Source organism: Bordetella genomosp. 1, from assembly GCF_002261335.1.
Lineage (GTDB): Bacteria > Pseudomonadota > Gammaproteobacteria > Burkholderiales > Burkholderiaceae_B > Bordetella.
Map to the genome: position 1 here is coordinate 1,801,773 of NZ_NEVL01000003.1, position 56,613 is coordinate 1,858,385.

General features: G+C 69.7%; 50 protein-coding genes (2 of these 50 running past the window's edge). 20 read left to right on the forward strand and 30 right to left on the reverse strand.

Going from position 1 to position 56,613, the window contains the following annotated elements:
- From uvrC to CEG14_RS16630, 9 genes are all read right to left on the reverse strand, one after another.
- Positions 1–198 carry the start of an excinuclease ABC subunit UvrC gene (gene uvrC, locus CEG14_RS16590; protein ID WP_094827397.1) on the reverse strand. Its footprint begins 1,626 nt before the window's first position, so only the first 198 of its 1,824 coding nucleotides appear in the window; it begins with the start codon at positions 196–198; the stop codon falls past the left edge of the window.
- Complete coding sequence (nagZ, locus tag CEG14_RS16595) at positions 161–1,246, reverse strand: beta-N-acetylhexosaminidase (RefSeq protein WP_094827398.1); 1,086 nt, start codon at positions 1,244–1,246, stop codon at positions 161–163. Before nagZ ends, uvrC begins: the two co-directional genes overlap by 38 nt.
- Positions 1,247–1,293: 47 nt before the next feature.
- Positions 1,294–1,743, reverse strand: a complete 450-nt coding sequence (acpS, locus tag CEG14_RS16600; protein ID WP_094827399.1) for a holo-ACP synthase — start codon at positions 1,741–1,743, stop codon at positions 1,294–1,296.
- Between the two features lie 235 nt (positions 1,744–1,978).
- Positions 1,979–2,707, reverse strand: a complete 729-nt coding sequence (gene pdxJ, locus CEG14_RS16605; RefSeq protein WP_094827400.1) for a pyridoxine 5'-phosphate synthase — start codon at positions 2,705–2,707, stop codon at positions 1,979–1,981.
- 18 nt (positions 2,708–2,725) lie between these two features.
- Positions 2,726–4,258, reverse strand: a complete 1,533-nt coding sequence (locus CEG14_RS16610; RefSeq protein WP_094827401.1) for an efflux transporter outer membrane subunit — start codon at positions 4,256–4,258, stop codon at positions 2,726–2,728.
- Positions 4,255–7,509, reverse strand: coding sequence for an efflux RND transporter permease subunit (locus tag CEG14_RS16615; protein WP_094827402.1), 3,255 nt, complete (start codon positions 7,507–7,509; stop codon positions 4,255–4,257). The genes CEG14_RS16610 and CEG14_RS16615 overlap by 4 nt, the downstream gene beginning before the upstream one ends.
- Positions 7,510–7,575: 66 nt before the next feature.
- Positions 7,576–8,832, reverse strand: coding sequence for an efflux RND transporter periplasmic adaptor subunit (locus CEG14_RS16620; protein ID WP_094827403.1), 1,257 nt, complete (start codon positions 8,830–8,832; stop codon positions 7,576–7,578).
- Between the two features lie 332 nt (positions 8,833–9,164).
- The gene (locus tag CEG14_RS16625) at positions 9,165–10,367 is read right to left on the reverse strand and encodes a DUF3734 domain-containing protein (protein ID WP_094827404.1); all 1,203 of its coding nucleotides are present in this window, start codon (positions 10,365–10,367) and stop codon (positions 9,165–9,167) included.
- On the reverse strand, positions 10,364–10,930 hold the full coding sequence (locus CEG14_RS16630; RefSeq protein ID WP_094827595.1) for a DUF4136 domain-containing protein: 567 nt from the start codon (positions 10,928–10,930) through the stop codon (positions 10,364–10,366). The genes CEG14_RS16625 and CEG14_RS16630 overlap by 4 nt, the downstream gene beginning before the upstream one ends.
- A 178-nt stretch (positions 10,931–11,108) precedes the next feature.
- On the opposite strand from CEG14_RS16630, the gene CEG14_RS16635 reads away from it, so the two are divergent.
- Complete coding sequence (locus CEG14_RS16635; protein WP_094827405.1) at positions 11,109–11,939, forward strand: TOBE domain-containing protein; 831 nt, start codon at positions 11,109–11,111, stop codon at positions 11,937–11,939.
- A gap of 23 nt (positions 11,940–11,962) precedes the next feature.
- Here the strand turns inward: CEG14_RS16635 and CEG14_RS16640 are convergent, their stop codons facing one another.
- From CEG14_RS16640 to CEG14_RS16665, 6 genes are all read right to left on the reverse strand, one after another.
- Complete coding sequence (locus CEG14_RS16640; protein ID WP_094827406.1) at positions 11,963–12,649, reverse strand: ATP-binding cassette domain-containing protein; 687 nt, start codon at positions 12,647–12,649, stop codon at positions 11,963–11,965.
- Positions 12,646–13,332, reverse strand: coding sequence for a molybdate ABC transporter permease subunit (gene modB / locus CEG14_RS16645; RefSeq protein ID WP_094827407.1), 687 nt, complete (start codon positions 13,330–13,332; stop codon positions 12,646–12,648). Before modB ends, CEG14_RS16640 begins: the two co-directional genes overlap by 4 nt.
- Positions 13,333–13,363: 31 nt before the next feature.
- Positions 13,364–14,119 carry a molybdate ABC transporter substrate-binding protein gene (modA, locus tag CEG14_RS16650; RefSeq protein ID WP_094827408.1) on the reverse strand — a complete coding sequence of 252 codons (756 nt, stop codon included), beginning with the start codon at positions 14,117–14,119 and terminating at the stop codon, positions 13,364–13,366.
- A 156-nt stretch (positions 14,120–14,275) separates the two neighbouring features.
- The gene (locus CEG14_RS16655) at positions 14,276–15,070 is read right to left on the reverse strand and encodes an ABC transporter ATP-binding protein (RefSeq protein ID WP_094827409.1); all 795 of its coding nucleotides are present in this window, start codon (positions 15,068–15,070) and stop codon (positions 14,276–14,278) included.
- 1 nt (position 15,071) lies between these two features.
- Positions 15,072–15,962: an ABC transporter permease gene (locus tag CEG14_RS16660; protein WP_094827410.1), complete on the reverse strand. Its 891-nt coding sequence runs from the start codon at positions 15,960–15,962 to the stop codon at positions 15,072–15,074.
- Positions 15,963–16,194: 232 nt separating this feature from the next.
- Entirely contained in the window at positions 16,195–17,169 is a 975-nt protein-coding gene (locus tag CEG14_RS16665; RefSeq protein ID WP_094827411.1) for an ABC transporter substrate-binding protein, read from the reverse strand.
- 255 nt (positions 17,170–17,424) lie between these two features.
- Between CEG14_RS16665 and CEG14_RS16670 the strand changes: the two genes are divergently transcribed.
- A complete protein-coding gene (locus CEG14_RS16670; protein WP_094827412.1) occupies positions 17,425–18,381 on the forward strand; it encodes an aldo/keto reductase in 957 nt (318 codons plus the stop codon).
- Between the two features lie 252 nt (positions 18,382–18,633).
- On the forward strand, positions 18,634–19,863 hold the full coding sequence (zigA, locus tag CEG14_RS16675; protein ID WP_094827413.1) for a zinc metallochaperone GTPase ZigA: 1,230 nt from the start codon (positions 18,634–18,636) through the stop codon (positions 19,861–19,863).
- 57 nt (positions 19,864–19,920) lie between these two features.
- Here zigA and sodC read toward each other — a convergent pair whose 3' ends face one another.
- From sodC to CEG14_RS16710, 7 genes are all read right to left on the reverse strand, one after another.
- A complete protein-coding gene (sodC, locus tag CEG14_RS16680; protein ID WP_094827414.1) occupies positions 19,921–20,439 on the reverse strand; it encodes a superoxide dismutase family protein in 519 nt (172 codons plus the stop codon).
- A 155-nt stretch (positions 20,440–20,594) separates the two neighbouring features.
- Positions 20,595–21,560, reverse strand: coding sequence for a Bug family tripartite tricarboxylate transporter substrate binding protein (locus CEG14_RS16685; RefSeq protein WP_094827415.1), 966 nt, complete (start codon positions 21,558–21,560; stop codon positions 20,595–20,597).
- 243 nt (positions 21,561–21,803) lie between these two features.
- Complete coding sequence (locus CEG14_RS16690; protein WP_094827416.1) at positions 21,804–23,345, reverse strand: malonate--CoA ligase; 1,542 nt, start codon at positions 23,343–23,345, stop codon at positions 21,804–21,806.
- Positions 23,346–23,349: 4 nt separating this feature from the next.
- The gene (locus CEG14_RS16695; protein WP_094827417.1) at positions 23,350–24,144 is read right to left on the reverse strand and encodes an enoyl-CoA hydratase/isomerase family protein; all 795 of its coding nucleotides are present in this window, start codon (positions 24,142–24,144) and stop codon (positions 23,350–23,352) included.
- Between the two features lie 40 nt (positions 24,145–24,184).
- The gene (locus CEG14_RS16700) at positions 24,185–25,483 is read right to left on the reverse strand and encodes a malonyl-CoA decarboxylase domain-containing protein (protein WP_094827418.1); all 1,299 of its coding nucleotides are present in this window, start codon (positions 25,481–25,483) and stop codon (positions 24,185–24,187) included.
- Positions 25,434–26,261 (reverse strand): GntR family transcriptional regulator, encoded by an 828-nt coding sequence (locus CEG14_RS16705; protein ID WP_094827419.1) that lies wholly within the window; start codon positions 26,259–26,261, stop codon positions 25,434–25,436. Before CEG14_RS16705 ends, CEG14_RS16700 begins: the two co-directional genes overlap by 50 nt.
- A 143-nt stretch (positions 26,262–26,404) precedes the next feature.
- Positions 26,405–27,175: a spermidine synthase gene (locus CEG14_RS16710; RefSeq protein ID WP_094827420.1), complete on the reverse strand. Its 771-nt coding sequence runs from the start codon at positions 27,173–27,175 to the stop codon at positions 26,405–26,407.
- Positions 27,176–27,276: 101 nt separating this feature from the next.
- Here CEG14_RS16710 and CEG14_RS16715 point away from each other — a divergent pair, with 101 nt between their 5' ends.
- The gene (locus CEG14_RS16715; protein WP_094827421.1) at positions 27,277–28,866 is read left to right on the forward strand and encodes a gamma-glutamyltransferase; all 1,590 of its coding nucleotides are present in this window, start codon (positions 27,277–27,279) and stop codon (positions 28,864–28,866) included.
- Positions 28,867–28,890: 24 nt separating this feature from the next.
- Positions 28,891–30,429, forward strand: coding sequence for a winged helix-turn-helix domain-containing protein (locus tag CEG14_RS16720; RefSeq protein WP_094827422.1), 1,539 nt, complete (start codon positions 28,891–28,893; stop codon positions 30,427–30,429).
- 18 nt (positions 30,430–30,447) lie between these two features.
- On the opposite strand, the gene bktB is transcribed toward CEG14_RS16720, so the two are convergent.
- Positions 30,448–31,629: a beta-ketothiolase BktB gene (gene bktB / locus CEG14_RS16725; protein ID WP_094827596.1), complete on the reverse strand. Its 1,182-nt coding sequence runs from the start codon at positions 31,627–31,629 to the stop codon at positions 30,448–30,450.
- 172 nt (positions 31,630–31,801) lie between these two features.
- Between bktB and CEG14_RS16730 the strand changes: the two genes are divergently transcribed.
- A complete protein-coding gene (locus CEG14_RS16730) occupies positions 31,802–32,947 on the forward strand; it encodes an acyl-CoA dehydrogenase family protein (protein ID WP_094827423.1) in 1,146 nt (381 codons plus the stop codon).
- A 14-nt stretch (positions 32,948–32,961) separates the two neighbouring features.
- Complete coding sequence (locus CEG14_RS16735) at positions 32,962–33,996, forward strand: acyl-CoA dehydrogenase family protein (RefSeq protein WP_094827424.1); 1,035 nt, start codon at positions 32,962–32,964, stop codon at positions 33,994–33,996.
- Positions 33,997–34,018: 22 nt separating this feature from the next.
- Here the strand turns inward: CEG14_RS16735 and CEG14_RS16740 are convergent, their stop codons facing one another.
- On the reverse strand, positions 34,019–34,915 hold the full coding sequence (locus CEG14_RS16740; protein ID WP_255032408.1) for a LysR family transcriptional regulator: 897 nt from the start codon (positions 34,913–34,915) through the stop codon (positions 34,019–34,021).
- 233 nt (positions 34,916–35,148) lie between these two features.
- Here CEG14_RS16740 and CEG14_RS16745 point away from each other — a divergent pair, with 233 nt between their 5' ends.
- The 9 genes from CEG14_RS16745 to CEG14_RS16785 all read left to right on the forward strand — a co-directional run bounded on the left by CEG14_RS16745 (position 35,149) and on the right by CEG14_RS16785 (position 45,310).
- Positions 35,149–36,408: an ABC transporter substrate-binding protein gene (locus tag CEG14_RS16745; protein ID WP_094827426.1), complete on the forward strand. Its 1,260-nt coding sequence runs from the start codon at positions 35,149–35,151 to the stop codon at positions 36,406–36,408.
- A 29-nt stretch (positions 36,409–36,437) separates the two neighbouring features.
- Positions 36,438–37,496: an alcohol dehydrogenase gene (locus CEG14_RS16750; protein ID WP_094827427.1), complete on the forward strand. Its 1,059-nt coding sequence runs from the start codon at positions 36,438–36,440 to the stop codon at positions 37,494–37,496.
- A 208-nt stretch (positions 37,497–37,704) separates the two neighbouring features.
- On the forward strand, positions 37,705–38,721 hold the full coding sequence (gene xylF / locus CEG14_RS16755; protein ID WP_094827428.1) for a D-xylose ABC transporter substrate-binding protein: 1,017 nt from the start codon (positions 37,705–37,707) through the stop codon (positions 38,719–38,721).
- A 14-nt stretch (positions 38,722–38,735) separates the two neighbouring features.
- Positions 38,736–40,274: a xylose ABC transporter ATP-binding protein gene (locus tag CEG14_RS16760; RefSeq protein WP_094827597.1), complete on the forward strand. Its 1,539-nt coding sequence runs from the start codon at positions 38,736–38,738 to the stop codon at positions 40,272–40,274.
- A 14-nt stretch (positions 40,275–40,288) separates the two neighbouring features.
- Positions 40,289–41,473 carry a sugar ABC transporter permease gene (locus CEG14_RS16765; RefSeq protein ID WP_094827429.1) on the forward strand — a complete coding sequence of 395 codons (1,185 nt, stop codon included), beginning with the start codon at positions 40,289–40,291 and terminating at the stop codon, positions 41,471–41,473.
- A 99-nt stretch (positions 41,474–41,572) separates the two neighbouring features.
- Positions 41,573–42,484 (forward strand): NAD-dependent epimerase/dehydratase family protein, encoded by a 912-nt coding sequence (locus tag CEG14_RS16770; protein WP_094827430.1) that lies wholly within the window; start codon positions 41,573–41,575, stop codon positions 42,482–42,484.
- Positions 42,485–42,609: 125 nt separating this feature from the next.
- Positions 42,610–43,827, forward strand: coding sequence for a CaiB/BaiF CoA transferase family protein (locus CEG14_RS16775; protein WP_094827598.1), 1,218 nt, complete (start codon positions 42,610–42,612; stop codon positions 43,825–43,827).
- Positions 43,828–43,837: 10 nt separating this feature from the next.
- Positions 43,838–44,302 carry a MaoC family dehydratase gene (locus CEG14_RS16780; RefSeq protein ID WP_094827431.1) on the forward strand — a complete coding sequence of 155 codons (465 nt, stop codon included), beginning with the start codon at positions 43,838–43,840 and terminating at the stop codon, positions 44,300–44,302.
- Positions 44,303–44,341: 39 nt separating this feature from the next.
- Positions 44,342–45,310, forward strand: coding sequence for a Bug family tripartite tricarboxylate transporter substrate binding protein (locus CEG14_RS16785; protein WP_094827432.1), 969 nt, complete (start codon positions 44,342–44,344; stop codon positions 45,308–45,310).
- A 33-nt stretch (positions 45,311–45,343) separates the two neighbouring features.
- On the opposite strand, the gene CEG14_RS16790 is transcribed toward CEG14_RS16785, so the two are convergent.
- The 5 genes from CEG14_RS16790 to CEG14_RS16810 form a co-directional block, all read right to left on the reverse strand.
- Positions 45,344–45,718 (reverse strand): tautomerase family protein, encoded by a 375-nt coding sequence (locus CEG14_RS16790; RefSeq protein WP_094827599.1) that lies wholly within the window; start codon positions 45,716–45,718, stop codon positions 45,344–45,346.
- 188 nt (positions 45,719–45,906) lie between these two features.
- On the reverse strand, positions 45,907–47,241 hold the full coding sequence (locus tag CEG14_RS16795) for a quaternary amine ABC transporter ATP-binding protein (RefSeq protein WP_256985761.1): 1,335 nt from the start codon (positions 47,239–47,241) through the stop codon (positions 45,907–45,909).
- Complete coding sequence (locus CEG14_RS16800; RefSeq protein WP_094827433.1) at positions 47,238–48,095, reverse strand: ABC transporter permease; 858 nt, start codon at positions 48,093–48,095, stop codon at positions 47,238–47,240. Before CEG14_RS16800 ends, CEG14_RS16795 begins: the two co-directional genes overlap by 4 nt.
- A gap of 264 nt (positions 48,096–48,359) precedes the next feature.
- Positions 48,360–49,358 (reverse strand): ABC transporter substrate-binding protein, encoded by a 999-nt coding sequence (locus CEG14_RS16805; RefSeq protein ID WP_094827434.1) that lies wholly within the window; start codon positions 49,356–49,358, stop codon positions 48,360–48,362.
- 445 nt (positions 49,359–49,803) lie between these two features.
- The gene (locus tag CEG14_RS16810; protein WP_094827435.1) at positions 49,804–51,057 is read right to left on the reverse strand and encodes a class I SAM-dependent methyltransferase; all 1,254 of its coding nucleotides are present in this window, start codon (positions 51,055–51,057) and stop codon (positions 49,804–49,806) included.
- A gap of 208 nt (positions 51,058–51,265) precedes the next feature.
- On the opposite strand from CEG14_RS16810, the gene CEG14_RS16815 reads away from it, so the two are divergent.
- The 4 genes from CEG14_RS16815 to CEG14_RS16830 all read left to right on the forward strand — a co-directional run bounded on the left by CEG14_RS16815 (position 51,266) and on the right by CEG14_RS16830 (position 55,003).
- Positions 51,266–52,456, forward strand: a complete 1,191-nt coding sequence (locus tag CEG14_RS16815; RefSeq protein WP_373454198.1) for a Bcr/CflA family multidrug efflux MFS transporter — start codon at positions 51,266–51,268, stop codon at positions 52,454–52,456.
- Between the two features lie 477 nt (positions 52,457–52,933).
- Positions 52,934–53,170: a 50S ribosomal protein L28 gene (rpmB, locus tag CEG14_RS16820; RefSeq protein WP_094827437.1), complete on the forward strand. Its 237-nt coding sequence runs from the start codon at positions 52,934–52,936 to the stop codon at positions 53,168–53,170.
- Positions 53,171–53,213: 43 nt separating this feature from the next.
- On the forward strand, positions 53,214–53,381 hold the full coding sequence (gene rpmG, locus CEG14_RS16825) for a 50S ribosomal protein L33 (protein WP_094827438.1): 168 nt from the start codon (positions 53,214–53,216) through the stop codon (positions 53,379–53,381).
- A 122-nt stretch (positions 53,382–53,503) separates the two neighbouring features.
- Positions 53,504–55,003 (forward strand): ABC transporter substrate-binding protein, encoded by a 1,500-nt coding sequence (locus CEG14_RS16830; RefSeq protein WP_094827439.1) that lies wholly within the window; start codon positions 53,504–53,506, stop codon positions 55,001–55,003.
- Here CEG14_RS16830 and CEG14_RS16835 read toward each other — a convergent pair.
- Positions 54,970–56,613 carry the 3' portion of a SulP family inorganic anion transporter gene (locus CEG14_RS16835; protein WP_256985763.1) on the reverse strand. The gene runs 144 nt beyond the window's last position, so 1,644 of the gene's 1,788 nt are visible here — the last part of the coding sequence; its start codon lies off the right edge, out of view; its stop codon occupies positions 54,970–54,972. The two genes, CEG14_RS16830 and CEG14_RS16835, sit on opposite strands and share 34 nt — an antisense overlap.

The following is a 56,613-nucleotide window of genomic DNA, read 5'->3' on the forward strand; positions in this document are numbered from 1 at the left end:
GACGCTCGCCACCTTGGCCACCATCTGCGCGATGCGCGGGCTGGCGAGGTTTTTCTGGAAGTAGGAGGAGACGCGCTTCTTCAGGTCGCGCGCCTTCCCCACGTACATCACGTGGCCGTCCGCATCCAGGTGCCGGTATACGCCCGGCAGATGCGGCAGGTCAGCGAGAAACGATTTCAGATTGAATGCTTCGGGCATGCTGGTAACGGGTCTGGGCCTGCAACGCGTCCCAGGAGGGCGCGGCGAACGCGGGCATCAGGCGGCGGATGCGCTCGACCGAGGCGGGCTCGTGCACCACCTTCAGGCGGGCCAGCAGCTCGTCGGCCAGGTCGGGCCGGTTGCACACCAGCACCATGTCGCAGCCGGCATCGAGCGCGGCCTCGGCACGCGCCAGGATGTCGCCGGCCACCGACGCGCCTTCCATGGTCAGGTCATCGGAGAACACCACGCCATCGTAGCGCAGGCGGGTACGCAGGATATCCTGCACCCAGCGGCGCGAGAAGCCGGCCGGGTGTTTGTCGACCTTGGGATAGATCACGTGCGCCGGCATCACCGACGGAATCACGCCATCGCCCAGCCATTCGTAGGGCGCGGCGTCTTCCTTGAGGATGCGCTCGAGCGAGCGCGGGTCGACCGGAATCTCGTGGTGCGAATCCGCGCCGACGAAGCCATGGCCCGGGAAGTGCTTGCCGCAGGCCGTCATGCCGGCCTGGGCCAGGCCCTGCGCCAGCGCGCGCGCCAGCATCGCCACCACGCGCGGATCGCGGTGGAAGGCACGATCGCCGATCACCTTGCTGACGCCGTAATCGAGGTCGAGCACCGGCGTGAAGCTCATGTCCACGCCGCAGGCGCGCAACTCGGCGGCCAGCACGTAGCCGACCTCGGTGGCGGCGCGCATGCCGGCCAGCGGATCGCGATCCCAGACCCGGCCCAGCGCGGCCATCGGCGGCAGCGGCGTGAAGCCGTCTTCGCGGAAACGCTGCACGCGGCCACCCTCGTGGTCGACCGCGATCAGCAGCGGCTCGCCCCGCGCATCGTGGATGCGCTGGGTGAGCTCGGTGAGCTGTGCGCGGCTCTCGAAATTGCGCGCGAACAGGATCACGCCGCCCACCAGCGGATTGCGCAGGCGGGTTTTTTCTTCGCCGGTGAGACGGGTGCCGGCCACGTCGACCATCACCGGGCCCGGCGGCAGATGCTTGTGGGCCTTGCGCGCTTTCGCGTCTTTCCTGGATTTCTTGCCAGCCATGCGGCGAGTCCTTTGAGGGAGTTTTTTCGATACGGGGCCGCGCGCGCTCAGCGCGGGCGGCTTTCGACGATGACGTAGGCGGCCGCCATGTCGATCTCGTCGGTGAGCGAGACGTGGGCGGCGCCGAAGCGCGCGTCGTACCAGTCTTGCAGCTCGGGGCCGATCACGAGCACGGGGCGTCCGCCGGGCGCATTCAGGGTCTGCACGCGCGTCCAGGTCATGGGCATGCGCATGCCCAAGCCGACCGCCTTGGAGAAGGCCTCCTTGACCGCGAATCGCGTGGCCAGGAAGCGCACGCCGCGCATCGGATCGCGGGCGCGGCGCGCGTGGAACTTCTGCAGCTCCTGCTCGCCCAGGATCTTCTCGGCGAAGCGGTCGCCGTGGCGCGCCAGGGCGCGCTCGATGCGGTCGATGCGGATCAGGTCCATGCCGATGCCGGCGATGGCGCCGACGGGCAAGGGGGCGGAAACGGGCGAGACGGAAACGGAGTCGGACATGGCGGCAGACGGGCGGCGGCCGGACGGTGCGCGGCCGCGAGACGGATGATGTCCATCATACGCGAGCCGGCAGGCCACGGTGGTGACCACCGACTACGTGCGTAACGGGGCGGGAGACGCGGCGCGCGCCGCGCGGACACCGGGATACGGAACCGCGGGAAACGCGCGCCAGCATGCGCATGCTTGCAGAAACGCCGGCAAGCGCGCGCTGGCGCAAGCGCCGTCAGACGCGGGCTCAGCGGCCGCGGGCCGCCTCGATCATCAGCGCCTTCATGTCGCGGATGGCCTTTTCCCAGCCGTCGAACACGGCCTGGGCCACGATGGCATGGCCGATGTTGAGCTCGGACAGGCCGGGCAAGGCCGCCACCGGCTTCACGTTGCCGTAATGCAGGCCGTGGCCGGCGTTCACCCGCAGGCCCAGGCCCACGCCCACGGCGATGGCGGCGCGGATGCGTTCGAGCTCGGCCTGGGCGGCGGCGCCCTCGGCCTCGGCGTAGGCGCCGGTGTGCAGCTCGATCACGGGCGCGCCGGCACGGGCCGCGGCCTCGATCTGGCGCGCATCGGGATCGATGAAGAGCGAGACGCGGATGCCGGCCTCGGCCAGCTGGGTCACCGCGTCGGTCACGGCCGCCTCGGCGCCGAGCACGTCGAGCCCGCCCTCGGTGGTGAGCTCGGTGCGCTTCTCGGGCACCAGGCACACGTCGCTGGGCTTGACGCCGCAGGCGATGCCGAGCATCTCGGCGGTGATCGCGCACTCCAGGTTCATGCGCGTGCGCAGCAGCGGCCGGATGGCGTGCACGTCGGCGTCCTGGATGTGGCGGCGGTCTTCGCGCAGGTGCAGCGTGATGAGATCGGCGCCGGCCTCCTCCGCACGCACGGCGGCGGCGACCGGATCGGGGTACTGGGTGTGGCGCTGCTGGCGCAGGGTGGCCACGTGATCGATGTTGACGCCGAGTTCTATCATGGTGATGCGATGACGGCCTTACTGCCGCGAGACGGATTGGGGTTGCACGGGTTGCTGCCCGGGTTCGACCGTGTTTTCCTGCCAGCCGCCGCCCAGTGCCTTGTAGAGCTCGACACGATTGATGAGCGCGGCCAGACCGGTCTGCACCAATGCGATCTGCGCATTGAAGTAATCGACCTGGGCGGTCTGGACCTGGAGGAAGCTGTCGACCCCGCCGGAATAGCGCAGGTTCGAGAGTTCGAGCGTGCGCGCCGACGAGACCTGCAGGCTGCGCTGGGCATCGAGCTGGGCGCCGTAGGTCGCTTCGCCCGCCAGCGCGTCGGAAACTTCCCGGAACGCCTGCTGGATGGTCTGCTCGTATTGCGCCACGCTGATGTTCTGGCGCGCTTTCGCCAGGTTCAGACCCTCGATGATACTGCCGCCCGAGAACAGCGGCATGGTCAGCTGCGGCGAGAAGCTCCAGTAGCCCTGCCCGCCGCGGAACAGCCGGTCGAGATCCGGGCTCGCCACGCCGAGCAGGCCGGTGAGCGAGATGGTCGGGAAGAACGCCGCGCGGGCCGCGCCGATGTTGGCGTTGGCCGAGCGCAGCTGGTTCTCGGCCGCGAGGATGTCGGGACGGCGCTCCAGCATGTCGGAGGGCAGGCCCGCCGGCACCGTGGCCAGGATCTGGTCGCGCCCGAACTCGGCGGGTGCGGGCAGGTCGTCCGGCAACGCCGGCACGCCCACCACCACCAGCAGGGCATTGAGCGACTGCGCGCGCGAACGCGCCAGCGACGCCAGGTCGGCCGAGGCCTGGTCGAGCAGCGCCTTGGACTGGTTCAGGTCCAGCTCGGAGGCGACGCCGCCGTCGAAGCGGGCCTTGGCCAGGTTGTACGACTCCTGGCGCGAGGCCAGCGTCTTGCGGGTCAGGTCGAGCTGGACGTCGGCTGCGCGCAGGTTGAAGTACGACTGCGCCACCGATCCGATCAGCGTGATGTGCACCGAGCGTTGGGCCTGCTCGGTCGAGAGGTATTGCTGGTACGCGGCATCCGAGAGGCTGCGCAGCCGGCCGAACAGATCGATCTCGAAGGTGGTCAGGCCGATGCCGGCCTGGTACGAACTGGAGATCGAGGTGGAATCCGGGCCGCCCACGCGCATGTCCGGCGGCAGGTGCTGGCGCTGGCCCTGCACGCCCACGCCGATGGCGGGCCACTGCGAACCGCGCTGCACGCCGTACTGGGCACGCGCCTCTTCGACGCGTTGCACGGCCACCCGCAGGTCGCGGTTGTTCACCAGCGACAGCTCGATCAGGCGCTGCAGGCGCGGATCGTGGAAAAACTGGCGCCAGCCGATGTCGGCGGCCGGCACCGCGCCGGCCGGCGCGACCGCGGCCGCGGGCTGGGAGCCCAGCTCGGTCGGGCGCGCGTAGGCGCCGTATTGCACCTTGGGCTGGACCGGCCAGTCGGCCTGCACCGGCGACTCGGGGCGCTCGTACTTGGGCGCCAGCGAGCAGCCGGCCAGGGTCGCCACGGCCAAAGCCAGGGCGCTGCGCTTGAACATCAGGGCCATCATTCTTTCTTCTCCTGGCCGCCTTGCGTCGAGTCGGTGCTGCCGGGGGTCGTTGCGCCCGCAGCGTTTTCCTGCGCCGCGCCGCCCTCGCCTGCCTCAGCGCGCTTGGCCGCCTGCTCTTCTTCGAATGCCTTGAGCTCCGCGCCCAGCAGGCGCGGACGCGCCTTGAACAGGCTCATCACCACCACGAAGAACGTCGGCACGAAAATCACCGCGAACGGGGTGGCGGCCAGCATGCCGCCCAGCACGCCGATACCGACGGCGCGCTGGCTGGCGGCGCTGGCGCCGGTGGCAATCGCCAGCGGCACCACGCCCAGGATGAAGGCCAGCGAGGTCATCAGGATCGGGCGGAAGCGCAGGCGCGCCGCCTCGACCGCCGACTCGTACAGGCCCGCGCCGCGGGCGTACTGGTCCTTGGCGAATTCGATGATCAGGATCGCGTTCTTGGCCGCCAGGCCGATCACGGTCACCATCCCCACCTGGAAGTACACGTCGTTGGACATGCCCATCGCCGACACCAGGCCCACCGCGCCCAGCATCCCGAGCGGCACCACCAGCAGGGCCGAGATCGGGATCGCCCAGCTTTCGTACAGCGCGGCCAGCACCATGAACACCACCAGCAGCGCCAGGCCCATCAGGATGGGCGCCTGGTTGCCGGCCAGGCGTTCCTGGTACGACAGGCCGTTCCATTCGAAGCCGAAGCCGCTGGGCAGCTGCGACATGAAGCCCTCCATCTCGGCCATCGCCTCGCCCGAGCTGTAGCCCGGCGCGGCGTCGCCGCTGATGCGCACCGACTCGTAGCTGTTGTAGCGCACCACCTGGGTCGGACCCTGCGTCCACTTGGCCGTGACGAAGGCCGACAGCGGCACCATGCCGCCATCGGCATTGCGGGCGTTCAGGGCCAGCACGTCCTCCATCTGCATGCGGTACTTGGCGTCGGCCTGCACCCAGATGTTCTGCATCCGGCCCATGTTGGGGAACTTGTTCAGGTAGGCCGAGCCGATCGCCGTGGAGATCAGGGTGGCCGCCTCGCCGAAGTCCACGCCCAGCGCCGCCGCCTTGTCGCGGTCGATGTTGAGCGAGAGCTGCGCGCCCGGTCCGAGACCGGTGATGCGCACCTGCGACAGCACCTTGCTCTGCATCGCCAGGCCCATCAGCTGGCCGGTGGCCGCCGCGAGCGCGTCGGTGCCGCCGCCGGCGCGATCCTGCAGGCGGAAGTCGAAGCCGGTGGCGTTACCGAGCGACGAGATCGCCGGCGGCACCACGGTGAAGACCATCGCGTCCTTGATGCCCATGAACAGCGCGCCGAACGCGCCGCCCGCCACCGCCATCGCCGAGTTCTCGGAGCCCTTGCGCTCGGAGAAGTCCTTGAGCGTGGTGAACACCAGCGCCGCGTTCAGGCCGTTGCCGTTGAAGCTGAAGCCCTGCACGGCCACCACGTTCTCGGTGGTGGGCTGACTCTTGAAGTATTGCTCGACCTGTTCGATCACCTCGATCGTGCGGTTGGCCGACGCGCCCGACGGCAGCTCGACGTTGCTGATCACGTAGCCCTGGTCTTCCTCGGGCAGGAACGACGACGGCATGCGCAGGTACAGCCAGCCCAGCAGGATCACCAGCACGGCGAAGATCAGCATCATGCGGCCACCCTTGTGCAGGATGCGCGAGATCCAGTTCTGGTAGCCGTGGGTGGTGGCGTCGAACTTGCGGTTGAACCAGCCGAAGAAGCCCTTCTTCTGCTCGTGATGGCCCTTGGGCACGGGCTTCAGGATGGTGGCGCACAGCGCCGGCGTGAAGCTCAGCGCCAGGAAGGCCGAGAAGAAGATGGACACGGCCATGGCCACGGCGAACTGGCGATAGATCACGCCCACCGAGCCGCTCATGAAGGCCAGCGGCAGGAACACGGTCACCAGCACCAGCGTGATGCCGATGATGGCGCCGCTGATCTGCGGCATGGCCTTGCGCGTGGCCTCCTTGGGCGGCAGGCCCTCGGTCACCATGATGCGCTCGACGTTCTCCACCACCACGATGGCGTCGTCCACCAGGATCCCGATCGCCAGCACCATGGCGAACATGGTCAGCACGTTGATCGAGAATCCGAGCGCCAGCATCACCGCGAACGCGCCCAGCATGGCCACCGGCACCACCAGCGCGGGGATCAGGGTGTAGCGCACGTTCTGCAGGAACAGGAACATCACCAGGAACACCAGCACCATGGCCTCGACCAGGGTGTGCACCACCTTCTCGATCGAGACCTTCACGTAGGGCGCGGTGTCGTACGGAATTTCGTACTTGATGTTGTCCGGGAAGAACTTGGACAGGTTGGCCATCTCCGTGCGGATGCCTTCGGCCGTGGACAGCGCGTTGGCGTCCGGCGACAGCACGATGGCGAAGGCCGCCGTGGGCTGGCCGTTCAGGCGCGCGCCGAACTGGTAGTTGTCGGCGCCCACCTCGATGCGGGCCACGTCGCGCAACAGCACCTTGGAGCCGTCGGGATTGGCGCGCAGCACGATGCTGCCGAAGCCCTCGACCGTGCTGAACTGGCCGTTGGCCGTGACGGTGGCCGTCACGCGCTGGCTGTCCGGATTGGGCGGTGCGCCGATGGCGCCGCCCGAGATCAGGATGTTCTGCTGGCTGATGGCGGTGTTGACCTGCGCCATGCTGAGGTTCAGGCCCACCAGCTTGGCCGGATCGACCCAGATGCGCATGGCGCGCGGCGCCGCGAACAGCTGGAACTGGCCCACGCCGGGCACCCGCGAGATCGGGTTCTTGACGTTGCGGGTGATGTAGTCGGCCAGCGCCGCCTGGTCGAGCGTGCCGTCGGTGGACGACAGCGTGACGAACAGCAGGAAGCCCGCGCTGGTCTGCTCGTATTGCAGGCCCTGCTGCGTGACGGCGGCCGGCAGCTGGGCCGAGACGTTGGACACGCGGTTCTGCACGTCGACCTGCGCGAGGTCGGGATCGGTGCCCGGACGGAACGTGGCGGTGATCTGGGCCTGGCCGTTCGAATCGCTCACCGATTCGTAGTACAGCAGGCCCTTGGCGCCGTTGAGCTCGTCTTCGATGATACTGGTCACCGTCTCGGCGACTTCCTTGGCGGAAGCACCGGGGTAGGTGGCCGTGATCGAGATGGCCGGGGGCGCCACGTCCGGATACTGCGCGACCGGCATGTTGGGCAAGGCCAACACACCCGCGAGCAGGATGAACAGGGCGACAACCCAGGCGAAGATCGGTCTATCGATAAAAAATTGCGGCATGTGGGCGGACTCTGAAAGCGATGCTCACGAAAAGGGAACGGGGCGCCCGCGGGCGCCCCGCGCCGCTTAAGACTTCTGGCCGTTCTGGCCGGCAGGCTCGGCCGGCTTGGCGGGATCCTGCTTGGCGGGATCCTGCTTGGCCGGGGCCTGCTGGCCCGCGGCCGGCTTGGCGCCGGGCTGGCCCTTGGCGTCGGGGGTCCAGGGCGAAGGCTTCACGGGCGCGCCCGGGCGGATCTTCTGGAAGCCGGCCACGATGACCACGTCGCCGGCGCTCAGGCCGCTGGTGATGGTCCACTGGCTGTTGATCACCGAACCGGTGGTCACCGGCACCTGCTGCACCTTGCCTTCCTTGACCAGCATCAGGCTCTGCATGCCGTCGGCGGTGCGTTGCAGCGCCTGCTGGGGCACCAGCAGCGCCTGCTCGTTCACGCCTTCGTCGAGGCGCACGCGCACATACATGCCCGGCAACAGGATGTGGTCGGGATTGGGCACCTCGGCGCGCAGGTTCACCTGGCCGGTGGACGGATCCACGGTGATGCCGGTGAACAGCAGCTTGCCGGGGTGGCCGTAGACGCTGCCGTCTTCCTGCACCACCGACACGCGCGCGGCGTCCGGACCGAGCTTCTGCAGCTGGCCGCTGGCAAACGCCTGGCGCAGGCGCGCCAGATCGGTGGTCGACTGGGTGAAGTCCACGTAGACCGGGTCGAGCTGCTGCACCAGCGCCATCTGCGTGGCGGACGTGCTCTCGACCAGCGCGCCCTCGGTGACCAGCGCCTTGCCGATGCGCCCGTTGATGGGCGAGACCACGTCGGTGTAGCCGAGGTTGATACCGGCAGCGGTCTGCGCGGCCTTGGCGGCCGCCACGGTGGCTTCCGCCTGGCGGTAGGCCGCCACGGCGTTGTCGTTTTCCTGCTTGCTGACGGCATTCGCCTTGACCAGCGGCGCGTAGCGCTCGGCCAGCACCTTGGCCGAATACAGGTCGGCCTGCGCCTGCTTGAGCTGGGCAGTCGCCTGGTCGTAGCTGGCCTGGTATTGCGCCGGATCGATCTTGAAGAGCACCTGCCCTTCCTTCACGTCGCCGCCCTGCTCGAACTGGATCTTCTGGACGATGCCCGTGACCCGGGCGCGGATCTGCGCATCGCGCACCGCGTCCACGCGGCCCGGCAGTTCGGAAATGGTGGAGGCGCGCTGGGGCTGCACCGTGATCACGCTGACTTCGGGGGCGCTGGGCGCCGGTTGTTCTTTCTCGCCGCACCCCGCAAGGGCCAGGGACAACGTTGCGACAATACCCAGGGCCGAGACACGCTTACGCGAAAAACGCATGGATCCCTCACGGAGTGAAAAATCGCGCCATCCCCCACCGCCCCCAAGGGCGAGTGTTATACGGTTGTATGGGGGGGCGTGGAATCCGTTACTGTAGCTGATTTTTTTTAGGTTTTTTTAGATTTCCATTGGGTCTAACCCAAAAAACCCCATATTCGGCGCGGCTCTCCGGCAGCCGCGCACAGATGCCCGCAGCGTGGCGCTCAGGTGCCGGGCCAGCCGTCCCGGCCCGCACGCCACGGCATGGCGAAGCCGCCCGCGCCGACGCCACATTCTTGCGCCTCGCACCCTCCGCGACGACGATCCTGTCGGTGCCGTTGCGGCGCGCCGCGCTACTTCGGGCTTTTCTTGCCGTTGCGTCGATGCACGTCGTGCATCACCACGCTCTGGTCGCGGCCCGGGCGGTCGAGGACGTGGGGCTGGGCCAGGGTGGCGCGTATGTCGGTCAGGCCCGACTGCCAGTGCTCTTCGATGGCGGCGGTGCTGAACTCATAGTCTTTCGACTGCCGCTCGTACTGCTTGGCCTCGTAGATGAGGTTAACGATGTTGACCTCGGGCGTGCAGGCCTGGTCGAGCAGGTCGGCCATGTCGGGCGACTCCAGCCGCTCGGGCGGCACGTGTTCGAGCGCGCGCTGCAGGGCGCGCCGCAGTTTGAGGATGCGCGCGAAGTTGTCGGTCACCACGCGCGTGCGGCTCGAATACTGGATGTCTTTCTGGCGCTCGGCCACCTCGGCCAGCGTGGTGGGCAGGGGCCCGCGCGCCGGCCAGAGATCCACCTGGAAGGCCAGCGTGTCGTGCATCGGATGCGTGGCAAGCACCTGCGACAGCGGCGTGTTCGACACCACGCCGCCATCCCAGTAGAACTCGCCGTCGACCTCCACGGCCGGAAATCCCGGCGGCAGCGCCCCCGAGGCCATGATGTGCTCGACCCGCAGCCGCGTGTTGCGGCTGTCGAAATACGCGAAATTGCCGGTCTTCACGTTGACCGCGCCGAAGCTCACCCGCACGCCGCCCTTGTTGAGCAGCGTGAAGTCCACGTGCTGGCGCAGCGTCTCGGCCAGCGGCGCCGTGTCGTAGAAACTGGTGGACGCCGCGCCGGCATTCTGCAGCAGGTAGGGCGGCGGATAGCGCGGCGTGAAGAAGCCCGGCTGGCCCTGCACCAGCGCATGCGCGGCGGCCAGGTGGCCCGTGAAGGTGGGCAGCTGCGCGCCGAACGGCACCTGGCCGAGCCACTCGGCCCACACGTCGCCCCACGGCAGCGCCGCGAGGCCGGTGGGGCGGCTCACCGCGCGCCAGAAGCTGCGCAGCCGCGCGACGCGCTCGTCGGGCGGCGAGCCCGCGATGATGGCCGCGTTGATCGAACCGATGGAAATGCCGGCGATCCAGCCCGGGTCGATGCCGGCCTCGTGCAGGCCCTCGTAGACGCCGGCCTGGTAGGCGCCGAGCGCCCCGCCGCCCTGCAGCACCAGCGCCACGGTGCGATAGCTGGCGGCCGTGCGTGCCGCCTCGGTGGCGGGCGCTGCCTTGCGCGTCATGGTGTCTTGGGCGCCTGCTGCACCGCGCCGCTGCCGGCACGGAACGGATAGCGGCTGAAGATCTGCGCCACGGTCGCATCGACCTGCTCGGGCGACGCGGCCTTGGCCGGATCGCGCAGCTCGCCGGTGGCCACGCCCTCCCACACCAGCTGCTTGCGGCGGGCATCGACCAGATCGACGTTGAGCGTGCCTTCGGTGTACTGGATCACGTCGTCGCCCCAGCCGTAGCCCGGCCATGCGCCGTAGAAGCCCGCGCGATAGCCGTAGTAGCCGACGGGCGCCGGCGCGGCCGGGATCACGTCGGTTTTCTGTTGTTGCTTGGCGGAGAAGTTGATCAGCAGGTCGGGCGCATCGGGACGATAGGTGTAGCCTCGCATCTCCATCTGCGCCGTGGTGGCGGCCTTCAGGCGCTGCGTGAGCAGGCCCGCATAGCCGGCGCGGTCGGTGCCGAGCGGCTGCATGAAGCCGAAGGTGCGGTAGCCGGAAAAATCCGCCTGGTGATCGTAGTCGCTGTGCACCACCGGCCCGCTGGCGCAGCCGGCCAGCGTGGCCGCCAGCAGCATCGCGCCCAACGCGCGCCGCGCCGGGAAACGGGGCGACACGCCCGGGTTGGCTCGCTCGATCGACATACGTGCAGTCTGCATGGCCGTGCCTCCGTTGAAAGCGCTCCCGCCATCATGCCCCGGGCGTCGCGCCCGTGCAATAGAATCGGTGCCAGTCCCCCTGCCCCGGAAGATGCCGATGTCCGCCCCCGCCGATCCCGCCCCGCCCCAGCCCCCGCTCGAACTCACCGGTTCGATCTGGCTGCGTGCCGGCGAGCAGAACTGGGGCGGCGCGCAGCGCATCGAGCTGCTGGCCCAGATCGACCTGACCGGCTCGATCACCGCCGCGGCAAAGGCCGCCGGCCTGAGCTACAAGGGCGCCTGGGACGCCATCGACACCATGAACAACCTGGCCGGCGAGCCGCTGGTGCTGCGCGCCACCGGCGGCAAGGGCGGCGGCGGCGCGCGCCTGACCGGGCGCGCGCGCCAGCTCATCACCACCTTCCGCGCGCTGGCCGCTGCCCACCAGCGCTTCATGCAACAACTGGCCGAGCAGGGGGTGTCCCCCGCCGGCGACATCGATCTGGTGAAACGCCTGATGTTCAAGACGAGCGCGCGCAACCGCCTGCTGGGCACCGTGGCCCGGGTCCGCACCGGCAGCGTCAACGATGAGATCGAGCTGCGCATCGCGGGCGATCATCGCGTGGTGGCCACCATCACGCGTGCGAGCACCGAGGAGCTGGCGCTCGCGCCGGGCAGGTCGGTGATCGCGCTGATCAAGGCGCCCGCCGTGATGTTGGCCGTGCCGCATCCCGGCCTGCGCCTGTCGGCGGAGAACCAGATCGAAGGGCGGATCGCGCTGCTGCGCGCAGGCGCCGTCAATGACGAGGTGGTGATCGACGTGCCGGGCGGCGCCACCCTGGTGGCGGTCGTCACGCGCGAAAGCACGCAGGCCATGGGCCTGGCCGAGGGCGATGCCGTGCTGGCCTGCTTCAGTGCCTCGGCAGTGATCCTCGGCGTGGTCGACTGAGCGGAGCGGCGCCGGGCCCGGCCTCAGACGCCGGACGCCTCGCGCTCGCCCACCACCCTGCCGTCGCGCAGGTCGAACACCGCCTCGCCCAGCGCCTGCACGTCGGCGGGATCGTGCGTGATCAGCATCATCGGCACGTCCAGGCTTTCCTGCAGCGCGCGCAGATCGGCCCGCATCTTCTGGCGCAGCGTCGCGTCGAGCGCGGAAAACGGTTCATCGAGCAGCAGCAGCTCGGGCCGGGCGCTGAGCGCGCGCGCCAGCGCCACGCGCTGGCGCTGGCCGCCCGAGATCTCGGCCGGATAGCTCTGCAGCACCGGCTCGAGCTCGAAGGCCTCGACCCAGCGGCGCGCCGCCGGCGGCACCGCGCGCCGGCCCGGATTGAACCAGCCCGACTTCAGGCCGAAGGCGATGTTCTGCGCCACGGTGAGATGGGGAAACAGCGCGTAATCCTGGAACAGATACGCCACCCGGCGCGCCTGCGGCGCCACCCAGACATGGCGCTCGGCGTCGAACAGCAGATGGCCGTTGACCTCGATGCGGCCGGCATCCGGGCGCATCAGCCCGGCCACCGCGCGCAGCGTCTGGCTCTTGCCCGCGCCCGAAGGGCCGAACAGCACCACGCGGCGCGCGTCGGTGCGCAGGCGCACGTCGAGCTCGAAGCGGCGCTCGCCCGACACCAGCGTCTTGCGCACGTCGATGGCGATGGTCATGTGATGCTCCGGGCGTTGCGGCGCGCGTTCGCCGGCACGAGACGTTGCGCGAGCAACAATGCCGCGACGCAGACCACCGAGGTGATCAGCACCAGCACGTTCGCGGTGCGGTCGTCGCCCGCCTGCACCGCCTCGTAGATCGCGATCGACAGCGTCTGCGTGCGCCCGGGCAGGTTGCCCGCGATCATGAGCGTGGCGCCGAACTCGCCCAGCGCGCGTGCGAAGGCGAGCAGCACGCCGGCGATGATGCCGCGCGACGCCAGCGGCAGCGTCACGCGGAAGAAGATGGCGCTGTCGCGCACGCCCAGCACGCGGGCCGCGGCCGGCAACTGCGGATCCACGTCCTCGAAGGCCGCGCGCGCGGCCTTGAGCACCAGCGGAAACGCGACCACGGCGGCGGCGATCACCGCGCCCTGCCAGGTGAACACCAGCTCGATGCCCCAGCCGGCCAGCGTCTCGCCCAGCACGCCGCGGCGCCCGAGCAGCACCAGCAGGTAGTAGCCCAGCACCGTGGGCGGCAACACCATCGGCAGCGTGAGGATCGCGTCGACCAGGTCGCGCAGCGGCGAACGCCAGCGCGACAGCCCGTAGGCCGCGGCCACGCCGCCCACCGTCGCCAGCAAGGTCGCCCACAGCGCGACCTTGAGCGACAGCAGCAGCGGCACCCATACCGGGTCAGTCATGCGGACTCCTGCCGGAGGGGCGCGTCACCGCTCAAGGCTTGGAGAAGCCGAAGCGCTTGAGGATGGCCTGGCCCTTGTCGGAACGCACGTAGTCGATGAAGGCCTGCGCGTCCTTGGCCGAGGCCTCGCGGGTGGTGCGGGCGATCGGATAGGTGATGGCCTGCGGCGTCGGCACGTCGGCCACCACCCGCACCTTCTCGGGCATCACGGCCGCATCGGTGGCGAACACGAAGCCGGCGTCCACCTCGCCGCGCGCCACGTAGTCCAGGCTCTGGCGCACGTTCTGCGCCAGCACGCCCTTGGCCGAGACGGCGTCCCAGAGATTCTGCTGCCTGAGCGCGCCCTCGGTGTAGCGACCCACCGGCACCGAGGCGGGATTGCCATAGGCCACGCGCTTGACCGCGTCGCTGGCGAGATCCTGCGTGCTGGTCACGATGGCCGACACGCCGACCGGCGCGATCAGCACCAGCTTGTTGGCGGCGAAATCGACGCGGGTGGCGGGCAGCACGGCCTTGCTGGCGACGGCGCGGTCCATCGCGGCCTGGTCGGCCGAGGCATACACGTCGGCCGGCGCGCCCTGCTCGATCTGGCGCAGCAGCACGTCGGAGGCGGCGAAGTTGAACGTCAGCCGGGTGCCGGGATGGTCGGCTTCGTACGCGGTGCCGACGGCGCGGAACGCGTTGGTGAGCGAGGCCGCGGCCGACACCACCAGCTCGGCCGCCATCGCGGACGAGGAATAAACACCGGCGAGCACGGCCGCCAGCACGATCCTGTTGCGCATCTTCATCCTGTTCTCCTGTGCGGCGCGGGCCCTGTGCCGGGCCGATGGCGGACGCATCGAAGCGAAATATACATAGGTACATAACGCTCGTCAAAAAGCCGTCCGCCCATGAAAAACGCCGCCCGGTCGGGGCGGCGTCGTTGCGGCGGGGCCGGGCTGCGCTCAGCCGAGCAGCAGCGCGTCGTCGGCGAGCTTCTCGCCGCGGACGCGCTCGAACATCGCGAGCAGGTCCGGCACGTCCATGCCGCGGCGCTCCTCGCCGGACACGTCGAGCACCACCTGGCCCTGGTGCAGCATCACCGTGCGGTCGCCCACGTCGAGCGCCTGGCGCATGCTGTGCGTCACCATCATGGTGGTGAGCTGGTTCTCGGCCACGATGCGGGCCGTGAGCTGCAGCACGAAGTCGGCCGTGCGCGGGTCGAGCGCGGCGGTGTGCTCGTCGAGCAGCAGGATGCGCGAGGGCTGCAGCGCCGCCATCAGCAGGCTGACCGCCTGGCGCTGACCGCCGGAAAGCAGACCGATCCGGTCGGACAGGCGATTCTCCAGGCCCAGGCCCAGCGTGGCGAGGCGCTCGCGGAAGCCGTCGCGCATCGAGGCCTTGACCGCGCGCGACAGGCCGCGGCGGCCGCCGCGCATCTGCGCCAGCGCCATGTTTTCCTCGATGGTGAGGTCTTCGCAGGTGCCGGCCATCGGGTCCTGGAACACGCGGGCCACGCGCCCGGCGCGGGACCAGACCGGCTGGCGCGTCACGTCGGCCTCGTTGATCAGGATCTGGCCCGAGTCGATGGGCAGGTCGCCCGACACCGCGTTGAGGAAGGTGGACTTGCCGGCGCCGTTGGAGCCGATCACGGTCACGAACTGACCGGTGGGGATCTCCAGCGACAGGCCGCGCAGCGCGCGGGTCTCGATCGGCGTGCCGGCGTTGAAGGTAATGAACAGATCGCGTGCGCACAACATATCAGCGCCCCTTCTTGCCGAACAAACGGCGCTTGAGCATGGGAATGACCAGCGCGATGGTCACCAGGACCGCGGTCACGAGGTTCAGGTCCTGGGCCTTCAGGCCGATGAAGTCGCTGTTGAGGGCCAGCGCGATGAAGAAGCGATAGACGATGGCGCCGAGGATGACGGCCAGCGTCGCCATGACCAGCTTGCGCGAAGGCAGGATGCTTTCGCCCACGATCACCGCCGCCAGGCCGATCACGATGGTGCCGATGCCCATGGAGATGTCGGCGCCGCCCTGCGTCTGCGCGAACAGCGCGCCGGCCAGCGCGACCAGCGCGTTCGACAGCGCCATGCCCGCCAGGATCATGCCGCCGGTGTTCACGCCCTGCGCGCGCGCCATGCGGCCGTTGGAACCGGTGGCGCGCATCGCCAGGCCGGTCTGGGTGGCGAAGAACCAGTCGAGCGCGAACTTGGCGATCAGCACCACCAGCAGCAGCAACAGCGGGCGCGCCTCGTAGTCGGACAGCCAGGAGGGCTGCAGGATGGTGAACACGGTGGGCTCGGTGATCAGCGGCACGTTGGGCTTGCCCATGATGCGCAGGTTGATCGAGTAGAGCGCGATCATCATCAGGATGCTGGCCAGCAGATCCATGATCTTGAGCCGCACGTTGAGCCAGCCCGTGACCAGGCCGGCACAGGCGCCGGCCGCGGTGGCGACCAGGGTGGACGTGAAGGGATCGTAGCCGGCGGCGATCAGCGTGGCCGCGACCGCGCCGCCCAACGGAAAGCTGCCGTCGACGGTGAGGTCGGGAAATCGCAGCAGACGGAACGAGATCAGCACGCCCAGCGCCACCAGGCTGAAGATCAGGCCGATCTCCAGGGCGCCCAACAGTGAAAACAATGACATTTAATCAATCCGGTCAGGGGCAGGAACCGGCATGCTATCGAAAGCCGGCCAGCCGATTCTTGCGTTCGGGCATCGGTAATACCCGAGGTTTCGAAACGAATATTTCGCATCCCGCCGTTTTTTGGCGGATCGGGATCGTCCGTGGACGCGCTGCCGAATGGGCGACGCGCGAATGCAAAAATGCCCCGCGCCAGGGTTGCTCCTGGGGGCGGGGCATCGGGCGATGCCGTGATTATTTCACGATCTGCGCGGCCTGCTTGACCAGCGTGTCGGGCAGCTTCACGCCCTGCTTCTCGGCCGCGCCCGGGTTCACGAACAGCTCGAGCTTGGAGCTGGTTTCGGAGGGGATCGCGCCGGGCTTCTCGCCCTTCAGGATGCGGCCGACCATCTTGCCGGTCTGGATGCCGAGATCGCGGTAGTTGATGCCCAGCGCGGCGATGGCGCCGCGCTTGACGCTGTCGGTGTCGGAGGCGACCAGCGGGATCTTGGCGTCGTTGCCGACCTTGACCAGGGCCTCGTAGGCCGACACGACGTTGTTGTCGGTGTTGGTGTAGATCACGTCGACCTTGCCGATCAGGCTGCGCGCGGCCGAGGCCACGTCGACAGTGCGCGGCGCGGCGGCCTCGACCAGGGTCATGCCGGCCTTGGGCAGCAGCTCCTGCAGCTGCTTGACCACCACCACCGAGTTGGCTTCGCCGGGGTTGTAGACCATGCCGACGCGCTTGGCTTCGGGCACGACCTTCTTGATCAGGTCGATCTGCTTGTCGAGCGCGAGCAGGTCGGACACGCCGGTGACGTTGGTGCTGGAGGCTTCCATCGCGGGCACCAGCTGGGCGGCGACCGGATCGGTGACGGCGGAATAGACCACCGGCACGGTCTTGGTGGAGGCGACCACGGCCTGGGCCGAGGGCGTGGCGATCGCGACGATGGCGTCGGGCTTGTCGCCCACGAACTTGCGGGCGATCTGCGCGGCGGTGCCGGTGTTGCCCTGCGCGCTCTGGTATTGCCACTTCAGGTTCTTGCCTTCCTCGAAGCCGGATTGCTTCAGGCCTTCCTTGACGCCGTCACGCACGGCATCCAGCGCGGGATGCTCGACGATGGCGGTCACGGCCACCGACTTCTGCTGCGCGAAGGCCGGCGTGGCTTGTACGGCCATTGCCAGCGCCAGCGCGCCCACCGTCAGAAAATGTTTTTTTCCGATCAGCATAGATAAGCTCCTTACACCCTGTGTTTGATTATTCTCTCGCGGCGCCCGTGGCCACGAAAGCGCGTAGTCTAACGTGTCGATACCAGGGCCGCGGCGCGGGAAATCCCTGAAGCCGACACCTGCCGGTAAGCGGGAAAGGTGTAGTCTACCGTCCATGGTCCGCTGCATTGCAGCATCGCACGCGGACCGCCGCCGCACACGCGCCACCGCCGCGCCGGGCCCCGCCCGCGCACACGTCACGCCAAGGATCTCATCATGCAGAAACGCGCTCTGGGCCGCTCCGGCCTGTCGATTCCTCCCATCGCCTTCGGCGGCAACGTGTTCGGCTGGACGGTCGACGCGGCCACCTCGTTCTCGCTGCTCGACGCGCTGGTCGACGCCGGACTGAACTTCATCGACACGGCCGACGTGTACTCGCGCTGGGCGCAGGGCAACCAGGGCGGCGAATCGGAAACCATCATCGGCCAGTGGCTCAAGAAGACGGGCAAGCGCGACCAGGTGTTGATCGCGACCAAGGTCGGCATGGAAATGGGCCCGGGCAAGGTCGGCCTCAAACCGGACTACATTCGCCAGTCGGTTGAAGACTCCCTGAAGCGCCTTCAGACCGATCACATCGATCTGTACCAGACCCACAAAGACGATCCCGACACGCCGCTGGCCGACACGCTGGAGGCGTTCGCCGACCTGATCGCGGCGGGCAAGGTGCGCGCCATCGGCGCCTCCAACTACTCGGCCGCCCGGCTCAACGAGGCGCTGATCACCAGCGAACGCCTCGGCCTGCCGCGCTACGAAAGCATCCAGCCCGAATACAACCTCTACACGCGCGAGCCCTTCGAGTCGGGCCTGCAGGAGCTGGTCGTGACCCAGCAGCTCGGCACGATCAACTACTACGCGCTGGCCAGCGGCTTTCTGTCGGGCAAGTACCGCAGCGCCGCCGACGCCGGCCAGAGCGTGCGCGGCAAGAAGATCGTGGAGCAGTACCTGGACGAGCGCGGCCTGCGCATCCTGAAGGCGCTCGACGAGGTCGCCGAAAACGCGCGCGCCAAGCCGGCGCAGGTGGCGCTGGCCTGGCAACTGGCGCAGCCCGGCATCACCGCGCCGATCGCCAGCGCCACCTCGCTGGCGCAGCTCGACGACCTGGCCGGCGCCGCCCGCCTCGCCTTGTCGCGCGACGACCTGGTGCGCCTGAGCGCGGCCAGCGCCTGGTGCTGACCGACGGGTGCTGACTGGCGGGAGCTGATCGGCAGGAGCTGACCGGCAGGAGCTGACTGCCGGGTGCTGACTGCCGGGTGACGCGCGGCCGGCGGCCGCGCTGAAGCGGATCAGACAACGGGCGCGCACGGCGCCCGTTGCGCATGCCGGCGCGAAGCAGACGCCGGCCAATGCCTTGGCTGGATGTTATGTTATATCATTACATTCAAGCGGCGCCGCTCCGGTGCGCCCGCGCCCGATCCGGAAGTCCCCATGCCCCTCGCCCCCACCCACCGCCTGCCCGTCACGGTCCTGTCCGGCTTTCTCGGCGCCGGCAAGACCACGCTGCTCAATCACATCCTGACCAACCGCGAAGGCCGCCGCGTGGCGGTGATCGTCAACGACATGTCGGAGATCAACATCGACGCGGCGCTGGTGCGCGACGGCGGCGCCGCCCTCTCCCGCACCGACGAAAAGCTGGTGGAGATGAGCAACGGCTGTATCTGCTGCACCCTGCGCGAAGACCTGCTGGTGGAGGTGCAGCGGCTCGCCGCCGAAGGCCGCTTCGATCAGCTGGTGATCGAATCCACCGGCATTTCCGAGCCGCTGCCGGTCGCCGAGACCTTCACCTTCGAGGGCGAGGACGGCCTGTGCCTGGGCGACGTGGCCCGGCTCGACACCATGGTGACGGTGGTCGACGCGGCCAATTTCCTGCGCGACTACGGCTCGCGCGACCGCCTGGCCGAACGCGGCGAATCGCTGGGCGAGGAAGACACGCGCACCGTGGTGGACCTGCTGATCGAGCAGGTCGAGTTCTGTGACGTGATCGTGCTGAACAAGGCCGACCTGATCGACCTGGCCGAGCTGCATCGGCTGCACGGCATCCTGTCGCGCCTGAATCCGCGCGCCCGCATCGAGATCGCGGAGTTCGGCCAGGTGCCGCTCGACCGCGTGCTCCAGACCGGTTTGTTCGACTTCGAGCAGGCGGCGCAGGCCCCGGGCTGGCTGCGCGAACTGCGCGGCGAGCACACGCCGGAGACCGAGGAATACGGCATCCGCAGCTTCGTCTACCAGGCGCGGCGGCCGTTCCATCCGCAGCGCTTTCACGACTGGGTGGCGCGCGAGTGGCCGGGCGTGGTGCGGTCCAAGGGCTTTTTCTGGCTCGCCAGCCACCCGGCCCTGGCCGGCAACTGGTCGCAGGCCGGCGCGGTGGCGCGCCACGGCGTGGCCGGCCATTGGTGGGCGGCGATCCCGCCCGAACACTGGCCCGACGATGCCGAGGCCGTGGCCCGCATCCGCGCGCGCTGGGACGAGCGGGTCGGCGATGCGCGCCAGGAGCTGGTGCTGATCGGCATCGACATGGACGAGCCCGCGCTGCGCGCCCGGCTCGATGCCTGTCTGCTCGACGACCGCGAGATGGCGCAGGGCCCGCAGGCCTGGATGCGCTGGCCCAATCCCTTTCCCGACTGGCCCGCGCAGGACCTCGCCGATCTGGCGCCCTGATGTGCGGACGGGGCGCCGAGGCGCCCCGTCGAACTGGCCGCAGCCCCGCGGCCGGGCTTACTTGACCACGCCGCAGGCCAGGCGCGCGCCGCCGCCGCCCAGCTTCTCGGGATGATCGCTGTGGTTGTCGCCGCCGGCATGCACCATCAGCGCATGGCCCTTGAAGTCGGCGGCCTTCAAACGCGGCGCGAGCACCGGGTAGGTGGCCTTGCCGTCGGCCGTGACGTAGATCGCGGGCAGGTCGCCCTTGTGGCCGGAATCGTCATACGGGCCCTTGTGGGCGCCGGTCTTGTCCGGATCCCAGTGGCCGCCCGCGCCGCCGCCCGGCACCGGCTTGCCGTCGGCCTCGGTGGTATCGCACGACGGCTTTTCGTGCAGGTGGAAGCCATGCACGCCCGGCGGCAGGCCGGTGAGGTTGGGCGTGAGCACCGCGCCGTATTTGCTGTCTTCGATTTTCACGCTGCCGGCCGCCTTCTCGACGCCCTTGGGGCCGACGAAATTCAACTCGACGGTCTGTGCCTGCGCATGGGCCACGCCCGCCAGGCCCAGCATCGCGGTCAATATCAAACGCTTCATGGAAACTCCTCCAGATCGGTGGGACGGGTCGGCACCCGGCTCATCCCAGTCTAGCGAAGCGTTCCGGCACCAGCAACGCACGCGCCCGGCGCGTGTGTCACCGATTGCATCAGCCGGCGAAAGCCTCTCGCAGCTTTCGCCGGCGGGTCGCGGCCTCAGTCCAGCGTGACGCCGGAGTCCTTCACCACCTTGGCCCAGCGCGCGATCTCGCTGTCGACGAACGCGCCGAACTGCGCCCCCGTCAGCGTCGGGATGCTGGAACCGTTGCCGGCCCAGGTTTCCTTGATCTTGGGCTGGTTCAGCGCCTTGGTGACCTCCTCGGTCATGCGGGCAACCGCCTCGGGCGGCGTGCCGGCCGGGGCCCACAGCGCGTACCAGGTCGAGACCTCGTAGTTGGGCAGCCCCGCCTCGGCCGCGGTCGGCACGTTCGGGAACGACGGCGAGCGCTCCTTGGACGCCACCGCCAGCGGCTTGATGCTGCCCGAGCGGATGTGGCCGGCCGACGAACCGAGCCCGTCGAAGGCCATGTCGACCTGGCCGCCGATCAGCGCCGACAGCATCGGGCCGGCGCCCTGGTACGGCACGTCGACCAGCTTGATGCCGGTCTGCATGGCGAACAGCTCGCCGGCCAGATGGTGCGTGCTGCCCTTGCCGGCGGTGCCGAAGTTGATCTCGCCCGGGTGCTTCTTGGCGTAGTCCACCAGCTCGGCGACGGTCTTGACCGGCAGCTTGCTGCTGTTGATCACCACCACCTGCGGCGGCTGCGCGAGCAGCGCCACGGGCACGAAGTCCTTCTGGATGTTGTAGCTGAGGTTCTTGTAGAGCGAGGGGGCCAGCGCGTGGTGCGCGCCGCCCATGAAGAAGATGTAGCCGTCGCCCTTGGCCTTGGCCGCCACCGCCGCGCCCACCGTGCCGCCGGCGCCGCCCTTGTTGTCGATCACCACCGGCTGGCCGATCTGCGTGCCCAGCTGCTGCGCGAGCGGGCGCGCAAAGGTGTCGGTGCCGCCGCCTGCCGGGAACGGGACGATGATGGTCACCGGCCGGTCGGGCCAGGCGGCGGTTGCGGGCAGGCTGGCCGTGCAGGCCACCAGGGCCGCCATCGCGGTCAATACGTGTCTCATTGAAGCTCCTCCTTGGTCATGCGCAGGATGGACGTGCCGCCTCGGATGGGGTCGTGCGACGTCCTCGTGTTATGTGTCGTGGCGCCTGCCTTGCGGCGGCGCCCGCCTGTGCTTCTGCTGCAATCACTTCAAGTCTTGCGGGGTCGCTGGGGGCGGTCTCCTTTCGACGTCTTCGGGGCGGGGCCACGGCCGGCGCCCGCGCATAGAAAAAGGCCGGCGCATCGACTGCCCCGGCCCGCTGGATCATGCCGCGCGATAGGTGTCGCGCAACACGTTTTTCTGCACCTTGCCCATGGTGTTGCGCGGCAGCTCGGCCGCCACGTGGATCTGCTTGGGCACCTTGAAATTGGCGATGCGCGCCTTGAGTTCGGCCTGCATGGCCTGCGGGTCGAGCGTGGCCGACGCGCGCGGCACCACCACCGCGACCACGGCCTCGCCGAAGTCCGGATGCGGCACGCCGATCACGGCCGACTCGGCCACGCCGGGCATTTCGTCGATCAGCGTCTCGATCTCCTTCGGGTAGACGTTGAAGCCGCCCGAGATGATCAGGTCCTTGCTGCGGCCCACGATCGAGAGATAGGCGTCGGGCACCGCGCGGCCCGAGGCCTCGCCGCCCCAGCGGCCCACGTCGCCGGTCTTGAACCAGCCATCGGCGGTGAACTCCTCGGCCGTCTTTTCCGGCATGCGCCAGTAGCCGGAGAACACGTTGGGGCCGCGCACCTGCACGTTGCCGATCTCGTTGGGCGGCAGCGCACGGCCGGCGTCGTCGACCACGCGCACCTGCACGTCCGGCAGCGCCCGGCCCACCGTGCCGCCCAGGCGCTCGCCCTCGGCGGCGTCGTAGGGGTTGGAGGTCAGCATCACGGTCTCGCTCATGCCGTAGCGTTCGAGGATCGTGTGGCCGGTGCGCTCCTTGAAGTCGTTGAAGGTCTCGGTGAGCAGCGGCGCCGAGCCCGAGATGAAGAGCCGCATGTTGGCGCAGGCCTTGCGGTCGAAGCGCGCGTCGCCCAGCAGCCGCACGTAATAGGTGGGCACGCCCATCATCACGGTGCTGCGCGGCAGGTAGTGCAGCGCCTGTTCGAGGTCGAGCTTGGGCAGCCAGATCATGCGGGCGCCGGCCAGCAGCGCGCCGTGCGAGGCCACGAACAGGCCGTGCACGTGGAAGATCGGCAGCATGTGCAGCAGCACGTCGTCCGCGCGCCAGCCCCAGTATTGGTGCAGCGTGCGCGCGTTGGCGGCGAGGTTGCCGTGCGACAGCATCGCGCCCTTGCTGCGGCCCGTCGTGCCGGAGGTATAGAGGATGGCGGCCAGGTCGTCTTCCTTGCGCACGGCGGTGCGGAAGGTCTGCGGCAGGCCGGCGGCGGCCGACAGCAGCGTGCCGCTGCGATCCTCGTCGAGCGTGTACACGTGCTTCGTGCCGGCGGCCTTGGCCAGGCGCTCGATCCAGGGCTGGTTCTTGCTCGAGCACACCACCACGGCGGGCTCGGCGTTGCCCAGGAAATACTCGATCTCGGATTCGCGATACGCGGTGTTCAACGGCAGGTAGACGTAGCCGGCACGCAGCGTGGCGAGATACAGCAGCAGCGCCTCGGGCGACTTCTCGACCTGCACGGCGACGCGCGCGCCCTTGGGCAGCTTCAACGAGGCCAGCAGATTGGCCAGGCAGGCCGTGGCACGCTCGATGTCGTCGTAGCTGTATTGCAGGTCGGGCGTTTCGATGGCGATCTTGTTGCGATCGGCGGGAAAGCCGCCGGCAAGGACCGCGTACAGATTGGCGTTGCTCACCGTTCTAGTCTCCGGTAAAGGTCGGTGTCGTGCCGGCCAGGAACGCTTGCACCCCTTCGAGGTGGTCCCGGCTTTCGGCGTATGAGAAAAAATCCTGGTATTCGGCCTCGGTGAGCGGCGCGGCATCAGTGAGGCGGCGCGCGTACTGCTTGTTGAGGCGGGCCGCCGCGGGCGCGCCCGCGCGCACCCGGGCCAGGGCCGCCTCGGTCTCGGCCTCGAGCTCGGCGGGGTCGACGATACGGGTGAGCAGCCCCAGCCGCAAGGCTTCGGGCGCATCGAACACGCGGCCCTCCAGCAGCAGCGCCACCGTCGCGGCGCGGCCCACCAGGTCGATCATGCCGCGCATCTCGTCGGGGGCCAGCGGAAAGCCGAGGCGGTTGATCGGCACGCCGAAGCGGGCGTCGGCCGCGGCGATGCGCAGGTCGCACAGGCTGGCGATCTCCAGGCCCCCGCCCACGCATACGCCGGCGATGCTGGCAATGACCGGATGCGGGCAGTCGCGCAGCGCATGCAGAGCCGGCGCGAGCACCTCGCGGTGATAGTGCATCACGTCGGCGAAGCTGCCGCGCTCGCGCGGGAATTCGCGGATGTCGGCGCCGGCGGCGAAGTGGCCACTGGCGCCTCGCACCACCACGGCGCGCAGCGTCATGTCATGGGCGAGCGCGCCGAACACCTCGGCGAGCTGGCGCCACATCGCCACGCTGATGGCATTGAGCCGGCCCGGGTGCGACAGGGTCACCCAGGCCACGTCGCCGCGGCGCTCGTGCAACACCTGCCCGGCCGCGGGCGCCTCGCGCATCTGCTCTGTCACGCGTCTGTCCTCGTCGATGCGGCGCGGCTCAGGCCACGCGCGCGATGGAACGGCTGATCACGGGCTTGCCGTCCTGCAGGCGCGCCAGGTTGTCGTCCAGGTCGGCCAGCACGTAGGCGTAGTTCACCATCAGCCCGCAGGACTGGCTCAGGCCCTTGGCCGACAGGTCGGCCGCCCAGTTCAGGCGTTCGACGCGCGCGCCGTTGCCCAGGTGGAAACGCGCCACCGGGTCGAGCGGCTGGCCGTTCTTCATCTGCTGCAGATAGTGCGCGGCGAGCTTCATGCCGGCACGGCGCACCACCTCGGCCGACTTGCCCTGCGCCGCGCGGCGCAGGCGTTCGACCCAGCGCGCGCCGTCCGGGGCGCCGGTGCGCACCTTCTTCGAATCACGCACGATGGCCTCGACGTCGGCGGCGGCCAGCTTGCCGAGCCAGTCGGCGAAGCCCGGGATGGGCGAGAGCGTGGCATACGACTTCAGTTGCGGCAGCTCGTCCACCAGCGACTCGATCACGCGCTTGAGCAGGAAGTTGCCGAAGCTGATGCCGCGCAGGCCCGCCTGGGTGTTCGAGATCGAATAGAAGATCGCCCAGCGCGCCTTCTCCAGATCCTGGCGCGGCGCGGCCATGTCGAGCAGCACCTGCACGTTGTCGGCCATCTGCGGCGCGAAGGCCACCTCGACGAAGATCAGCGGCACGTCCGGCATCTGCGGATGGAAATAGGCGTAGCAGCGGCGGTCGGCGGCGACCCGGTGCTTGAGGTCGTCCCACGAGCGGATCTCGTGCACGGCCTCGTAGATGATGAGCTTCTCGAGCAGCGAGGCCGGCGAATCCCAGGTCAGCGGCCGCAGCGTGAGCAGGCCCACGTCGAACCAGGCCGACAGCAGCACCTCGAGCTCCTTGTCGAGCGCCTGCAGGCCGGCGACCTGCTTGCGCCAGCGCAGCATGTCGGCGCGCAGCGCGACCAGGAAGCCCAGGCCCTGCGGCAAAGCGTTGAAGCGCTTGAACAGGCGGGCGGCCGCCTCGCTGCCCTGCTTCTGGGCGGCGTGGCCCTGCACCAGGCCGGCCAGCAGCGCGCGCTGGCGCTTGGCGTCGCCCTCGTGGTAGGCCGCGCACCAGGCGCGCGCCAGCTTGTTGGCGCGCACGTCGGTCAGGCGCGCGGTGAAGAGCGCGTCGATGTCTTCGGCGCGCGGCAGCGGGTTGCGGTCCCAGAGCCGGCCGATGCGGGCCATCAGGCCGGCCTGTTCGCCCGCGTCGTCGCCGGCGTCGGGACGGTCGTTTTCAGGCGCTGGCGCGCTGCGCGCGGGCACGAGCGTTTCGGGTGCGGACATGGGGTTCCTCCGGGAGAGTTTCGGTCGGGGCGCGGGCGCCATGGGTGGCGAGGGTGCGCAGCGCGTCGAGCTGGCGCAGCAGGTGTTTGCGCGCGAGGGCCTCGGCGCCTTCGGGATCGCGCGCCTTCAGGGCGGCGTAGATGGCGAGATGCTCGGCGCAGGATTCCTGGATGCGGCCGGGCAAGGACAGGCTTTTGTGGCGGAACAGGCTGAGCACCTTGCGCAGGCCGTCGACCATGTCGGACAGCCAGCGGTTGTCGGCCAGCGCCTGCACCGCGACGTGGATCTGGTAGTTCGCTTCGTAATAGGCGTCGATGCGGCCGGCCTGCGCGTGCGCCTGCAGCGCCTCGTGCAGCGGCGCGAGCGCGGCGAGCTGCGCGTCGGTGGCACGCTGCGCCGCCTCGTGCGCGCAACGGCCTTCGAGCATGGCCATGAGCGGGAAGATCTGCTCCAGGTCCTGCACGCTCACCTCGTTGACGAAGCAGCCGCGGCGCGGCTCGAGCCGCACCAGCCCCTCGGTGGCCAGCACCTTGAGCGCCTCGCGCAGCGGCGTGCGCGAGATGCCGAGCTCGCCGGTGAGCCGGACCTCGTCGATCCACTCCCCGCCCTTCAGGGCCTGGGCGCGGATCATGGCGCGCAGGCGGTCGGCCACCTCGAGGTAGAGCGCCTGGCGGACGATGGGCGTGGCGGCCGGGGCCGAGGTCAGGGTCGCCAGGGCGCCGGGCTCGATACCTGCGGCGGGGCCGGGACCTGCGGTCAGCGCGGTGGGCGTTTCCATGGCATGTAATTCATAATTATGAATACAACCATCCTACTCCCGCCCTCTGGCGCCGCCTAGCCCCGCCCTCCCTGGGAGAAACCCGTAGACACAAAAAAGGGCATGCCCTCGCGGTGCATGCCCCGGTCTGCCGGCGGTGGCGGTCAGAGATGCAGCACGCCGTCGACCGCGTGGCGCACCAGCGAACGGGCCCAGCGGCGCGCCGGCAGCCCGTATTGCGACTCCACCACCTCGGCGCGCGCCAGCAGCTCGGCCGGGGTGACGGCGAGCGGCGGCCCCGAGAAGGCCAGCACGATCTGGTTGCCGGCATCGATCTCGGGCAGCAGGATGATGCGGTCGTCGAACGCCAGCATCAGATTGCCGATGTTGCGGTCGAAGCTTTCATGCTGGCCGAACAGATTGACGGCCAGCACGCCCACTTCGCCCAGCACGCGGCGGCAGTCGCGGTAGAAGGCCACGCTGTCGCGCACCGGGCCGCGCGCGGAGGCATCGTAGAGGTCGACCATCAGCACCGGGCAGCGGCCCGCGTTGAGCGGATCGGCCACCCACTCGGCCGCGTCGTCGTGATGCACGGCCAGGCGCTTGGGCGTGGGCAGGCGGAAGAACATCTGGCACACCGCGGTGACCTGCGGGTTCCATTCGACCACCTCGAGCTCGCTGCGCGTGTGCTTGAGACAGAAGCGGGTGAGCGAGCCGGCGCCCAGCCCCAGCAGCCCGATGGCCTGCTCGCGCGGCGGCTCCAGAAACAGCAGCCACGCCATCATCTGCGCGGTGTATTCGAGCACCAGCTCGTTGGGATCCTTGATGCGCATCGCGCCCTGGATCCATTCGGTGCCGAAGTGCAGGTAACGCACGCCGTCGGCTTCGGAAAGCGACGGCTGATCGTGTTCGGAGGGTTTGTTGTGCTTGGACATATCGCGCGATTGTAGCGAGCCGGGCGCGCGCCGCGGCCCGCGGGCTTGGTCCATAATGGCCGCTTCGTCCCAGGCGACGTCCCATGCGAAAGGAGTGTGCCGTGTCCGACAATTTTTCGTCTACGCAAACCATACGCAAGACCGTGCTGCGCAGCGCGGGCGGGCTGGTCGCCTCGCAGCACCGCAAGGCCGCCGAGGCCGGCGCGGCTGTGCTGGCGGCCGGTGGCGATGCGGTGGACGCGGCAGTCGCCACGGCCTTCGCCGCGGGCGTGGCCGAGCCGTGGATGAGCGGGCCGATGGGCGGCGGCGCGATGGTGATCTATCGCGCCGACGAAGACCGCGCGCGCGTCGTGCACTTCGGCATGCGTTCGCCCGGTGCGCTCGACCCCGCGGCCTACCCGCTGGCGGGCGGCGGGCAGGTGTCGGCCGATCTGTTTCCGTGGCCGGCCGTGGTCGACGACCTGAACTGCCGCGGCGCCAAGGCCGTGGCGGTGCCGGGCATGGTGGCCGGCATGAGCGAGGCCCATGGCGCGTACGGCAGGCTGTCCTGGCGCGAAGTGCTGCAACCCGCCGTCTCGCTGGCCGAGGCCGGCCTGCCGCTCGACTGGTACACCACCCTGATGATCACCGGCTCGGCGCGCTGGCTGGCGCGCGACCCGGACGCGGCGCGCATGTTCCTCGACGATGGCCAATGGCCCAAGGCCGGCAACTGGACCGACGCCGCGGGCAACCGCATCGCGCTCACGCAGCAGGCCCTCACGCTGGCGCAGCTGGCCGAGGAAGGCGCGAGCTGCTTCTATGGCGGCGACATCGGCGCCACGCTGGCCCAGGACGTGCAGGACAAGGGCGGCTTCCTGAGCCTGCACGATCTGCTCGCGTACCGCGCGGAGTGGTTCGAGCCGCAGCGCGTGGCCTATCGCGGCGGCGCGATCCACGTCACGCCCCACATGACCGCCGGCCCGAGCCTGGCGCGCTGCCTGGCCAATCTCGAGCGCCTCGTCACGCCGCGCGGCCAGCCCGATGCCGACACCTACCTGGCCTACGCCAAGGTGCTGCGCGACGAATACGCCTACCGGCTCGGCAGCATGGGCGACAACGAGGATCCGCGCGCGCCGGCGTGCACCACGCATTTCAGCGTGGTCGACCGCCACGGCAACATGTGCGCGGTCACGCAGACGCTGCTGTCGGCCTTCGGCTCGCACGTGGTGTCGCCCGGCACGGGCATGCTGCTCAACAACGGCATCATGTGGTTCGATCCCGAGCCCGGCAAACCCAACTCGCTCGGCCCCGACAAGCGCTGCCTGATGAACATCTGCCCGGTGGTGGGCCAGCACGAGGGCCGCACCTTCGCGCTCGGCGCCTCGGGCGGACGCAAGATCCTGCCCGCGGTGATGCAGCTGGTGTCGTTCCTGGTCGACTACGGCTACACGCTCGAAGAGGCCTTCCATCACGCCCGCATCGACGCCAGCACCGACACCATCATGGTCGATCCGCTGCTCTCGCCGGCGATCAAGGCCGCCCTCGCCGAGCGCTTCCCGCACGCGCTGGCCACCCGCACCTGCTATCCGTATGCCTACGCCTGCCCGGCCGGCGTGCTGCGCGACGAAGGCGGCAACCAGGGCTGCACCGAGATCATGTCGCCCTGGGGCGACACGGCGCTCGAAGAACACGCGAGCTGGCCGCCTGCCTGAGCCCCGCGCAGATCCGGAGTTCGCATGCGATATCACGACCTGGTTTTCGAACCGGATTGGCTGGCCGCGCACAGCGACGACGGCGCGCTGATCCGCTTCACGCGCAAGGAGCGCGCGCTGCTGCAGCGCCTGGCCGAGCGCGCGCCGCACCTGCTCACGCGCGCCGCGCTGGCCGACGCGCTGGCGCAGGATGGCGGCGAGGCGAGCGAACGCAATGTGGATTTCGTCGTCAACCGCCTGCGCAACAAGCTGCGCGACTCGGCGCGCACCCCGCGCTTCATCGCGACCCAGTACGGCGAAGGCTATTACTGGATCGCGGCCGCCGCGACCTCGCCGGCGCTCGACGCGCGGCCGCTGCTGGTGGTCGGCCCGAATCATGGCGGCAACGCCGACCTGCCGCGCCGGCTGTCCGCGCATCTGCAGGCCGAGAGCCGGGGCCATGCCGGCATCGCATGCCTGAACGGCGGCGCGAGCCCGGCGTCCTGCGAGGCGCTGCTGGACCAGGCGCGCTACACGCTCGAAACCAGTAGCCACCAGGATACGGCGCAGCCGCGCGAACACCTGGCGCTGGTGCTGCGGCATCGGCCCAGCCGGCAGATCGTGCGCACCTTCCGCAGCACGCTGGCGCTGCCCCGTGCCGCCGACGCCCTCGACGGGCTGGCGCGCGAGGTGCTGCACGCGATGTGGCAGCACGGGGCGCTGGACCAGGCGCACGCCACGCCCACCGAACGCCCGCTCGACCTGCGCATGCACGAAACCGCCCTGATGCTGACCGACTCGGCCGAAACCTGGCGCGCCAACGAGGCCCGCATTGCGCAGGAGCGGGCGGCCCGTCCGGACGATCCACGCCTGGCCGTGATGCAGGCGCTGGCGCTGATGAGCCGCATGATCCTGGCCGGTGGCACCGAGCCCGGCACCGACTGGGGGCAGCAGGAAGAAACGATCGAAACCCTGGTGCTGGCCGCGCTGCCGCGGGTGCAGGACGACCCGATGATGGTGCTGGCGGTGGCGCGCGCGCTGTGCTTCGTCGGCCGGGGCCACGCGGCGCTGGCCGAGCGCCTGGCCCAGGACACCTTCGAGCGCAGCGCGGCCTTCGCGGCCGCCTTTGCGACGCTGGCGCCGATGCGCATGCACGCCGGCCGCATCGACGAGGCCGTGGCGCTCTATGACCAGGGCATCGCGCTGTCGGAGCCGGGCTCCGAGTTTCGCGTCAGCCTCATGGTGATGAAGTGCATCGCGCTGCTGGCCAGCGGCGAGCGTGCGCGGCTGGAGGCCGCCAGCGCGCAGCTCTACCAAACCAAGCCCCTCACCCGGCTGCAGATCGGCCTATTCCTCGCGCCGGCCGCGCCCAGCGCGCTGGCGCCCGACCTGCAGGCGGTGCTGGGCACGCTCGATGCCGACCAGGCGAGCCGCCTGATGCACTATGCCCACACCGTGTATGCCCGGCACTTCGTCATGCCGGAGCACCGCCGCAACGTGCTGATCGGTGCCTACAGCCATTTCGAACGCCACTTCGGCAAGGCCGTGGCGCCCGACGCCGTGATCGCGGCGCTGGGCCGCTAGGCCCCGCGCCGCCCTGCCTCACACGCGCTCGAAGATCGCGGCGATGCCCTGCCCGCCGCCGATGCACATCGTGACCAGGGCATAGCGGCCCTGCACGCGTTGCAGCTCGTGCAGCGCCTTCACCGTGATGATGGCGCCGGTGGCGCCGATCGGGTGGCCCAGGCTGATGCCGCTGCCGTTCGGGTTGACCTTGGCCGGATCGAACCCGAGCTCGCGCGACACGGCGCAGGCCTGCGCCGCGAACGCCTCGTTGGCCTCGATCACGTCGAGATCCTGCACGCTCAGGCCGGCGCGCTTGAGCACCGCCTGCGTGGCGGGCACCGGGCCGATGCCCATGATCTCGGGGTCGACGCCGGCGTGGGCGTAGGCCACCAGGCGCGCCAGCGGCTTGGCGCCTCGGCGGGCGGCCTCTTCGGCGCTCATCAGCACCACCGCGCCGGCGCCGTCGTTCAGGCCCGAGGCATTGCCGGCCGTGACCGTGCCGTTTTCCTTCTGGAATACCGGCTTCAGGCCCGCGAGCTGGTCGGCGGTGACGTCGCCGCGCACGTGCTCGTCGCGCTCGAACACCACCTCGCCCTTGCGCGTCTTGATGCGCACCGGCACGATCTGCTCGCGGAAATGGCCGGCCTCGATGGCCGCGTGCGCGCGGCGGTGCGACTCGGCCGCCAGCGTATCCTGGTCGGCGCGGCTGATGTCGAAGCGCGCGGCCACGTTCTCGGCCGTCACGCCCATGTGCATGCGGCCGAACGGATCGGACAGCGCGCCGGTCATCATGTCGATCATGGCGCTGTCGCCCATGCGCGCGCCCCAGCGCTGCGCCGGCGCGATGTAGGGCGCGCGGCTCATGCTCTCAGCGCCGGCGGCCACCGCGATGCGGGCGTCGCCCAGCAGGATGGTCTGCGCCGCCGACACGATGGCCTGCAGGCCCGAACCGCACAGGCGATTCACGTTGAAGGCGGGCGTGTTCTTGCCGATGCCGGCGTTCATCGCGGCCACGCGCGACAGGTACATGTCGCGCGGCTCGGTGTTGATCACGTGGCCCACGGCAACGTGGCCCACCTCGTCGCCCGCGACCTGCGCGCGCGCGAGCGCCTCGCGGATCACGGTTGCGCCCAGGTCGATGGGCGGCACATCTTTCAGCGCGCCGCCGAAATCGCCGATGGCGGTCCGCACGCCTGCCACTACGACTACGTCATTCATGGTGTTCTCCTCGATGATCGATGCCGGAATATCGCGGACCATCATACCCCCGGCCCGCGTCCGCCCGGCCCGCCATAGCGCGGCGGTATCGGCGCACAAATAAAAAATATTAGACAGCGCGGCCAGGCACGCGGGATAGTCTTCGGACCAATCCCCATCCCGCTGGAGCGCCATGATCGAAGTCCTGGACCCCGCCGTCATCCCCGCCGCCGACCAGGCCCTGCGCGGCGAGGTGCGCGCCTTTCTCGACCAGGCCCTGGCGGGCCTGGCGCCCGAGACCCGCGCGCGCTCGTGGATGGGATTCGACGCGGACTTCAGCCGCGCGCTGGCCGAACGCGGCTGGCTCGGCCTGACGCTGCCGCACGCGTATGGCGGCGCCGAGCGCGGCCACTTCGCGCGCTTCGTGCTGTCGGAGGAACTGCTGGCGGCGGGCGCGCCGGTGTCGGCGCACTGGATCGCCGACCGGCAGAGCGGCCCGCTGATCCTCAAGTACGGCAGCGAAACGCAGCGCGCCTTCTACCTGCCGCGCATCTGCCGCGCCGAGGCCTTCTTCTGCATCGGCATGAGCGAGCCGGACTCGGGCTCAGACCTCGCCAGCATCCGCAGCCGCGCGCGCCCCGAGGGCGCGGGCTGGATCCTGGACGGCGCCAAGATCTGGACCACCAACGCGCAGCACGCGCACTACATGATCGCGCTGGTGCGCACCCGCGGCAGCGCCGCCGACCGTCACGCCGGCCTGTCGCAGGTGATCGTGGACCTGAAGGCGCCGGGCGTCACCATCCGGCCCATCCAGGACATCGCCGGCGACGCCCACTTCGCCGAGGTCTTCTTCGATGGCGTGAGGCTGGGCCCCGACGCGCTGATCGGCGCCGAGGGCCAGGGCTGGGCGCAGGTCAACGCCGAACTGGCGTTCGAGCGCAGCGGCCCCGAGCGCCTCTATTCCAGCATCGCCCTGGTGCAATGCTGGCTCGATCTGTGCCGCGCCGCGCCCGACCCCGCCGACGATGTCCTCACCGGAAAGTTGCTCACGCAACTGGCCACGCTGCGCGCGCTGTCGCTCGCGGTCGCGGGCCGGCTGGCGCGCGGCGAGAGCCCCGCCATCGAGGCCGCGCTGGTGAAGGATCTGGGCACCGAATTCGAGCAGCGCGTGCCGGCCTGGATCGGCGACGCGCTGGGCGCCCGCCCCCAGGTCGCCCTGGACGGCAGCCTGTGGCGCACGCTGGCCTACCTGGACCAGGTGAGCCCCACCTTTTCGCTGCGCGGCGGCACGCGCGAGATCCTGCGCGGCATCATCGCCCGCGGCCTGGACCTGCGCTGAACCAGGAGACCCTGATGCACGACCCGCAGCTGTATGCCGAAGACGATCTGCTTGGCGCCGCCGCATCCCGGCTGTTCGCCGACGCCTGCACGCCGGCCGTGCTGCGCGCCGCGCTCGCCGGCCAGCGCCCCGCGCGCGCCTGGCAGGCCTGCGCCGACAGCGGCACGGCGGACGCCCTGGTGCCGGAGTCCGCCGGCGGCGCCGGCCTGGCGCTGCGCGACCTCGCCTCCACCCTGTTGAGCGCGGGCTATCACGCCGTGCCCTATCCCATTGCGGACACGCTGTTCGCGCGCGCGTGGCTGCAGCAGGCCGGCGCCGCGCCCGTCGCCGGCAGCATCGCCATCGCCCCGTTCGGTTGCGGCCGCAACGACGGCGGCGTGGTCGGCGCCCGCGTGCCCTGGCTGCGCAGCGCCGATCATGTCCTGGCGCAACTCGGCGGCGAGGTCTGGTTGCTGCCCGCCGCGCTGGCGCACATCGAGCCGGGAGGCGCGCACGGCAGCCTCGCGGCCAGCGCGACCTGGCCCGCGGGCACGGGCACGCGCATCCAGGCCGCAGCCGGTGCCCCCGCCCTGGTCGACCTGTCGGCCTGCGCGCACGCCGCCGTCGCCGCAGGGCTGGCGCTGCGCATCCTGCACCTGAGCCTGGATCACGCCAACACGCGCCAGCAATTCGGCAAGCCGATCGGCCGCTTCCAGGCGATCCAGCAGCAGCTGGCGGTAATGGCCGAACAGGTCTGGGCGGCGCGCGCGGCCGCCATGCTGGCCTTGCAGGAAGACACGCCCTGGCCGCGGCCCGAGGCCGCGGCGTTGGCCCGCGCCCGCACCTGCGAGGCCATCGCCCCGGTCTGCGACATCGCGCATGCGGTACACGGCGCGATCGGCGTCACGGAGGAACACGAGCTCGGCCTGTACACACGGCTGCTGCGCGACCTGCGCCTGGCCGTGGGCACGGAGTCGTTCTGGCACGCGCGCGTGGGCGCCTGGGCCATGCAGGGGCGAGCCAGCGTGCTGGATCGCGTGCGGGCCCTGTGCGGCGAGGCCATCGCCTGATGGGGCGCCCGCGGCGCGCCGGTCAGGCCACCGCCTGCACCGGCGCCATGCAATCGCGCAGCCGCGTCACCGCGGCGTTGGCGCCCTCGCGATGCGTGACGAGCGACAGCGCCAGCGCGCCCCGCGCCTGCGGGTCGGTCAGCGGCACGAAGACCACGTGCGGATTGGAATAGGCCCGCGCCACGCCGGGCACCAGCGCCACGCCCATGCCGCTCGCCACCAGGCTCACCAGCGTCTGCACCTGGATGGCCTCCTGCCCGATGCGCGGCGTGAAGCCCGCGCTGCGGCACAGCGCCTGCGTGACGCCGTACAGGCCCGGCACCTTGACCGGCGAATACACCACGAAGGATTCGCCGCGCGCCGACGCCAGCGGCACCGCCGCGCCCTGCGCCAGCGCGTGGCCCGCGGGCACCGCCAGGATCAGGTCGTCGCGTTCGATGGCCCAGCACGACAGCGCCGCGTCGTCGCTCACCGGCCCGCGCACCAGCGCGGCATCGATCTCGTTGCCGCGCAACATCGCCAGCAGGCCGACCGTGCTGTCTTCACGCAACTCGAGCGCCACCTCCGGACACCGCGCGCGGAACGCCGGCAACAGACGCGGCAGCAGCATGTAGGTGGCCGACCCCACGAAGCCCAGCCTGAGCGTGCCCCACTCGCCCAGCGCCACGCGGCGCGCCGCCTGGCGGGCCTGGTCGGCATGGTAGAGCGCGCGCCGCGCATCGGCGATCAAGGCCTGTCCGGCCGCGGTCAGGGTCACGCCGCGCGCCCCGCGTTCGAGCAATTGCACGCCCACCAGATGCTCGAGCTTCTGGATCGATACCGACAGCGCCGGTTGGGCAATATGCAGCGCCTCGGCGGCGCGGCGATAGCTGCCCAGTTCGGCGATGGTCACCAACTGCCGCAGCTGACGCAAATCCATGGCCATATCAATTCCCGTATCACGCAATACGAAAGCCATATTAGACGGTACGCGGACCCGCCGTTAGCATCGGCCACGTCCACCCACCCGGCGCCGCCGGGCAGCCACAGGAGACCACCGCCGCCATCCCGCCATTCCCGCGCAACCTCTTGCCGCACCGGCGCCCGTGCGCCGCCATCCATACCTATACACAGCATTCCGATCAGGCCGCCAGACGGCCGGGGGAGACACAGATGGGCAAGCAACACCGACGCGTCGTTTTCCGTTCGATCACCGTACCTTTTGCCACCCGCCTCGGCGCGCTGCTGGCCGGACTCGCGCTCGCCGCGCCGCTCGCGGCGCAACCCGCCGGCGACGTGGTGCGCATCGGCGTCTCGAACGACCGCAGCGGCATCTATTCCGATCTCGGCGGCCTGGGCTCCGAGATCGCCACGCGGCTGGCCGTGAAGGATTTCGGCGGCCAGGTGCTGGGCAAGCGCATCGAGGTGATCGGCGCCGACACGCAGAACAAGGCCGACGTGGCTTCCGCCGTGGTGCGGCGCTGGTTCGACACGCAGAACCTGGTCGCGGTGGTGGACGGCGGCGCGAGCTCGACGGGCCTGGCCGCCGCCAACGTGGCGAAAGAGAAGAAGGGCGTGGCGCTCATCAGCGGCGGCTTCGCCAGCGACTTCAGCGGCAAGCAGTGCTCCACCATCAGCACGCAATGGGCCCCCGACACCTACGCGCTCGCCAACGCGGTGGTGCGCGGCGTGGTCGACCAGGGCGGCAAGAACTGGTACTTCATCACCACCGACTATGTCTTCGGCAAGTCGCTCGAGGCCAATGCCAGCCGCTTCGTCGAGCAGGCCGGCGGCAAGGTGCTGGGCAGCGCGCGCCATCCGCTGGGCGCCACCGATTTCGCCTCGTTCATCCTGCAGGCGCAGTCGTCGCAGGCCCAGGTGGTGGGGCTGGCGAGCGCCGGCGGCGACCTGGTCAACCTGATCAAGCAGGCGCAGGAGTTCGGCATGACCGGCAAGCAGCAGCGCATGCTCACCTTCCTCACCTTCATCAACGACATCGCGGCGATGGGCCTGCCCGTGGCGCAGGGGCTCACCTTCCCCACCGGCTTCTACTGGGATGCCGACGACGACACGCGCGCCTGGACCAAACGCTGGCAGCAGGAGACCGGCTTCACCCGCGCGCCCTCCATCGTGCAGGCGCTCAGCTACGTGTCCACCACGCACTATCTGCAGGCCGTGCAGGCCGCCGGCACCTTCGACGCCGAGGCGGTCAACCGCAAGATGCGCGAACTGCCGGTGACGACCCGGCTCATCAAGAACGCGCGCGTGCGGCCCGAGGATGGCCGGGTCATCATGGACCTGTATCTGGTCGAAGTGAAAAAGCCGGCCGAGTCCAAGTATCCCAGCGACTTCTATCGTATTCTGTCCAGCGTGCCCGGAGACAAGGTGTTCGTTTCGCTGGCCGACTCCGAATGCCCGCTGGTGCGCAAGTGAATTCCAAAAGAAAAACGGAGGAGCAAGACATGAAATGCTATTGCGTGGTCGACTTCCACCAACCGCTGCAGCGGATGGAACAGCCCTTGCCCCGGGTCGAGGGCGCGCAGGTGCTGGTGCAGGTCCGCGCCGCCGGCGTCTGCCATAGCGACATCCATCTCTGGGAGGGCGGCTACGACCTCGGCCAGGGCAAGCGCCTGTCGCTGAAGGACCGCGGCGTCGTGCTGCCGCTCACCCTGGGCCACGAAACCGTCGGCACCGCCACGGAGATCGGCCCCGACGCCGGCACCATCCGGCAGGGCCGCAACTACCTGGTCTACCCCTGGATCGGCTGCAACGCCTGCCCCGCCTGCCAGGCCGGCAACGAAAACCACTGCACCGCGCCGCGCTATCTCGGCGTGTATCGCCCGGGCGGCTACGCCGACTATCTGCTGGTGCCCGATGCGCGCTATCTGATCGACATCGGCGATCTCGACCCCGCCACCATCGCGCCCTATGCCTGCTCCGGCCTCACCACCTATTCCGCGCTGCGCAAGATCGGCGAGGCCACGTTGCGCGACCATCCCATCGTGATCTTCGGCGCGGGCGGCCTCGGCCTGATGGCGGTGGAGATCCTGCGCGCGCTCGGCGGCAAGGGCGCGATCGTGGTCGACATCGATCCGGCCAAGCGCGAGGCCGCGCTCAAGGCCGGCGCGATCGCCGCGATCGACGGCGCGGCGCCCGACGCGGCGCAGCAGATCATCCAGGCCGCCGGCGGCAAGCCGCTGCAGGCCGCGATCGATCTGGTCGGGGCCCCGGCCACCACCGGCACCGCGTTCGACACGCTGATCAAGGGCGGCAAGCTCGTCATCGTGGGCCTGTTCGGCGGCGGCGCCACCTGGCCGCTCGCGCTCATCCCCATGAAGGCCATCTCCATCATCGGCAGCTATGTGGGCAATCTGCAGGAGCTGCGCGAGCTGATGGCGCTGGTGCGCGAGGGCAAGGTCAAGCCGATTCCGGTGCACCGCTATCCGCTCGACGAGGCCGACAGCGTGCTGGCGTCGCTCGTGGCCGGCAAGGTGGTCGGCCGCGCGGTCCTCACCACCTGATCCTGCACGGCCCCGCGGCCACCGAGCCCGCGCCACCCGGCGCGGGCTTTTCTTTTGCGCGGCGGCAAACACAACGGCCGTCCTATAACCCGCGCCCCGCAATTGCCAGCGCTGTCAGGTTTGCAGAGACTGCCTTTCACCGGCATCCGCCGGACAAGAACAACGAGCCGCCACGGCCTGCCGGCCCGCGCGGCAACAGGAGACGACCATGCCCCCCATCCTGCGCCAACTGCTGGCCTGCGCCATCGCGCTGCCCGCCATCCTGTCCGCCGGCCAGGCCGCCCACGCCAGCAAGCAGGCGCCGGTGATCGGGTTCTCGATCGACGACCTCCGCGTCGAGCGCTGGACCCGCGACCGCGACTACTTCGTGGCGGCGGCAAAGCAGCTGGGCGCCAAGGTCAACGTGCAGTCGGCCAACGCCAGCGAGTCGCGCCAGATCGCCCAGATCGAAAACCTGATCGCGCAGGGCGTCGATGCGCTCGTGATCGTGCCGTTCAACTCCAAGGTGCTGGGCAACGTGATCGCCAAGGCGCACCGCGCCGGCATCAAGGTCGTCGCCTACGACCGCCTGATCCTCGACGCCCCGCTCGACGGCTATGTGCTGTACGACGCCGTCAAGATCGGCGAATTGCAGGCGCAGGCCCTGGTCGACGTCGTGCCCAAGGGCCATTACTTCCTGCTCGGCGGCGCGCCCACCGACAACAACTCCCGGCTGCTGCACGAAGGCCAGATGAAGGTGCTCAAGCCGCTGGTCGACAAGGGCGACATCCGCATCGTGGGCGACCAATGGACGCCCGAGTGGGATCCGTCCAAGGCCCAGACCATCGTCGAAAACGCGCTCAATGCGCACGACAACGACATCCAGGCCATCGTCGCCGCCAACGACGGCACCGCGGGCGGCGCGATCCAGGCGCTGGCGAGCCAAAAGCTCGCGGGCAAGGTGGCGGTGTCGGGCCAGGATGCCGACCTCGCCGCCGTGCGCCGCATCTCGGCCGGCACGCAGACCATGACGATCTACAAGTCGCTCAAGACGCTCGCCGGCGCGGCGGCGAAGATGGCGGTCGACCTGGTGCAGGGCCGGCAGCCGGCCTTCAACACCCGGCTCGACAACGGCAAGGGCGAGGTCGAGTCGATCATGCTCACGCCGGTGCAGATCAACCGCGAAAACATCGACCTGCTCGTGAAGGAGGGCTTCTTCACGGCCGGGCAGATCCAGGGCAAATGATCGTGAGCCAGGGTATGCAGGCCCACGCGCGGCCGCTCTTCGAGATGCATGACATCGTCAAGGCATTCTCCGGCGTGCGCGCGCTGTCGGGCGTCAGCCTGAGCGTGCGGCCCGGCGAATGCCTGGGCCTGTGCGGCGAAAACGGCGCGGGCAAGTCCACGCTGATGAAGGTGCTCTCCGGGGTCTATCCGCACGGCAGCTACGAGGGCACCATCCTCTGGGAAGGGCGCGAGCTGCACGCGCGCTCGCCCCGCGACAGCGAACGCGCCGGCATCGTGATCCTGCACCAGGAGCTGATGCTGGTGCAGCAGCTGAGCGTCACCGAAAACATCTTCCTCGGCAACGAGCTGCGCCTGTCCGGCGGCCGCATGGACTACCCCGCCATGCACCGGCACGCGGCCGAGCTGCTGGCGCGGCTCAAGCTCACCGATGTCAACGTGGCCGCGCCGGTCATGAACTACGGCAATGGCCACCAGCAGCTGTTCGAGATCGCCAAGGCGCTCAACAAACGGGCCCGCCTGCTGATCTTCGACGAGCCCACCTCCTCGCTCAGCGCCAAGGAGATCGACGTGCTGCTGTCCATCATCCACGACCTCACGCGCGCCGGCGTCGCCTGTATCTACATCTCGCACAAGCTCGACGAGGTCAAGCGCGTGTGCGACACCATCACCGTGATCCGCGACGGCCAGCTGATCGCCACCCGGCCGGCGGCCGAGCTCGACGAAAACGGCATCATCGGGCTGATGGTGGGCCGCGCGCTCGAGTCGCGCTTTCCGCGCACCGAACGCGCGCCGGGCGCCGTCGTGCTCGAGGCGCGCGGCGTGAGCTGCTGGGACGTCACCAATCCGCAGCGCAAGCGGGTCGACGACGTCGGGCTGCAGGTCCGGGCCGGCGAGATCCTCGGCATCGCCGGCCTGGTCGGCGCGGGCCGCACCGAGCTCGTCTCCGCGATCTACGGCGCCTATGCCGGCCGCAGCGTCGCCCGCGTCCTGGTCGACGGCGAGCCGGTGCGCATCGGCTCGCCCGCCGACGCCATCGCGCACGGCATCTGTCTCGTGCCCGAAGACCGCAAGCGCCACGGCATCGTGCCGCTCATGAGCGTGGCCGCGAACATCACGCTCGCCAGCCTCGACGACTACGCCGGCCCGCTGCGCATCGATGGCGACGCCGAGCTGGCCGCGGTGCGGCGCGAGATCGCGCGGCTGCGCATCAAGACGGCCAGCCCCGCGCTGCCGGTCGCCGGCCTGTCCGGCGGCAACCAGCAGAAGGTGGTGCTGGCCAAGATGGCGCTCGAACGGCCGCGCGTGCTGATCCTCGACGAACCCACGCGCGGCGTCGACATCGGCGCCAAGTACGACATCTACAAGATGATCTTCGACCTGGCCGATGCCGGCGTCGCCATCGTGATGGTGTCGTCCGAGCTGCCCGAGATCCTCGGCATGAGCGACCGGGTGCTGGTCATGAACGCCGGCCGCCTCACCGGCGACTTCCCCATCCAGGGCCTCACCCAGGAACGCGTGCTGGCCAGCGCCCTGCTCTCCGACTCGCAGTGAACGCCCGGAATCCCATGTCCCAGACGCCCGCTCCCTCCGCCGATTCCCCGCCACGCCGCCCCCGCCCGCCGCTGCGGCAGGTGTTCGCTCGCCACAAGCTGCTCGGCATGCTGCTCGCGCTGGCGCTCATCTGGCTGTTCTTCTGGCCCCAGACCGACGGCAGCTTCGTGCGGCCCAACAGCATCTCCAACCTGCTGCTGCAGACCTCCGTCACCGGCATGCTGGCCTGCGGCATGGTGCTGGTCATCATCGCCGGCGAGATCGACCTGTCGGTGGGCTCGCTGCTGGGCCTGCTCGGCGGGGTGGCCGCGCTCCTGACCGTCAACCACGGCTGGAACACCTGGCTGGCGGTCGCCGTCGTGCTGCTGCTGGGCGCCGCCTTCGGCCTGGTCAACGGCTACCTCACCACGCGGCTGCGCGTGCCGTCCTTCATCGTAGGGCTGGGCGGCATGCTGGCCTATCGCGGCCTGCTCCAGCTCAGCACCGACAGCGTCACGATCGCGCCCGTGCCCGACGACCTCGGCGCCATCGCCCAGGCCTTCGTGCCGCCGGGGCTGTCGTGGGCGATCGTGGTGCTGATCATCGCGCTGGCCTGCGGCCTGACGCTCGCACGCAGGCGCCGCCACCGCCAGCTCGGGCTCGATCGCATCCCGGCGTGGCTCGACACCCTGCGGGTGAGCGCCATCGCGGCCGCGGCCATCGGCTTCGTGCTGGTGCTCAACCAGGCCCACGGCGTGCCGCTGCCGGTGCTGATCCTGCTCGCGCTGCTGGGCGTGTTCACCTGGATCACCACCCAGACCGTCTTCGGCCGGCACGTCTACGCGGTCGGCGGCAACGTCGAGGCCAGCCGGCTGTCGGGCGTGAACGTCCGGCGGGTCAAGCTGCTGGTGTTCATGCTGATGGGCCTGATGTGCGCCTTCGCCGGCGTGGTCAACACGGCCCGGCTGGCGGCGGGCTCCCCGTCCGCCGGCGTCGGCAGCGAGCTCGACGCGATCGCCGCCTGCTTCATCGGCGGCACCTCGATGCGGGGCGGCTCCGGCACGGTCTACGGCGCCATGATCGGCGCGCTGGTCATGGCCAGTCTCGACAACGGCATGCAGCAGATGAACGTCGACACCTCCTGGCAGATGATCGTCAAGGGCACCGTGCTGGTGCTCGCCGTCTGGATCGACGTCGCGACCGGAGCCGAGCGTGCCTGAGCGCGCCTGCTGCCCCTCTTGCGCCATCCCGGGCGGGCGCGCCCGCCGCCGCGGGGCGCTCGTCCGCATGCCCGCCTTCATCCCGAACCGGAGCCTTCCATGACCTCTCCCCTGCTGCCCGCCCACGTGGCCGTCACGGGCGCCGCCGGCCAGATCGGCCGCAAGGTGGTCGACATCCTGGCGCGTCAGCCCTGGTGCCGGCACATCACCGCGCTCGACCAGCGCGCCCATGCCGCCGACTTCGGCCCGGCGCTGCGCGGACGCCTCACCGTCGTCACCGCCGACCTGCAGCGCGCCGATCCGGCCTGGACGTGCCGCTTCGACGGCGTCGACGCGGTGGTGCACCTGGCCAATCGGCATTCCACGCCCGACGCGAGCTGGCAGGACGCGCTGGGCTCCTACGACATGACGCTGAACGTCCTGACCGCCGCCGCCACGCATGGCGCGCAACGCCTGTTCTTCGCCTCTTCCAACCACGCGATGGGCGGCTACAAGGATCCGCCGCTGTCCGGTCTGATGGGCCCCGGCCGGCTCACGCCCGACCTCGAACCCGCGCCCGGCACGCGCTGGTTCGACGGCGAACGCAACGCCGACTCGCTCGCCTACGGCACCGCCAAGGTGCTGGGCGAGCGCCTGTGCCGGGCCTATTCGGCGATCACGCAGGGCAGGCTGGCCACGGTGATCGCGCGCATCGGCTGGATCCTGCCGGGCGACAACGATCCGCGCGCCATCACCTACTCCGGCGTGGCGTTCCCGCAGGCCCCCGCGCCCGGGCAGTTCGACGAACCGGCGCGCCAGGCCCTGGCATGGTTCCGCAGCATGTGGCTGTCCAACGCCGATCTCGAGCGGCTGCTCCTCGCCGCGCTCACGGCGGATGCCGCGCCCTGGCCCGGCGCCACCGTCACGGTCAACGGCGTGTCGGCCAACCGCGGCAGCGTCTGGGACGTCCAGGCCGGGCGCGACCGCCTCGGCTACGATCCGCACGACGACGTGCAGCGCCATCTGTGCTGAGCCCGGCGCGGCGCCGGCCGAGGCGCGCGGCCGGCCCGGGCTCGCAGTGCAGCATAGGAATGCGGTATCGCGCCATACCAAACCCCTATTAGACGCCCGCGGCCACGCTCTTTAGCATGGCCCGCATGACCTCCGCACACTCCTTCGAAGGCACCGCGCTGGATGGCCTGCGCGTGCTCGATCTCACGGCCGTGGTGTTCGGCCCCTACGCCTCCCAGATCCTGGCCGACTACGGCGCCGACGTCATCAAGATCGAGCCGCCCGCCGGCGACTCCACGCGCCACACCGGGCCCGCGCAGGAGCCGGGCCTGTCGGCCATCTTCCTCGGCATCAATCGCAACAAGCGCAGCGTGGTGCTGGACCTGAAGCGGCCCGAGGCGCGCGCCGCGCTGCTCGCCCTGGTCGACGGCGCGGACGTGCTGATGCACAGCATGCGTCCCGCCAAGATGGCGCGCCTGGGCCTGGGGCCCGAGGTGTTGTGCGCGCGCAATCCGCGCCTGGTCTATGCCGGCCTGTATGGCTTCGGCAGCGGCGGCGCCTACGACGGCCAGCCAGCCTACGACGACATCATCCAGGGCCTGTCCGGCGTGGCGGACCTGATGCGGCGCCAGACCGGCACGCCGCAGTACCTGCCCACCGTGGCGGCCGACAAGACCTGCGGGCTGATCGCCGCGCACGCCATCCTGGCCGCGCTGTTCCAGCGCGAACGCAGCGGGCGCGGCCAGGCGCTGGAAGTGCCGATGTACGAGTCCATGGCCTCGTTCCTGCTGGTCGAGCACCTGTATGGCGGCCATCTCGCCGACACGCCCGGCCCGCTCGGCTACCCGCGCGTGCTCACGCCGTGGCGCCGGCCCTACCAGACCACCGACGGCCACATTTGCATGATGCCGTACACGGATGCGCACTGGCAGCGCTTCTTCGTGCACGCCGGGCGCGACGACCTGGCCGCCGACCCGCGCTTCGCCGACATCACGGCGCGCACGCGCCACATCGAAACGCTGTATGCGCTGGCCGGCGAGATCGTCGCGGGCCATGACACGGCGCACTGGCTCGCGCTGTGCCAGCGGCTCGAGATCCCGGCCGCCCCCGTCAACCGGCTCGAAGACCTGCCCGAAGACCCGCACCTGCGCAGCGTGGACTTCTTCGCCGAGGTGCAGAGCGACAGCGGCGCGGCCTACCGCTACACCCGCAGCCCGGTGCGCCTGGCCGACAGCCGCGTGACGCCGGCCATGGCGCCGCGCCTGGGCCAGCACACCGCGCAGGTGCTGCGCGAGGCGGGTCTCGACGACGCCGCCATCGCCGCGCTCGCCCCGAATGCCCCGCCTTCCCCTTCCGCTTCCTGAGGACACCCGCATGACCCCCACCCCCACGCTGCTCGGCCAGGGCTATTACTGGCAAGACCTGGAGAAGGGCCAGCGCTTTCGCACCTTCCGCCGCACGGTCACGGAAACCGACATCGTCAACTTCATCAGCGCCACCGGCATGCTGGAGACGATCTTCATCGACGCGACCTACGAACATGGCGCGATCCGCGGCCGCCCCGCGCCGGGCGCCCTCACCTACGGCCTGATCGAAGGGCTGCTGATGCAGGGCATGGTGCAGGGCACGGGCCTCGCGCTGCTCGAGGTGCACAAGAAGATGCTGGCGCCGGTGGTGGCGGGCGACACCATCTGGGCCGAGGTCGAAGTCACCGAGGTCCGGCCCACCTCCAGGCACAACCGCGCCGTCGTCAGCTCCGCCATCACGGTGCACAACCAGCACGGCGACGCCGTCATGCAGTACACCGCCGTGCGCATGCTCGCCGGCCGGCCCGGCTAGCGCGGGCCGCCCCCAGACAACAATACCGAGGAGACACTCATGATCCGACGCTACGCCGCCTGCGCGTTCGCCGTCTGCGCCGTGCTGGGCGCACCCGCCGCGCGGGCCGCGGACTGGCCGCAACGCCCGGTCAACCTGGTGGTGCCCTTCCCGCCGGGCGGCCCCACCGACCTGGTGGCGCGTGTCCTGGCGCGCCAGCTCAGCGTGCAGACCGGCCAGAGCTTCGTGGTCGAGAACAAGGGCGGCGCGAACGGCAACATCGGCATGCAGTACGTGGCCGCGGCGCAGCCGGATGGCTACACCGTGCTCTACAACACCTCGTCGATCGCGCTCAGCCCCAACCTCTATCGCAAGCTGCCCTTCGATCCCGCGCGCGACTTCGAGGCCGTGTCGTCCACCGCCGTGATTCCGCTGGTGTTGCTGGTGCATCCGTCCGTGCCGGCGCAGGACCTGGCCGGCTTCGTCGCCTACGCGCGCAAGCAGCCCGGCAAGCTGTCGTATGCCTCGGCCAGCACGGGCAACGTCACCCACCTGGGCGCCGTCCTGCTGCTTCAGTCGGTGGGCGTGCGGGCGGTGCACGTGCCGTACCGCGGCAGCGCGCCGGCCATGACCGATCTCGTCGGCGGGCAGGTACAGTTCATGACCAACACGCTCAACGACTCGCTCGCCTTCATCCGCGACGGCAAGCTGCGGGCCCTGGCCGTGACGAGCGCCCGGCGCAGCGCGCAGTTGCCCGAGGTGCCGACGGTGGCGGAAACGGTGGCGCCGGGCTTCGAGATGGGCGCGTGGCAGGGCGTGGTGGTGCCCAAGGGCACGCCGCCCGCCATCGTGCAGAAGCTCAACGATGAGATCCGCAAGGCCTTGCGCTCGCCCGAGATGCAGCAGCAGCTGGCCGCGCAGGGCGCGCAGGCGCTGGGCAGCACGCCGCAGGAATACGCGCGCTACATCCAGGATGAAACGCGCCGCTGGGGCGAGGTGATCGAGGCGGCGCAGGTGAAGCTGGACTGATGCGGTCCGGCTGCTCCTGGCCGCCCTGCGGCATCAACGGCCGGCGGCCTTCGCGCTGACGCCGTTGGCCACGCCCATGTTGATCTTGGGCACGTCGGTGATGACCACGCGCACGTCGGCGCCCGAGATGCCGATGCTGTCGCACACGGCGCGGTTGAGCGCACCGATCAGCGCCTCCTTCAGATCGTCGGTACGGCCTTCGATCAGGGCCACGTCGACCAGCGCCATCGACTTGCCGACCTCGCCCGCCACGATCACGTGGGCCGGCGCCACTTCTTCGAGCACGATGCGCACGCTCGGCAAGGGCGCGGCGATGCTTTCGCACACCGCATTGCTGGCGGCCTTGAGCAGCGTGGTTTTCTGGTCGGCCGAATGGCCCTGCATGATCTGGATGTTGAGTATGGGCATGACGGTGGCGGAGAGGATCCGCGGCGTGAGGTGGATGGGTGCCGTCCAGGCCGGACGGCCGGGACGGGCCATCATATCGCCAGCCGGGCGTGCTGCCCATCGAGAAAGTCCCGGGGCGCGCACGCCGGCCCAATGACAAAGGCCGGCATGCTGCCGGCCTTTGTCGTCTTGCTTGCGCCGCCCGGAGATCAGGCCGCGTTCTTGCCCGCGTCGGGATCGCGCGCCGCGTCGGCCGCGCCGGCCGTCTCCGGCGCAGGCGCCGCGGCGGCATCGGCGCTCGCCGCCGGTGCCGGCTCGCCGTCGACCAGATCCGCCACCGGCGTGCTGCCGTTGAGCGCCTCGGCCTCGGTGATGACCGGCGTCACCAGCTCCACCACCTTCTTGCGCGACAGCATGCCGATGAACTCGTCGTCCTCGTTGGTGACGGCCACCGGCTGGTCGCTGTGCACCAGCTGCGCCAGCACCTCGCCCAGGCCCGCGGTGGCGGGCACCGAGGCCAGGTCGTCGACGTAGCGCGACACGTCGCGCGCCCCGGCCTCGATGGCCTCCCGGGCGCGGTCCGCGGTCAGGACGCCGGCCAGGCGCTTGCCGTCGAGCACGGGCGCGTACTCGTAGTTGAGCGCCTGCATGCGATCGAGCGAGTGGGCCGGGCGCGAACGCATGGTGAGCGTCAGGCGCGACGGATTCACGGCATGCGCGGCGTTCAGCACCTTGGTGCGGTTCACGTCCTGCAGGAACGACTGCACGTAGTCGTTGGCCGGGTTCAGCAGGATGTCTTCCGGGGTGCCTTCCTGCACCAGCTCGCCGTCCTTCAGGATGGCGATGCGGTTGCCCAGGCGCAGCGCCTCGTCCAGATCGTGGGTGATGAAGACGATGGTCTTGTTGAGCTTGGCCTGCAGCGCCAGCAGGTGATCCTGCATCTCGCGGCGGATCAGCGGATCGAGCGCCGAGAAGGCCTCGTCCATCAGCAGGATCTCGGCGTCGGTGGCGAGCGCCCGGGCCAGGCCTACGCGCTGCTGCATGCCTCCCGAGAGCTGGTGCGGGTACTGCATCTCGAAGCCCGACAGGCCGACCTGGTCGAGCCAGTGGCGCGCGCGCTGCTCGCGCTCGGCCTTGGCCACGCCCTGCACGGTCAGGCCGTAGGCGGCGTTGTCCAGCACGGTGCGATGGGGAAACAGGCCGAAGCGCTGGAACACCATGCTCATCTTCTTCTGGCGGAAGGTTTCGAGGTCGCGCTTGTTGAGGCTGACCACGTCCACGCCATCGACCAGGATGGAGCCCGCGCTGGGCTCGATCAGGCGGTTGAAGTGGCGGATCAGCGTCGACTTGCCTGAGCCCGACAGGCCCATGATGACGTAGATGCTGCCCTCGTCGATCGACAGGCTGATGTCGCGCAGGCCGAGCGTGTGGCCGCTCTTGGACAGCAGGTCTTCCTTGCTGATGCCGCCCTGGGCGGCGTCCAGCCACTTGGCCGGGTGCGGGCCAAAGATCTTGTAGATGTTCTTGACTTCAATCTTGCTCATCGTTGGCCTCCGGTACGTACGCGTTGTCCATACGATTGGGTGATGCGGTCGAACAGAATGGCGAGCACCACGATGCCCAGGCCGGCCAGCAGGCCGCGGCCGACTTCCAGGCGGTTGATGCCCAGCAGCACTTCGTAGCCCAGGCCGCGCGCGCCGATCATGGAGGCGATCACCACCATCGACAGCGCCATCATCGTGGTCTGGTTGATGCCGGCCATGATGTTGGGCAGGGCCAGCGGCAGCTGCACGCCGAACAGCTGCTGGCGCGAGTTGGCGCCGAAGGCGCGGGCCGCTTCCAGCACTTCGCGGTCGACCAGGCGGATGCCCAGGTCGGTCAGGCGGATCAGCGGCGGCACGGCGTAGATCACCGTGGCGATGATGGCCGGGATCTTGCCCAGGCCGAACAGCATCACGACCGGGATCAGGTACACGAAGCTCGGCATGGTCTGCATCACGTCGAGCACGGGGGTCATGACGGCGCGCAGCCAGTTGACGCGGGCCATCAGGATGCCGAGCGGAATGCCGATCAGCACCGACAGGCCGGCGGCCATGATCATCAGCGCCAGCGTCTGCATGCCGGCGTCCCACAGACCGAGCAGGCCGATCACGCACAGGAGCGCCCCCATGGCAATGCTCAGGCCGATACGACGGCTGACCAGCCATGCGATCGCCACCGTGGCCACGACGATGGCCCACCACGGAGATTGACGCAGGAGTTGTTCGAGCCAGACCAGCGCCTTGAGGACCGGGCTTGCCAGCGTCTCGAGCGTGTCGGCGTAGTTGGTGACCAGATGGTCGACGAAATTGTCGATGGCCCCGCGCACTGCGCGCGCGGGAATCAGTTCAGGAAACATCGAAGGGCTCCATATCAGAAAGTGCCGGCGGCGCGAGCGCGCCGCCAGGGCAGCCGCTCAAACATCAGACACGGATTTCAGAACACCCCGCAGGCGGCAAGCGCCACCTGGACCCGGTTCCCGCCCGGCGGCGGATGGCGCTTGGCGCCAGTACGGCACCGGCACAGGGGCCGGGTTGCGGGGCATGGCGGCACGGGCAGGCCCGCGCCGTCATGGTTGCCGGTCCGGCACGCCGCGCAGCGGCGCGGCCGGACCCGGCGGGCGTTACAGGGCAGCCTGCACGCGCTGCGCGACGTCGGCGGGGACCCACTTGGTCCAGACGTCGGACTTGTTCTTCAGGAACCACTGCGCCACGTCACCGGTCTCGTCACCCGACTCTTCCATGTGGGCGAGCGTTTCGTTGACCTGGTCGAGGGGGATCGACACCTTGGACATGAACTCGGTCAGCTTGGGCGCTTCCTGGGAGAACTTGGTGTTGACCGCGGTGAAGACCGGGTTCTCGGGGTAGGCGCTGGGCTGCGGATTCTCGCACTTGGGCGCCGTCAGGCACTTGTGCTTCTCGGCGTCGTAGGGCGGCATCTCGAGCTTCACGAGGTCGAGCGCACCGACCAGCGGCGTCGGGTACCAGTAGTAGAAGACCACGTTCTGCTTGCGCTTGTAGGCCGACATCAGGGCCGCCTTCTGCGCGGCGCCGGTGCCCGGCGAGTACAGCGTGAACGAGTCGTCGAGCTTGAGCGCGTGGAACAGGTTGTTGCTCACGACCTCGCAGCCCCAGCCGGCCGGGCAGCCGTAGAAGCGGCCCTTGGAGGGCTCTTCGGGATCGGTGAACTTGTCCTTGAACTTCGGCAGGTCGGCGGCCGACTTGAGCTCGGGCAGGCGCTCGGCGGTGTAGCGCGGGATGAACCACGCTTCGCCGCCCATGTAGACGTCGCCGATGCGCTTGACCTTGCCGGTCTTCTCGGCGCGTTCCCAGGGGTCGGCCACGCTGTTGAGCCAGATTTCGGAGTTGATGTCGAGGTCACCGCGCTCCAGCGCGGCGAGCGCGGGCAGGGTTTCGGTGGGCAGGGTCTCGGTCTTGCAACCGTAGCCCTTTTCCATGATGAAGCGCTGGATGTCGACCAGCACCAGATTGGATTCCCAGTTCATGCCGCCGAATTTGACGGGGCGTTTGAGTTCGCACTGGGCGTCGGCGGCATGGGCGGCGCCGGCGAAAGCGAACATCATGGCCGTTGCAGCCAGGGTCTTGACGGGGGTGAAACGCATTGGCTTTTGCCTCCATAGGTTCAAGGACATAGGGCTGGCGTGCATCGCCGGCCTATGCCGTGTAGCTAAGGGGGGTGTGCGGAAGACGGGCGAAGCCGCCAATACAGACCACACTAACAGCAGGTACCGGTGTGTCGGGACACCGTTGACCTGTAAGACAGCGCTTGAGCTGACAGGCGCGAGGCCGGCATCTTAAGCGCAGTAAATTGAAAGAAACTCAACGAAGAAGACTGCATGTTAGCCGATTTTGCGAAACAACCCAAGCCCGCGACCTCTACAACCAGTTACATTCAGCGATTCGGGACTCCGGGTTAACGCCAATATTGCCCGGGAAAAACACGAAATTTCCCTGCTATTGCGCTGCAACATGGCGCGGACACGTTAAGTTTCATTCAGTTTCCAAATCCGCGAAACTTCGGTCCTTTTCGGGCCCGGGGACACGGTCTCAACCGTACATGTAACCGCGATTCCAGGGGTAGTCGCGGTCCGCCGGCGCGTCCAGCTCGTCGCTGCGCCCGGGCGCCAGGGAGCTGGCCAGCACCTGGTGCAGCGCCACCCAGCCCTGCTCGAACGCCATGGCGCACCCCGCCAGGTAGAGCCGGTAGGCGCGCAGCGCGCGTTCGCCCTGCCCCGCGCCCAGGATGGCGGCGGCCTGGGCGAGCCGGGCTTCCAGCGCATCGCTCCAGGCCCACAGCGTGCGCGCGTAGTGCGGCCGCAGGTTTTCCGCGTCAAGCGTCTCCAGCCCGCCGGTGGTCACGGCGGCCAGCACGTGCGAGATGTGCGTGAGCTCGCCACCCGGAAAGATGTAGGTTTCGATGAAGCGGCCCATGCCGCCGCCGAGCTCGGCGTTGTGCACGCCGGCCGCCGTGATGCCGTGATTGAGCACCAGACCGCCGGGCCGCAGCAGGCCGCGCAGCGTGGCGAAGTAGTCGTTGAGCCGGGCGCGACCCACGTGCTCGAACATCCCGACCGATGCGATCTTGTCGAACGGGCGCGCCACCTTCAGCTCGCGGTAGTCGCACAGCGCCACCGACACCTGCCCCTCCAGGCCGAGCGCCTGCACCTGCTGCTGCACGTAGGCGTGCTGGTTGCGCGAGAGCGTGATGCCGGTGGCCTGCACGCCGTAGTGCTGCGCGGCCCACAGCAGCAGCCCGCCCCAGCCCGCGCCCACGTCGAGAAAGCGTTCGCCGGCGCCCAGCCTCAGCTTGCGGCAGATATGGTCGAGCTTGGCCTCCTGCGCCTGCGCCAGGGAGAGATCGGGCTCGCGAAAATAGGCGCAGGAATAGACCCGTCGCGGGTCCAGCCACAGACCATAGAAATCATCGGAGAGGTCGTAGTGGAACGCGATCTGCCTGGCGTCGCGTCCCGGCGCGTGGCGGGCGAGCGATCGCAACCGGCGCAGGGTCTCGACCAGCCAGCCGCGCCGGCGCGCGTCGACCGGGTCGGCCGGCAACAGCCCGGCCGCCACGCCCATCAGGTCGCGCATGCTGCCCTCGATCTCGACGCGCCCCTCGACATAGTCGTGGGCAAACCAGCCGATCTCGCCGCGCGCCAGGTGGCCGAGCACCCGCCGGTCGCGCAATACGAAGCGCAGGCGGGCCGACGCGGGCCCGGCCACGGTGCCGTCCGGCAGCTGCAGCTGCACCGGCACGGGCAGCGTTTCGAGCTTGCGTTCGATGAGGGACAACAAGGGATGCATGCACGCCTCCTGACCGACGATGCCGGATCGGAAGGCCCGGCGCCTCGCGAATCTACCGGGCCTATGTTGCAATTCAACCGTAAGGTGGTCCGTGATACAGTGGGCCGCTTGGCACGGGTCGCGCAACGGACCCGCGTCCTCACCCGCGGTTCCTGCGCCCCCTCGCGCCCAGGCCGCTCTCTGCCTCACCCTCATGTCCTCTGAATCCATGTCTCGCAGCCTGCCCGGCTGGCTGATCCTCATGGGCGCGCTGACCGCGATCGGCCCATTCTCCATCGATATGTACCTCCCGGCGTTCCCCGCGATCGCCACCAACCTCGGCGTGCCCCGGGGCGATGTGGAGCGCACGCTGGCCGCCTACCTGGTCGGCATGGCGATGGCGCAGGTGATCTATGGCCCGCTGGCGGACCGGTTCGGCCGCAAGCTGCCGATGCTGGGCGGGCTCGTCCTCTATATGGTGGCGTCGCTGGGCTGTGCGGTCGCCGGCAACATCGAGACCCTGACGCTGTGGCGCGTGGTGCAGGCCCTGGGCGGCGCGGCCGGCGTCGTGATTCCGCGCGCCGTGATCCGCGATCACTACGAAACGCAGGATGCGGCGCGCGCGATGTCGCTGCTGATGCTGATCATGGGCCTGGCCCCGATCCTCGCCCCGCTCGCCGGCGGGCAACTGCTCGCGTTCGTGGGCTGGCGCAGCCTGTTCTGGCTCATGATGGGCGCGGGCCTGGCGATGTTCGTGGCCGTGCTGTTCATCATGAAGGAATCGCTCGCGCCCGAGCGCGTGGTGCCGCTGCGCCCGCAGATCATCGCGAGCAATTACTGGGCGCTGCTGCGGCACCGTAGCTTCATCTTCCACAGCTTCGCCGGCGGCCTGGGCCAGGCGGGCATGTTCGCCTACATCATCGGCTCGCCGCGGGTGTTCATCGAACTCTACGGGGTGGCGCCGCAGTATTACGGCCTGCTGTTCGGCACCAACGCGGCCGCCCTCATCATCGGTTCGCAGGTGAGCGCGCGCCTGCTGCGCCGGCTCGCGCCGCCGCTGTTGCAGCGCCGGGCCCAGAGCAGCCTCGCCGTGGCCAGCCTGGTTGCCGTCGTGCTGAGCGCCAGCGGCCTGATGAGCCTGCCGCTGCTGATGGCCTGCCTGATCGCGTATATGTTCAGCCAGGGTTTCGTGAACCCCAACTCGGCCGCGCTGGCGCTGTCCGAACAGGGCAAGCGCCTGGGCGCGGCCTCCGCGATGCTGGGCACGCTGCAGCTCTCGTGCGGCGCGCTGGCCGGGCTGGTGGTGAGCCTGTGGCAGACCGAAAGCTCCCTGCCGCTCACGACCGTGCTTGCGGTGTGCGCCTGCCTGTCGTGGGGGGCCGGGCGGATCGCGCGCCGTCCCGCGGCGTCGCTGGCCTGAGCGCTCGGCTGTCCAGGGTGGAGGCAGGGGCAGACGCCCCCGCTCCCTCGGCTGCGTCCCTCGTTTACTGTGGCGCCTCGGCCTCTTCCCGCAGCGCCCGCTTGACCGAAGCCCCCACGTCAATATAGAATCGCTGGCTAATCAGTAATTTCCCGTCGCGTGGTCACTATGCTTTGTGGTCACTCGCAACCTTCCCCGAGCCGGAACTGATCGTTTCAGGCCAGGCGGGCGAAGCGGGGTATAAGCACAGGACGGCAGCGTCCGGTGGCTGATCCGGATCCCTCTGGCCCGTCCAGACCCAGGCGATACGCGTTCAGGCTTTCCGAGCATGCGCCCTCCCCATCCACTTTGTTGGGTGGCCGGCAGTGTCGGGATGCACCAGCATCCTTTCACATCCAGTCCGGCGGCATATATCCCCAACGCCCCATCCTGTCCTGATCTGCACCCGGCGAAGAACAACCGTTAAGAGGTGCATCCATGGCACGCGTATGCCAAGTGACCGGCAAAGGCCCGATGGTGGGCAACAATGTTTCGCACGCGAACAACAAGACCAAGCGTCGCTTCCTCCCGAACCTGCAATCGCGCCGGTTCTGGGTTGAAAGCGAAAACCGCTGGGTCCGTCTGCGCGTGTCGGCGAAAGCCATCCGCACGATCGACAAGAACGGCATCGACGCCGTCCTGGCCGACCTGCGTGCACGCGGCGAAGCGGTCTGATCGACATCGCCCGCTGACCCCAACTACATACTAGGAGCACGACATGGCCAAAGGTATCCGCGAAAAGATCAAGCTCGAGTCGACTGCCGGCACGGGCCACTTCTACACGACCACCAAGAACAAGCGCAACATGCCCGAGAAGATGCTGATCAAGAAGTTTGATCCCGTCGCTCGCAAGCACGTCGACTACAAGGAAATCAAGCTGAAGTAATTCAGCCTGTATCCGGTGGTTTATGCTGACGGCCTCGCACTCGCGGGGCCGTTTGCTTTTGCCGCCCCGCTTCGTGCGTCCGCTGCCGCCCGCCCCGCCCCGCCCACCGACCCGCTCCCGCCATGCCGCCACGCGCCACCGCCGTCCTGCTCGCCACCCTGATCCTGGCCGCGCCCGCCTGGAGCGCCTCGGTGAGGAGCGCGCCGCCCGCGCCCATGCCCGCCCCGCCCGGCGCCAAGAGCGCGCCGATCCGGATCGGCGACATCATCGGCGACAAGCGCGATCCGACGCAGGCGGCCTACCGCAAGGGCTGGCAGCTCGCCCTCGAGCAGCTCAACGCCGAAGGGGGCGTGCTGGGCCGCAAGCTGCAGGTGCTCACGCGCGAAGACGGCGGCAAGCCCGAGACGGCCGCCAAACTGGCCGAGGAGCTGACGCAGCGCGAGAAGGTGGTGGCGCTGATGGGCGGCGCGAGCGAGGCCACGGCCTCCGCGATCTCCGGCTACGCGGGCGAGCGCATGGTGTTCTTTCTCGCCACGATGGCGGTGGGCGAGAGCCTGACCTGGTCGCGCAACAACCGCTACACGTATCGCCTGCCGGCCTCGGTGCGCATGCGCACCGCCGCGGTTGCGCCCAAGGCACTGGGCCTGCGCAAGCCGCGCTGGGCCGTGGTGCACGCCGACGATGAAGGCGGCCGCGAACGCGCCGCCACGTTCCAGAGCATGATGCGGGCCTTCCAGGCGCGCATCGAGTTCGTCGCGGTGCAGCCGCTGCCCGCCGGCGCCCGCGCGCTCGACGAGGCCGTGCTGAAGCTGGCCGACGCCCATCCCGACGCCCTCCTGCTCGACCTGGACGGCGCGGCATTGCATCGATTCGTGCAGGCGGGCCAGGCGCGCCAGCTGTTCGACGGCCGCGCCGTGGTGGCCCTCGATGCCGCCGATCCCGAGACCCGCCAGGCGCTGGGCGCCGAGCTGCCGGCCGGCTGGCTGGTCACCGGCTATCCGCTCGACCTCCTGCCGCAACCGGCCAGCCAGCGTTTCGTGAGCGCCTATCGCCAGCGCTTCGACGAGACCCCGGGCGCGGCCGCCCTGCTCGGCTACAGCGCCCTGCAGTCGCTCGCCACCGGACTGCGCCTGGCGCAGGAAGCCGACGGCGCCATGCTGGCCGACGCATTCTCCGGCATGAAGGTGGACACGCCGATCGGCACCTTCGCCTACCGGCCGCTGGATCACCAGTCGACGATCGGCGTCTATACCGGCTGGTACGCCGGCGGCGCCGCGGAGCCCGCGGTCATCACCATCAACTACCAGGAAGGCGGGCGGCTGCAACCGCCCGACCACGACGTGCGGCGCCTGCGCGGCGAAAGCCGCGCCCGCCCCAAGCCCGCGGCGGCGGAAGCGGCGAAGGAAGCCCAGCCCAAGGGTGAGGATGGGGCCGGCGCGGCGACGCCGCCATCGGCGGGCAAGCCCGACGCGCCGGCCGCGCAGGATCCGGCCGCGACCAAAGCGCAACCTACCGCGCCCAATCCCGCGCCCGCGAACGGCAGTGCGGGCAAGGCGCCCGCCTGGACGCCGGCCACGAGCCCCGCGCTTCAGGACTGGCCACAGGTAGCCGCGCCGCGCTGATGCGCGGTGCCGGCCGGGCCGCATTCCTTGAAGATGCGCGCCGTGCAGCGCCGGCAGGTTTCCGGGTCGAGGCGCTGGTAGATCTGGCCGATGGCGCTCGCCTTGTCGCGAAACACGTGATCGGCGCCCAGGCGGTCGATGAAGCCGGTGAGCTCCCATTTCGCCAGCACCTCGGGACGCGGCCGATGGAAGTACAGGTCGCCGCCCATCGCACGCCGGCGTGCCATCTCATCCTCCCAGACCTGCGCCCCCGCCACGTCGATGAAGTTCATGCTCTTGGTCATGACGAGCAGGTGGCGCGGCGCGTCCGGCGCATCGCGCAGGGCCTGCAGGCGCTCGCCCACGTAGGCCGCCGCGCCAAAATAGATCGAACCCTCCATGCGCAGCAGCTTGAGCTGCGGACACTCGGGCAAGGCGGTCGGCTGGCCGGCGAGCACGGCGAAATGGCGTTCGGGATCGCCCGCCTCGAAGCCCATGGTGCGCATGGCCGGGCGCGAGGTGCGATACAGATAGGCGGTGAGCGAGAGCAAGGTGCCGAGCAGGATCGCCACCTCCATGCGCACCGTCACGGTGGCGGCCAGCGTCACGGCCGCGATCAGGGCCTCGTTGCGCTCCACGCGCCAGAGCCAGCGCCAGCGGGCCCAATCGAACAGGCCCCACGCCACCAGCAGCAACAGGCCGGCGATCGCCGCATACGGAATGTGCGCCAGCAACGGCTCCGACAGCAGCACCAGCCCGATCAGCAGCGCCGCGGCGAACACGGCGGCGAGCGGCGTGCGGGCACCCGCCTCGTAGTTGGGCACCGAGCGGTTCAGCGAGCCGCACGACAGATAACAGGAGAACAGCCCGCCCACCGCATTCGAGAGGCCCTGGCCGAAGAACTCGCGGTTGGCATCGATGGCCTGGCCGGAGCGCTGGCCGATGGCCTTGGCGATCGAGATCGACTGCGCCAGCGCGACGATCGTGAGCGGAACGGCCACGCCGAGCATGTCGGGCAACTGGCGCCAGTCGACCTGCGGCAGGTGCAGCGCGGGCCAGGGCTTGCCGACGGCGCCGAGCAGCGCGATGTCCCCCGCGCCGGCCCAGGCCTGCAACGCCGCGCCGCATGCGCTGCCCGCGATCAGGCCGGCCAGCATGTGCGGCTTGCGCCGGTCCCAGCGCTTGACCAGCAGCGCGACCGCGATGGTCACCACGCACACGATCACGGCGGCCCCGCTCGCCGCGCCGAGGCTGGCGCCCAGCGTCCACAGCAGCACGCCCGCGCCGTGCGCGTCGATGCCGCGCAGGCCCAGCGCGTCCTGGGCCGCATGCAATGCGATCAGCAGCGCCGCACCGCTGGTGAAGCCGAACAGCGCCGCGGGCGAAATGAAGTTGGCGAGCACGCCGAGCCGCAACAACGCGACCGCGAGTTGCAGCACGCCGACCAGCACCGTGACGGCAAGCGCGAGTTCGATATAGCCGGCGGATCCGACGACCGCCATCGGCGCGAGCACCGCGAACAAGGCCAGCGAGTTGGCGTTGGTGGGGCCGGACAACACGTGTCGGCTCGAGCCGAACAGCGCCGCGATCACGCACGGCACGATCGCGCTGTGCAGCCCGTATTGCGGCGG

Bases quoted from the DNA above. Each gene is read 5' to 3' on its own strand.
- nagZ (WP_094827398.1), bottom strand. From the start codon at position 1,246: ATGGCTGGCAAGAAATCCAGGAAAGACGCGAAAGCGCGCAAGGCCCAC.
- acpS (WP_094827399.1), bottom strand. From the start codon at position 1,743: ATGTCCGACTCCGTTTCCGTCTCGCCCGTTTCCGCCCCCTTGCCCGTC.
- pdxJ (WP_094827400.1), bottom strand. From the start codon at position 2,707: ATGATAGAACTCGGCGTCAACATCGATCACGTGGCCACCCTGCGCCAG.
- CEG14_RS16610 (WP_094827401.1), bottom strand. From the start codon at position 4,258: ATGATGGCCCTGATGTTCAAGCGCAGCGCCCTGGCTTTGGCCGTGGCG.
- CEG14_RS16615 (WP_094827402.1), bottom strand. From the start codon at position 7,509: ATGCCGCAATTTTTTATCGATAGACCGATCTTCGCCTGGGTTGTCGCC.
- CEG14_RS16620 (WP_094827403.1), bottom strand. From the start codon at position 8,832: ATGCGTTTTTCGCGTAAGCGTGTCTCGGCCCTGGGTATTGTCGCAACG.
- CEG14_RS16625 (WP_094827404.1), bottom strand. From the start codon at position 10,367: ATGACGCGCAAGGCAGCGCCCGCCACCGAGGCGGCACGCACGGCCGCC.
- CEG14_RS16630 (WP_094827595.1), bottom strand. From the start codon at position 10,930: ATGCTGCTGGCGGCCACGCTGGCCGGCTGCGCCAGCGGGCCGGTGGTG.
- CEG14_RS16635 (WP_094827405.1), top strand. From the start codon at position 11,109: ATGTCCGCCCCCGCCGATCCCGCCCCGCCCCAGCCCCCGCTCGAACTC.
- CEG14_RS16640 (WP_094827406.1), bottom strand. From the start codon at position 12,649: ATGACCATCGCCATCGACGTGCGCAAGACGCTGGTGTCGGGCGAGCGC.
- modB (WP_094827407.1), bottom strand. From the start codon at position 13,332: ATGACTGACCCGGTATGGGTGCCGCTGCTGCTGTCGCTCAAGGTCGCG.
- modA (WP_094827408.1), bottom strand. From the start codon at position 14,119: ATGAAGATGCGCAACAGGATCGTGCTGGCGGCCGTGCTCGCCGGTGTT.
- CEG14_RS16655 (WP_094827409.1), bottom strand. From the start codon at position 15,070: ATGTTGTGCGCACGCGATCTGTTCATTACCTTCAACGCCGGCACGCCG.
- CEG14_RS16660 (WP_094827410.1), bottom strand. From the start codon at position 15,962: ATGTCATTGTTTTCACTGTTGGGCGCCCTGGAGATCGGCCTGATCTTC.
- CEG14_RS16665 (WP_094827411.1), bottom strand. From the start codon at position 17,169: ATGCTGATCGGAAAAAAACATTTTCTGACGGTGGGCGCGCTGGCGCTG.
- CEG14_RS16670 (WP_094827412.1), top strand. From the start codon at position 17,425: ATGCAGAAACGCGCTCTGGGCCGCTCCGGCCTGTCGATTCCTCCCATC.
- zigA (WP_094827413.1), top strand. From the start codon at position 18,634: ATGCCCCTCGCCCCCACCCACCGCCTGCCCGTCACGGTCCTGTCCGGC.
- sodC (WP_094827414.1), bottom strand. From the start codon at position 20,439: ATGAAGCGTTTGATATTGACCGCGATGCTGGGCCTGGCGGGCGTGGCC.
- CEG14_RS16685 (WP_094827415.1), bottom strand. From the start codon at position 21,560: ATGAGACACGTATTGACCGCGATGGCGGCCCTGGTGGCCTGCACGGCC.
- CEG14_RS16695 (WP_094827417.1), bottom strand. From the start codon at position 24,144: ATGCGCGAGGCGCCCGCGGCCGGGCAGGTGTTGCACGAGCGCCGCGGC.
- CEG14_RS16700 (WP_094827418.1), bottom strand. From the start codon at position 25,483: ATGTCCGCACCCGAAACGCTCGTGCCCGCGCGCAGCGCGCCAGCGCCT.
- CEG14_RS16705 (WP_094827419.1), bottom strand. From the start codon at position 26,261: ATGGAAACGCCCACCGCGCTGACCGCAGGTCCCGGCCCCGCCGCAGGT.
- CEG14_RS16710 (WP_094827420.1), bottom strand. From the start codon at position 27,175: ATGTCCAAGCACAACAAACCCTCCGAACACGATCAGCCGTCGCTTTCC.
- CEG14_RS16720 (WP_094827422.1), top strand. From the start codon at position 28,891: ATGCGATATCACGACCTGGTTTTCGAACCGGATTGGCTGGCCGCGCAC.
- bktB (WP_094827596.1), bottom strand. From the start codon at position 31,629: ATGAATGACGTAGTCGTAGTGGCAGGCGTGCGGACCGCCATCGGCGAT.
- CEG14_RS16730 (WP_094827423.1), top strand. From the start codon at position 31,802: ATGATCGAAGTCCTGGACCCCGCCGTCATCCCCGCCGCCGACCAGGCC.
- CEG14_RS16735 (WP_094827424.1), top strand. From the start codon at position 32,962: ATGCACGACCCGCAGCTGTATGCCGAAGACGATCTGCTTGGCGCCGCC.
- CEG14_RS16740 (WP_255032408.1), bottom strand. From the start codon at position 34,915: ATGGATTTGCGTCAGCTGCGGCAGTTGGTGACCATCGCCGAACTGGGC.
- CEG14_RS16745 (WP_094827426.1), top strand. From the start codon at position 35,149: ATGGGCAAGCAACACCGACGCGTCGTTTTCCGTTCGATCACCGTACCT.
- CEG14_RS16750 (WP_094827427.1), top strand. From the start codon at position 36,438: ATGAAATGCTATTGCGTGGTCGACTTCCACCAACCGCTGCAGCGGATG.
- xylF (WP_094827428.1), top strand. From the start codon at position 37,705: ATGCCCCCCATCCTGCGCCAACTGCTGGCCTGCGCCATCGCGCTGCCC.
- CEG14_RS16760 (WP_094827597.1), top strand. From the start codon at position 38,736: ATGCAGGCCCACGCGCGGCCGCTCTTCGAGATGCATGACATCGTCAAG.
- CEG14_RS16765 (WP_094827429.1), top strand. From the start codon at position 40,289: ATGTCCCAGACGCCCGCTCCCTCCGCCGATTCCCCGCCACGCCGCCCC.
- CEG14_RS16770 (WP_094827430.1), top strand. From the start codon at position 41,573: ATGACCTCTCCCCTGCTGCCCGCCCACGTGGCCGTCACGGGCGCCGCC.
- CEG14_RS16775 (WP_094827598.1), top strand. From the start codon at position 42,610: ATGACCTCCGCACACTCCTTCGAAGGCACCGCGCTGGATGGCCTGCGC.
- CEG14_RS16780 (WP_094827431.1), top strand. From the start codon at position 43,838: ATGACCCCCACCCCCACGCTGCTCGGCCAGGGCTATTACTGGCAAGAC.
- CEG14_RS16785 (WP_094827432.1), top strand. From the start codon at position 44,342: ATGATCCGACGCTACGCCGCCTGCGCGTTCGCCGTCTGCGCCGTGCTG.
- CEG14_RS16790 (WP_094827599.1), bottom strand. From the start codon at position 45,718: ATGCCCATACTCAACATCCAGATCATGCAGGGCCATTCGGCCGACCAG.
- CEG14_RS16795 (WP_256985761.1), bottom strand. From the start codon at position 47,241: ATGAGCAAGATTGAAGTCAAGAACATCTACAAGATCTTTGGCCCGCAC.
- CEG14_RS16800 (WP_094827433.1), bottom strand. From the start codon at position 48,095: ATGTTTCCTGAACTGATTCCCGCGCGCGCAGTGCGCGGGGCCATCGAC.
- CEG14_RS16805 (WP_094827434.1), bottom strand. From the start codon at position 49,358: ATGCGTTTCACCCCCGTCAAGACCCTGGCTGCAACGGCCATGATGTTC.
- CEG14_RS16810 (WP_094827435.1), bottom strand. From the start codon at position 51,057: ATGCATCCCTTGTTGTCCCTCATCGAACGCAAGCTCGAAACGCTGCCC.
- CEG14_RS16815 (WP_373454198.1), top strand. From the start codon at position 51,266: ATGTCTCGCAGCCTGCCCGGCTGGCTGATCCTCATGGGCGCGCTGACC.
- rpmB (WP_094827437.1), top strand. From the start codon at position 52,934: ATGGCACGCGTATGCCAAGTGACCGGCAAAGGCCCGATGGTGGGCAAC.
- rpmG (WP_094827438.1), top strand. From the start codon at position 53,214: ATGGCCAAAGGTATCCGCGAAAAGATCAAGCTCGAGTCGACTGCCGGC.
- CEG14_RS16830 (WP_094827439.1), top strand. From the start codon at position 53,504: ATGCCGCCACGCGCCACCGCCGTCCTGCTCGCCACCCTGATCCTGGCC.